Genomic DNA, 43,883 nt, shown 5'->3' on the forward strand with positions numbered 1-43,883 from the left:
CGGTACGCCGGAGGTTATCAAAAACGCCTGTGGAGAACTTGTAAGTCCTGAAGTAATTCCGGCAGAGATCGTTGAAGCAGGAATCACGCGACTTCAAGTCCTGTGAGGTTCAATTAAATCTCCAGTCCAAGACATATCAGAAGTGACATTAAGTGGTGCATAAGATTGAGCAAAATAATCGAACGAAAGTGAATAGGTGAAACCAGGTGACAAGGTTATGTCTTGGTAGAGTACAATTGATCCTTGACCATTTTGGTCGCTAACGATATATTGGTTACCTTGTGTTGCTAAATCAATTTGAAAACCACTTATTGGAGATGTTCCTCCAGTTGTGATATAGAAATTGCCATCGCTGCCACTTTCTGATATTACAGTCCATCCTGTAATCCCATTTTCAAAACTTCCATTGTTCACAAACTCTAGTGCTTGTGATGGATTTGTTCAACTCCCAAATATTGTTGCAGTTAAGGTAACGGTTAGTAATTGCTTCTTCATTGAAATTATCTCCGGTTGCATTTGTAGTTAAAGTAATTATTTCCAACAAACATTGTGAAAGTATTGCACAGCTTTAGCTATGACTACCTACTAAGACCTCAATTCTAGGAAGCACTGGCAAAAACAGATGTGGCGTTTCACTATCACCTAATTTACGGCTGAAAGCGCGAACGCCTTGATATGCTTCCGTCTTAATACACTCCATTAACTTAAGAAGTGCTATGGAAGCAGCATAAACTTTGTGAAATCACTTATCTATAATAAGTATACGTTCACTATATGCGTCAATAGACAGATAATAAAAAATTAGATATTTGCGTATGTATAAATTATAAACAATATTAGATTTTTAATGTATGAGACTTTAAATATAGTTATCACAATATTTATACGGTAAATACTAGCCTAAATTAGAATTTACTTAATAAAGTTACCTTCAAAGTTAAGCATTTGCACTTAATTGAGTGATAACCCTCTTGAGGGTTTAGATTAAAACCTATTTTGTCAACTACGTAAAATACTCAAAGTACTTAAAATAAAAATAATTTTGTCTTATGTAAGGAGGCGAACGACACTCACCTACTTTCTCCTCTATGGAATTATTTTTAATAGGACTTACGCAAGTGTCATAATCAAACTAACTGTAGGGTGCGTCAGCCCCAAGAATTTTGTAAACATTCAAGGATTTTCCACATCTGACGCACCCTACCCCAAGTGCCAGTTGCGTAAGTCCTGTTTAATATTAAACCCCTTTTTCCTTGTCTCTACTCCCCTACTCTACCTCTACTTGTTGACTTTTCCCTTAAGTTGACATAGATGCACAGATGTGATCCCCTAGCCATATATCTGTCGGAATTTTTTCAAATTGGTATTACGGCTAATAGATAACTCAAATCGTTATCTGTTAACCATTCTTAGTTACAGCTATAGAGAGGAGTTGTAAAAATCTGTTAAATTTACCTTAAATTCTCCCTTAAGGTTATTGCCCTAAAAACCTTAAGTAAATATTAAGAAAAGAATTTTGTTACTTAATATACAGTATTTTCTTGCTTTTAAATTTTGAATACAAGGATACCTTTCAGCAAGTTTCTAATAGATGTTCCTGATCTATCTCAAAGCATTAGCCTTGGGGATCAGTAAATATCGATAAAACCTTGTCTGAATACATGGACTCAATATATCCCAAGTAAGATGGTAAATCTACCAAAATACGAGGATAATGATATAAGTGATTAAAGTTGCTCAAATGTAAAATATTACTTAAATAAACAGCCTTAGTTAAATTTGGTTGTTAATTTAGACAAACCAAAACATTTTTTGGTTCGATTTAGTAAATATTCTTCCAGTAGTTAAAACCAGGGATTTTTCAATGCAAATAACACAAAAAATTTACTGCCCTAATTGCGGTAATAATGCTGAACGTTATTATCTATCTGATAGTGAATTAACAAGGACACAATGCCGTAGTTGTGATTACTTGATGATTAGTTGCACCCGCACGGGTAGAGTCATTGAAGCTTATGCACCTGGTATTCATGCACATCGTTAAAGATTAAACATTGCTTTTTAGTCATTGCAAATTTGTTATTACATTTAGCAGTGCAGAGATTTAATAACAAAAAATCTCTTGATGTGGTTAAGTGAGTTTATTAGGTGTGAGAAGCTTAACCTCCTAATTTAACTTTTACTTCCCTCAATCAGTAACTTTATATTCTCTGTGTCTTTGTGCCTCTGTGGTTTAAGCCTATTTAAATTCACCACAGAGGCTCAATTAATTATTATTCTTTCAGACTGTAGGTATTGAAAACCCTTATGCCTCGTATCAACAGACAACCTTGGTGTGTAAGTTCTGATTAGAAAACTTTGCACAAATGATTTAATCAATATACGTAAAGAATTTCGTAGCAAAGAGGTGATACTTGCATAAATGATTTATATTATCAATAGTATTAAAAATACAGAATTGATTTGATTGTATAAGCTGATTAATTACAAAATAGCAATTGTATTGTTAATTACAAATTAATAATTGGTAGATGTTGCTATTGCACAATTAAATAATTTGTATAGTGAATATACTAAAATAGCTAGAAAAGATACATTATAAAACGCAAACTTTTGCTGTCCAAAATATTTTCATAAAATGTTGTAATTACTTTTGACAACTATTAAAAAAATCCTTAAGCTAATAGATAGGTCTCACCAAGTAGTCAACAGCCATTTTGTTAGGTAAATTAAAAATCGCTGTTGCAGCGTATCAGCATGAACAAATAAATTAAGCTCAATCATTGACTATAAATAATAGCCTCATCAAATTTGTTGAGAACAAAGCTGATACTGGCGTGACCGGACTTCGCCACGTAAATCTAATAAATAAGAGGGAAAAAATTAGGAGATAAAGGGATGAACAGACTACCAGAGTCAAAATACTTCCCCTTCTTACTTCCCCTTACTGATAAACAAATTCCGGTCATTGGTGGCTGCATATTTTTGATGTGAGTAATGCCGATCATTGAAGTTTAGCTACGGTGCAGTAGATATGTCTAGGAGAGGACAATGCTTGATTTTCTTACATCTTTGAACGACCATAATTTGCCATATCCAGATACGATACATCCCATCGTTGTTCACTTCGTGATTGCGATGGTAGTGTTTGCTTTTGCTTGTGATGTAGTTGGTTATTTCACTGGTAAAACTCGCTTATTTGAGGTGAGTTGGTGGAATATGTTCGTGGCCACGATCGCTATTTTTATTGCCATTATCTTTGGTCAATTTGAAGCAGGCTTGGCGAAACCCTACGAAGTAGCGAAATCAGTCTTAAATCTGCACACCTTACTTGGCTGGTCACTGTCGGGAATTATCGCCGTCCTCACAGCATGGCGCTATGTCATCCGTCTACGCAACCCCCAAAAAATCCCCTTTTATTATTTGGGTGCTGGGTTGCTATTAACTATGATTGTTGGTTTGCAAGTATATCTCGGTGATGAATTGGTGTGGGTATATGGACTGCACACCGTACCAGTTGTTGAAGCGGTAAAAGAAGGAATCTTGCCATGAACCCAGAACTAATTGATCAATTAAACGTCCAACTCGGCCCCAACGGTCTACCCTACACCATTCCCATTCACCCAAACCTAGTTCACTTAACCTTGGGCTTATTCATCATTGGCATTACCTTTGATATCGTCGGCGTACTCTTCCCTTGGCAAAAATGGGTATTCAAATTTTTGGCAATTACTGTAGAACGGGATAACTTCTTTGACGTTGGCTGGTACAACATGGTAGGTTCCACCATCGTCACATTTTTCACAGTAGCCGCCGGCTTTTATGAAATGTTCCTAGCCGCGCCAGCACCAGATATCAAAAGTGACTGGGGATTACAAGCCATGCAAACCATGATGTGGCATGGCGTAGGTGGAGTATTTCTTTTAGGTTTAATTGCTGTCATGACCTTATGGCGGGCATGGCAACGCTACGTCTGGTCGGAAGGCGAAGACAGACAAGTGCAATTGCCCTATTTAGTAGCCGGCATAGCCATCATGTTTATCATGTACCTCCACGGCACATTAGGAGCGCAATTAGCAGCCGAATTTGGCGTACACAACACAGCAGATAGCTTGTTGCGCTTGGGTGAAGACCTCAACACCATGCTGAAGTAGTCTTCAAAAGACTGAGGTTAGAGAAAAGCATAGTCAGGTATACCCAATCCAGAACTAATTACCAATTACCAATTACCAATTACCAATGACCCACAACTATGATGATCCGTAAGCTATACAACATATTTACATTGATAATAGGCGCGATCGCCGTGACCTATACCAGTTTTTGGCTAGGCGAACAGTCCTATTCCTGGCTACCTCCACAAGCGGCTGCCGAATCTCGCTTAATTGACGATTTGTTCAGCTTCTTGGTAACTGTGGGTGCGTTCATCTTCCTTGGTGTTACTGCCACTCTCTTCTATTCCCTACTCTTCCATCGGGCGGCGCAATATGACTACAGCGACGGCCCTCACATTGAGGGTAATATCGCCTTAGAAGTAGTTTGGACAGCTATCCCCATTTTTTTGGTATTTTGGATTGCTAACTATAGCTACCAAGTTTACGAGCAAATGGGCATTCAAGGCCCTACAGCCTTGGTACACCTGCATAACCCGATGGGAATGGAATCAGCTTACGCAGCCACCGAAGAGGCTATAGCTGAACCCGAAGAACAGATTGATGTAATTGCGAAACAATGGGCTTGGGTATTCCACTATCCTGACAAGAACGTTACCAGTACCGAACTGCATTTACCAAGCGATCGCCGTGTCAAATTAGCGCTACATTCCGAAGATGTCCTCCACGGCTTCTACATCCCCGCTTTCCGCCTCAAGCAAGACATCATCCCCAACCACAAAATTGATTTTGAATTTACCCCCATCCGCGAAGGTAAATATAGCCTCACCGACTCCCAATATAGCGGTACATACTTCGCCACCATGCAGGCCAATGTGGTGGTGGAATCCCCCGAAGAATATCACAAATGGCTAACCAAAGTAGCCGCCCACAGACCAGGTACAGCCTACAACCAAGCTGCTGCTGAATATGCCCAAAGCATCACTCAGCCAGTCAAAACCGGCTGGCCCACAGTTGCACCCGCCCCCGCACCTTTGGTTAATTACCCAGGCTAAAGCAATTCGCAATTACCACAAGATGAATCAAACAAACACTTCTTCCCCCACACCCCTACACCCTTACACCCCTACACCCCTATATCTATGACAAACATCCCCATAGATAGGCTGAATCTCCCTGTAGAAAAGCCTCAACATGAATTTCCCGGAGGCTGGAAGCGATATTTCAGCTTTAGCACCGACCACAAAGTCATCGGTATTCAATACCTCGTCACCTCCTTTGTCTTCTTCCTCATTGGCGGTATCTTCGCCATGATACTGCGGGGAGAACTCATCACCCCCGAATCAGACCTGATTGACCGCACCGTATATAACGGAATGTTCACCATGCACGGCACAGTCATGCTGTTCTTGTGGACATTCCCCTCCCTTGTGGGACTAGCTAACTACCTAGTACCCCTAATGATTGGGGCGCGGGATATGGCTTTTCCTCGCCTCAACGCCGCCGCCTTCTGGATGGTTCCCGTAGTGGGGATTCTCTTGATGGCTAGCTTCTTTGTCCCCGGTGGCCCAGCCCAAGCTGGTTGGTGGGCTTATCCTCCAGTCAGTCTGCAAAATCCCACAGGGAACTTAATCAACGGGCAAGTAATTTGGCTATTGGCGGTAGCTATTTCCGGTGTGTCTTCAATTATGGGGGCGGTTAACTTCGTTACCACCATCGTCAAGATGCGTGCGCCGGGAATGGGCTTTTTTCGGATGCCTCTATTTGTTTGGGCAGTATTTAGCGCCCAGATTATCCAATTGTTTGGCTTACCAGCCCTAACAGCAGGCGCAGTCATGCTGTTACTCGACATTACCGTGGGGACTAGCTTTTTTGACCCCAGCAGAGGCGGAAATCCAGTGATGTTTCAACATTATTTCTGGTTCTATTCCCACCCTGCTGTTTACGTGATCATTCTCCCCGTTTTCGGTATCTTCTCGGAAATCTTCCCTGTCTACTCTCGTAAACCTCTGTTCGGTTACAAAGTAGTTGCTATTTCCTCCCTGTTAATTGCTGTAGTCAGCGCCATTGTATGGGTACACCACTTATATGTCAGTGGTACACCTGCTTGGATGCGGATGTTTTTCATGCTGACAACGATGTTAGTATCCGTCCCCACAGGTATTAAAGTATTTGCTTGGGTAGCCACCGTCTGGGGCGGAAAAATCCGACTCAACACCCCCATGCTATTCGCCTTGGGTGCGCTAATTCTATTCGTCTTCGCGGGTATTGTCGGCATTATGCTTTCTTCTGTACCCGTTGATGTTCATGTCAACAATACCTATTTTGTAGTCGGACATTTCCACTATGTCCTGTTTGGAACCGTAACAATGGGTCTGTATGCAGCCCTCTATCACTGGTTCCCCAAAATGACTGGCAGAATGTACTACGAAGGCTGGGGTAAGTTGCACTTCTGGTTGACATTCATCGGTACTAACCTCAACTTTTTCCCTATGCACCCATTAGGGTTACAAGGGATGTTGCGCCGAGTTTCTTCCTACGCCCCAGAATATGAAGGTTGGAATATTATTGCTAGTCTTGGTGCATTCTTATTAGGTATGTCCACCTTACCCTTCATCTTTAATATGGTGGTTTCTTGGATGCACGGCGAGAAAGCACCGGATAACCCTTGGCGGGCGATTGGTTTGGAATGGTTGGTATCTTCTCCCCCACCCGTAGAAAACTTTGAAGAAATCCCCACCGTTATTTCTGAACCCTACGGCTACGGCAAATCAGAACCATTGATAAAAGAGAGGGGTATAGGGGTATAGGGGTGTAGGGGTATGGAGGTATGGGTGTTTAAAACCCTCAAACCCTCAAACCCTCAAACCCTTACACCCTCAAACCCTCAAACCCTTACACCCCTATTTCTCCAATGAACGAATCAGAAATAGTAAGAGCTTACTTACTGATTCGCATTGATGGAAGACGGGAGTAATAATGTGCGATGGAGCTAGTTCAACACGAATAGACAATAATAAATGTGTTTCTAGCTCTTTTAAAGAACCCTGGGCAATATACAAAAATTGCGTATACTCACCTCTTGTTCTTCGCCCGTAGCCTTCCGCAATATTAGCTGGAATTGATGCCGCAGCTCGTCGAATTTGTGAAATCATTCCGTAAGTTTCTTCTTTGGGAAATGCTTTTGTTGCTTTGTAACAAGATTCTGCAAGATTCATTCCCTCTTGCCAAACCTTCAAATCTCGATATGACTGCATCAAAGGCTCTGTAATTCCATAAACGCTGATTTGTTATAGCTCAAGTTCAATGAAATTGCCTAGCTTTTCTCAAATCTTTATACCCTTACACCCCTACACCCCTACACCCTTATGGACAGTTCTCTTTCACACGATGAGCTTCATCACATCACTCATGAACATGGCCATGATGAAGAAGGCAATAAAATGTTCGGTTTTATTGTCTTCCTACTATCAGAAAGTGTCATTTTCTTAAGCTTTTTCGCTGGTTATATTGTCTATAAAACCACCAGTCCTAACTGGCTACCAGTTGGTGTGGAAGGCTTAGAAGTGACAGCCCCAGCAATTAATACAGTTGTGTTAGTTGCTAGTAGCTTTGTGATTTATTTCGCAGAAGTCGCCCTCAAACGCAACAATATTTGGGGCTTCCGTGGCTTCTTGTTAGCAACAATGGCTATGGGTAGCTACTTTTTGCTAGGACAAGCCATTGAATGGAAGAGTTTGGAGTTTGGCTTTACTGATGGCGTATACGGCGGAATGTTCTATCTGTTAACAGGGTTCCACGGTTTGCACGTTTTCACCGGGATTTTGTTACAGTTGATGATTTTTGTGCGATCGTTTATTCCTCATAACTACGATACAGGTCACTTTGGCGTAAATGCAACTTCTTTGTTTTGGCACTTCGTTGATGTAATCTGGATTGTGTTATTTATCCTTATTTATATTTGGCAGTAGTACCAAAATCTAATAACAAAATATCTCGCTAGTGGGAAAATTAATGTCTCGCTAGCGAGTTTTTCATTAGGCGATCGCTAGAAGATTACAATACAATTAGCATAGGTGAGTTTAGCTAAGAGATTATTTATAAAGTAAACCTTAAAATGTAGTAGCTTGTCTAATCTAAAATGTGGCAATAGGTTTCATCTCTAATACCAATTCAAAAAATATTTGCCACACATCAATGATCTGTAGGGGCGCACAGCTGTGCGCCCCTACCCTCATCTGCGTTTATCTGCGTCCATCTGCGTTCAATTTTCGCCAAACCTATTGCCACATTTTAGCCTTGCCAATCCACTACAGTTATTTAAATATGGCTTGAATATTAACTATTGTAAGGACAAGGCGATGCCTGCGTCCTTACTCTTAGTAGTTCGACTGATGAAACTAACTATGTCGCTTAATTGTATAGCAGTCGTCAGATAGATTAGGAAATCGATAAATCACAACCCATAGAGCAACTAGCTTTTGAGTTTGTTTCCCGTCGCCTATCCCCTGCTATATTTGCCTAAATATTTCAGGCTTATCTGAAGCGGGTATGGTTTCGCCGATTTTGTTTATGTCTAGCCACTGCTTTACGCTTTTCTTTTTCCAATGGCGTTTCAAAGTGGCGTTTTTTTCTCATGTCTTGGAAAATTCCTGCTTTGGAAACTTCCCGTTTGAATCTCCGTAATGCTGACTCAATCCCTTCATTCTCTCCTAAAACTACTTGTGTCATTCTCATTCCTCCTCTTGATGGATGAATAGTTCAGAACCTACGCAAGGAAACCTTGCACTTTGAAAGGGTGTCAAGGCGTAGGGGTGTATAAACACTTATACCCTTACACCCTTATACCCCTGCACCCTTGAGCAAATTTTTTATTTTTCTTTTTTATGCGTAAGTCTTCTAGCTAAAGACCGGAGACAAAGCAAAAAACAATCCAGCAGATTCGAGCCTTGGCTATATCTGCTGGAGACTCTAAAGGTTATGTTTCAGCAAAAGGCTTTAGTAACTGCGGCGGTTTCCACCACCACCACGGTTATTATTGCCCCAACCGCCACCGCCACCGCCACGGGAAGAACTTCTTTCTTCACGGGGTTTAGCCTTATTAACTTTTAAATCGCGTCCCATCCATTCAGCACCATCAAGTGCCTCAATGGCAGCAGTTTCTTGCGCTTCTGTTTCCATTTCCACAAAAGCAAAACCACGAGGACGGCCTGTTTCACGGTCGGTTGGTAACTGAACGCGGCTAACTTTTCCGTACTCTGCGAAGGCCAGCTTTAGGTCTTCTTCTGTAACTTGGTAGGATAAGTTACCGATGTAAATTGACATACAATGTCTCCGAATTCAGAAAATGTAGAGAGTTAAATTCGGAGAGATACTTTTTATAAATCAAAATGAGTCACTCAGCCGAAGATAATTCTTATAGACTCAACTATAGCACAGCTAGTAAATGTTGGCAGGACTTAACATAGCTTTGTAATTCGTAATTGTTGAGTAGGGGCAGGGGGCAGGGGGCAGGGGGCAGCTGACAGGGGGCAGGAGGCAGGTAGGAGGTTTTTATGATTTTTGACGTGACTTATAGAGTCAAGCTGATGGTGTCTCGAACTGGGCTAAGATTTTTTCTGCTTCTTGGCAAAGTTTTTGGTGATACTGACCGTTACTAGCTAATAAGCCACCCCATTGATTGATGTCGCCTGTGTTATATCGTAATTCCGTGCCGTCAAAATGGGTGAATTTACCTCCGGCTTCGGTTAAAATTAATTCTGGTGCAGCAATGTCCCAATCTTTAGGGGCAGACTTACCAGAAAGGGAAATGTAAACCTCAGCTTGTTGTTCTAGAATGGTGGCGATTTTGCAACCTACGCTACCCACAGATTTCTGGTTGTGAAAGGGCAGATGTGCTAATAAATACTCTAACCTTTGATTGCGGTGGGAACGACTGACAACTATGGTTAAATCCTCTAGCCGCTTGCTGGCATCTTTGAGTGATAGTTCTAATGGATGCGCGTCTGTACGAGTTTCGACAAATGTACCACCATCTTTGGTAGCGTAATATAATTTTCCTGCTTCTGGGATGGCTACTACTGCTAGGACTGGTCTATGTTCTTTAACTAAAGCGATGTGAACTGCATAGTCCCCAGTTTTTTCGATAAAGTCGCTTGTCCCATCTAACGGGTCGATGATCCAAACCCAATTTTTGTTGTGATTTAATTCTGATTGATAGGTTTCTTCGCTGATGTAAGCAAAATCTTCTTGCCCTAATGCTGCTTGTAAATTTTGTAAGATGTATTGACTGACAGTAACATCAGCAACGGTGACTGGCTCATTCTGCTTATACTGTACATTAAGATTTGTGTCTTTTGCTGTGCCGTGATAGTAGGATTGTAATATTTCGGCTGCACCCCAGCCAACAGTACGAGCGATCGCTAGTATTTCTGGTAAGTCTTTCATTCTACATCCATCCAACGGCGCGTACCAAAATGTTTACAAGCATTAGCTGCGATTTGACTCGCTTTTTCTAGGGCTGTGGGGAAGGGACTGGGGACTGGGGGAGATTGTAAGATGTAATGGCAAAAAGCACCGTGAAAGATATCTCCAGCGCCTAATGTGTCTACTGGTGTAATAGTGGGTACAACTACAGTACCACGTTGACCGCAATTTAGATATTCTATTGGCTTTTCTCCGTGGGTGATGGCGATGTGAGGTATTCCCAAGTTGTGGAGGTAGGTAAAAACTTCTTCGCCAGAACTACAGTTAGGGGGATAAAAGTTGGCTGAACAAACGGCGTAATCTACTAATGGTAAGATTTGCTCAAACCCAGGTTTCCAGCTACCGCCATCAATGACTATAGGTATATTCTTGGCTTTAGCCATTTGCGCTATGACAGAACTGACCGTCATCTGATGCCCATCAATCAGTACGATATCGATATTATGTAAGATATCTGCTGGGATAGAGTTACTATCGGCTTGAGTTTTGACAGCATTGATAGAAATAACAGCCCTTTCTCCAGTGGATTGGGTGACAATAATTGAGGATACAGGCGGTGGTGTATTCATAGTAGAATTAAGGTCGGCGATCGCAATTTGATATTGGGTCAAATCACTCCGAATTAGTTGTGTCATCGGATGGGAACCAACCACACTCAACAATTTGGCTTGATTACCTAAATAACTAAAAGTTACAGCCGCGTTGGTAGCCGGGCCGCCTGCTGCTACAGTGTAGTCAGTGGCTACCAGTTTTTGATTATTTTGAGGTGCAGATTCAGCTAAATAGATAAAATCTAATGTCACCAAACCCACAAATAAACCATGATTTGTCATTAGTCATTAGTCCATAGTCAACAGTCCATAGTCCATAGTCCAAGGTAAAGTTTACAGGCTTTTCCCTTTCCCCTTTCCCCTTTCACCTTTCCCCTTTTCTTCTCCTCATCAATGCAAACTGACCCTAAACCCAGCACATTATATATAGTCGGTACACCGATTGGTAATTTGGAGGATATCACCTTTCGGGCGGTGCGGATTTTGCAAAATGTAGATTTGATTGCGGCGGAAGATACGCGCCACACTGGGAAGTTACTGCAACATTTGCAGGTGAAAACGCCACAAATCAGTTACCATGAGCATAATCGTAGCAGTCGTATTCCAGAGCTATTAGAGCATTTGCATGGTGGTAAAGCGATCGCTGTTGTGAGTGATGCCGGTATGCCGGGAATTTCTGATCCTGGTTATGAATTGGTGAAGGCTTGTGTGGAGGCGGGAATATCGGTAGTGCCTATTCCAGGTGCAAGTGCGGCAATTACGGCGTTGAGTGCGGCGGGACTCCCAACGGATAAGTTTGTGTTTGAGGGTTTTCTCCCCGCGAAAGGTCAACAAAGACGAGAATATTTAGAGGTTTTGGAGACAGAAACCCGTACTTTAATTTTCTATGAATCGCCGCATCGTTTGCGAGAAACTTTACAAGATTTAGCACAAGTTTGGGGAAGCGATCGCCAAATTGTTCTAGCTAGGGAGTTAACTAAATTATATGAGGAATTTTGGCGGGGAAGTATTGGGGATGCGATCGCCCATTACCAACAACGAGAACCCCAAGGTGAATATACAGTTTTAGTAGCCGGAAAACCACCCAGTCAACCCTTACTAACCGAAGAACAATTAAAAGCGGAATTGCAACAATTAATTAGTCAAGGAATATCGCGATCGCAAGCTAGTCGTCAACTGACAAAATACACTTCTCTCAATCGTCGTCAAGTTTATCAAATAGCTCTGTCTATAGTTATAAATCGTGAAGAATAATAAAAGGGAAGAGGTTACAGGGGACAGGTTATAGGATTGGAAGTTTTTTGCTATCAATATTTGATGTTGATATCAATTAAAAAAATCCGACCCATACACAATATACTATAGCCCGAATCAACGTAAGTCGGAAGGTTTTCGCGGCCCGGATTTTTTTGTAGTTCTGGGAACCCAACGCCGTCCGCGTAAAAGTTGGGTTGTTTGGCAAGAAGGTGGAAATTATCCCAATGTCATTATAGAAGTATTATCAGATTCTACCGCCACCACTGACAGGGGTTTAAAAAAGCAAATCTATCAAGACACATTCCGCACACCAGAGTATTTCTGGTTTGACCCTGATACTTTGGAATTTGCTGGCTTTGTGTTGATGGCTGGTAAGTATCAACCAATGGAAGCAAATTCCCAAGGTTGGTTATGGAGTCAGCAACTAGAGTTATATTTGGGTGTCGTAAAGATTTATTAAAAATATATTCATATATACCCATATATACCCAATTAATATAATATGGTTGTATGAAATTATCAGAATATGCAAAAAAAGCAGGAGTAAGTTATAAGACAGCACATCGTTGGTGGAAAGCAGGTCAGTTAAGGGGTTATCAAATCCCAGCAACTGGCACAATTATTGTGGAAACCGACGAACCAGTGGAGGTGGAACCAGTAGCATTAATCTATGCGAGAGTTTCGTCTGCTGAGGCAAAACCAAACCTAGAAAGGCAAGCCACAAGATTGTCTGATTATGCAACAGCTAGGGGATATCGAATCTACAAAGTTGTCAAAGAAGTTGGTAGTGGTCTTAATGATAATAGAAAGTTACTAACCAATGCTTTGCAAGATAAAAATTACAATATTTTAGTTGCAGAGCATCGAGATAGGGTAACAAGGTTTGGACTAAATTACATCAACCTTCTGTTATCGGCAACAGGTAAAAGATTGGAAATTGTAAACGAAGCTGACAACGGAAAAGATGAGTTGATGCAAGACCTAGTATCTGTAATTACTTCATTCGTGCAGCGAATCTATGGATTAAGGAGAGCAAAAAGAAAGACAGAGAAAATTATTGCAGAACTACACAATAATGGGGGAGAAGAATGAGATTGGTAGAGCGTCATGTTATAAAAATAGGTCATCAATTCTATAAAGAAATACATGATTTAGCATGGCGTTCTAAAAACCTCTATAACTACGCCAATTATTTAGTAAGACAGTCATTAATTTTTGAAGGCAAATACCTGAATAATGCTGCTGTTTTTCATTTGGTAAAACATCATGAATCATACATTGCTTTGCCGAGAAAAGTCAGTAATCAGGTACTGATGGTTTTACACAGAAACTGGAAGTCGTTCTTTGAAGCACAAAAATCTTACAAACAAAATTATTCAAAGTTCAAAGGTCGTCCAAAATTACCTAAATACAAGGATAAAGATAAAGGTCGGAACATTGTAATTTATGAACTGGGAGCAATTTCTAAAACGAATTAAAAGAGCTTGGTATAAATCGAAGGGTGGAAAACTCATCCATGCAGATATTAACGCCAGCCTTAACATCATAAGAAAGGTAGTCCCTGCGGCTTTTAGCTTAGGGATAACGGGTATCGCAGTTTACCCTTCTCGGATTACTTCGGGTAAAGTAGCGATAGATATTTGTCCATAAATCTACTAACTGTTCATCAGCGAACTTTACGGTTCTATACTCCTGAAGGGGAGTTAGTTCCCACACCAGAAGAAACTGCACAACAGGAAAAAGAACGTGCTGACCAAGAAAGGGAACGCGCTGACCGAGAAAAAGAACGCAGCGATCGCGCTTATGCAAAGCTGCGAGAATTAAATATAGATCCAGATACAATTTAACAGTTATCAGTTATCAGTTATCAGTGAACATAACCTGATAACTGGTAACTGGTAACTGATATTATTCTTCAGGAAGAACCCATTTTGGCGGTTCCATCATTTTTTTGCGTAGGCGTTCTTCCGCCATTTGCAACATTTGGTCTAATGATGTCTCGGCAATGAATTGAGATGTAGCCTCTCTAAACTCAATGTTCGGACACTTATCCCCAAGAACACAACCGTTGACGCAAGCTTGAGCGCAGTTAATTTTCTGCTCCACAGTCCATTCCTCTCTACTAAGGGTCTTTTTCTCTACCCTCCAGGTAAATTTTAACTTGTCAGTTAGGATGAAATAAGTCTAAATATCTACCATTTTACAATGATTGGGGATTGGGGAAGTCAGTTATCAGTGAACAGTGAACAGTGAACATAACCTGATAACTGATAACTGATAACTGATAACTGATAACTGATAACTGACCAATGACTGAACTCTTAGCTATTACTGGAACTATTGCGGCGATCGCAACTGCCATTGTCCCCCAACAAGGTAGTGTGGGTATTGTGCGGGTGTCTGGTTCCGAGGCAATAGCGATCGCACAAACTTTGTTTTCTGCTCCTGGTAAGCAAGTTTGGGAAAGCCACCGCATTCTCTACGGTAACATTCGCCATCCCCAAACCCGCGAACTTGTCGATGAGGCGTTGTTGCTGATCATGAAAGCACCTCGTTCTTATACCCGCGAAAATGTGGTAGAGTTCCACTGTCACGGCGGGATTATGGCGGTGCAGCAGGTGTTGCAACTATGTCTGGAAAATGGCGCTAGATTAGCTCAACCGGGGGAATTTACCCTCCGAGCCTTTTTGAATGGCAGACTAGATTTAACCCAAGCCGAGAGTATCGCTGATTTGGTGGGAGCGCGATCGCCCCAAGCAGCCCAAACGGCTTTAGCTGGTTTACAAGGTAAATTAGCTCATCCCATCCGCCAGTTACGCGCTAACTGTTTGGATATTCTTGCGGAAATTGAAGCGAGAATCGATTTTGAGGAAGATTTACCCCCGTTGGATGATAAAGCTATCATATCAGATATTGAGAACATTGCCGCAGAAATTTCTCGATTATTGGCAACTAAAGATAAAGGTGAATTGTTGCGGACTGGGTTGAAAGTGGCGATTGTCGGTCGTCCGAATGTGGGGAAATCCAGCTTGTTGAATGCTTGGAGCCAGAGCGATCGCGCCATTGTTACCGACTTACCCGGCACTACCCGCGATGTTGTGGAATCGCAGTTAGTTGTCGGCGGTATTCCGGTACAGGTGCTAGATACAGCAGGGATTAGGGAAACCAGCGACCAAGTAGAAAAGATAGGCGTAGAGCGATCGCGCCAAGCCGCCAACACCGCCGATTTAGTCTTGTTAACCATCGATGCAGCCACAGGTTGGACGACTGGCGACCAAGAAATTTATGAACAAGTGAAACATCGTCCGTTAATTCTCGTGATGAATAAGATTGATTTAGTTGACAAACAATTAATTTCATCCTTAGAATATCCGCCAGATATTAATCAAATTGTTCACACAGCCGCCGCCCAAAAACAAGGCATTGATGCGCTAGAAACAGCAATTTTAGAGATAGTTCAAGCCGGAAAAGTCCAAGCTGCTGATATGGACTTAGCCATTAATCAAAGACAAGCCGCAGCCTTGACTCAAGCGAAAATTTCCCTAGAACAAGTACAAGCCACAATTACCCAGCAGCTACCCCTTGATTTTTGGACAATTGATTTGCGGGGTGCAATTCATGCGCTGGGAGAAATTACTGGGGAAGAGGTAACTGAGTCAGTGCTTGATAGGATTTTTAGTAGGTTCTGTATAGGAAAGTAAATACTGTAATACCAAGTTAATATGAAGCTGCATAGAATAATATGTTGAAAATAATTGAACGCAGATGCACGCAGATAAACGCGGATAAATTAATGGATTTTATATTATGTGCAACCTCATATAAAATTGGTATAAATAGTTATCTGTCGCGGTCTTCTCGGATTAATGCGGTACTATCAGGCCATTCCACATCACTCCGCCGACTCTCACGACGCAGACGACTTTCCTCTAAGATTTTGAGTACATTTTTTCGCTGTTCCTGTTCCTCTGCTATCTTCTGCAAGGCTTGGCGCAATATTTTTATGACTTGAGCTTCAATTGAGCTATTTTCCGCTTTCGCTAACTCTTGTAGTTGTGCGTATAACTCATCAGGTATATCCAGCGCGTGAAGGGTAGCCATTGCTTAACCTCCCAAAAGAATTTATTGCTAATAGTAGCACGATAGGGGTTTGGGGACGTGAGGGGGCGATCGCTCCTAAATTTTTCAATAAAATGCTACAATAATTATTTAATGTAATCTTTATTGATTAAATATGGGCAACAAAATTAAACAAGCCCTCTCTTTGACTGATAATGTCCGGTTAGGAACAACATCTTCCTCTCCATTTTTAGGTTCGCCAACCTTTGACGAAGTGCCTTTTCATGTGCGTGAAGGGCGGATGCCAGCTTTGGGAACTTACGTAGTTATCGAAAGAGATAAAGATGACATAGTTCATTATGGACGTATTATCGAGGGTACAGAGGATAACCCTCGTGCTAACCCATCGACATTACAACAAAATCAGGCATATCAGGTAGGATCAGACAAAACAAGACCAGGCGATCGCTCTCCTCATGTTACCCGTGTAATGACTGTTGAAGTCTTAGGAGAAATACATCTTGATATTAATGATCAAATAATTATTAAAGAACCGAGCCTATTAGCACAAACAGGGCAGGGAGTTTATGAAATACCTGCTGACAAAATACCGCAACTATTGAATACTCCTGACTCAGATGAAGAAGGTTTTTACGTAGGTAAGGTAGAATCAGGTGGTAAAAGTGTAGATTTTATACTACCAATGGAAGCCATAGCCCGACATTTGGCAGTTGTAGGAAAAACGGGTGTGGGTAAAAGTTATGCTACAGGTGTTTTGATAGAAGAATTAGTTAGACATGGCATACCTGTGATTGCTTTCGATGTTTTAGGAGATGTAATTCATGCTGCCGAAGATTTGGGAGGTTTAAATTTTCGAGCAGGGGAAAATTTTCGTGTTCCTTACTCAGTCATCGGCATGAGTGAGTTTCTGGGATTTGTGCCGAATCTGACATCAGACCAATCAGAATTAGTATCTATGGCTTATGATGCCGTATTTACTGACGCACTGCAAAGTCTAGAAAAGAGTGGCAAAGTAAATATTCAAATTGAAGAATTATTAGAGCAAATTCAATGTGCTGGGACTGAATTTGGACAAGCCGCAGTGGGAGGAAGAGCCGCACGTAAAGTATCAAGCGTATTCAAGCGTAATCCACTTTTGACAGCCAAAACAGAGTCTTGGTTAGAGGAATTTGCTAAACAACCAATTACGAATGTTTTTGTTGGGCATTTGAGCCAACAGCAGAGAAATTTAATAGTTGGGGCATCAGTTAGATTATTGCAAGCATTGCGTAAGCGCGATCGCATTCCACCTTTTGTCTTTGTACTCGATGAGGCGCACTTTTTCTTACCCGCAGGAGGGCAGACAACGCCATCAACTCAAGTTATTCGGGAGATGATTCGCACAGCTCGACATGATGCGATCGGAGTTACACTAATCACTCAAAGTCCTGCATCTATGGACAAGCAAGTTTTGTTAACTTGCAATACACGCTTAGTATTTGCTCTAGACCCAGATGATATGAAGCTAGTATCTGGTACTTTGGGAGGTATTTCCGATGAAATGATTTCTCGGATACCTAAACTACCAAAAGGTACAGCAATCATGTCATCAAGTATGGATATCCTACGCCACCCAGCACAAATACGTATTCGTAAACGCGAAACCCGTGAAGGTGCGCCCACACCCAACATTGCAGAGGAAGTCAAAAAATGGCGGCAGAAGATAATTTAACCCAGCAAATTTTAGATTTATTGCTCAAACAACCAGACGGTTTAGAAGTTGATGAAATTATTAACCATTTGCAAGCAGAAGATAGTGATATTTCTCCTAGAGGTATACGCAATCTTTTAAACCAACTGGTGAAGGATGAAAAACTAATCAAACGTAAACGTCAAGGTAAAGGACGAGGCAAGCCACCCTACGCATACTTCAACCTTAAAACTGTTTCTCAGTATGTCAATCCTTTTGAGGATATACCAGGAGTAGATAGCACAAAATCTCACTTTGTAGCAAAAACGGAAATTGAAAAAGAGCAGATAGATCCACAAGAACGGGAACGCCAAAAGCAATGGCTGACAGTTTTAGAAAGAATTGCTACTCATAACCTACTAGCTGATACTTATGCAAAGGTAATTATTGAAAACGCATCAGAATTAGCTTTACAAAACCCTGTAGAGCTTGTTGTCAACATGGCAACTTGGGTAGTTAATGACCTTAACCAGTTAGGAGAAGAAATTGAATGTAAATTGCAGAAAGGAGAAACAGTAGAAGCTCAAAAATTAGTTAGAAGATTGGACGAGAGATTAACATGGGCAAGGCAAAATTTACAAAAATTTTGGCGACTTGATCGCCCACGAGATGAAATAGAAGGTATTTTAGATTTACCTTTACAATCCAAACATTTTTTTCGTGATGGAAGACGCGCTCAAATTAATGAAAAAGCAGCGCGAGAGCGAATAAAAAGCCGAATTATAGGTGATAGATTAATTGAAGAAATCACTCCCCCTGCCAACAGACATAAAGCAGCAGTTGGAACTGATGCCTCCATAGCAAAAATTTTTCTACATCACACTTCAGGTAGCTTTATTCCTCCTGATCCGGTCATAGTGACTACTTCTGCTGCCGCAATGATAGTGGATGAAAATAATCCTACACAACAGGAATATTTAGATTTTGATATTTCTCCTGATGACCTACAGGAATATGAAGAATATAATGCTGCTGCTAAAGGTTTAGTTCTATCTCCAAATCTAATGAGAACAATCGGTACTGATGCCTTTAAAAGAGCGCAAACAGCAGCGTTGGAACTGCGTCAATATCATCAAGACTATCGTGTTGCAACCAGAACTAATGAATGGCGGCCTATGGGAAATTTACCTGATTTAGAAATTAATCCCAAAGTAACTCTAATTTTTCGTGATGGTCGTGTATTTCCTATTGTACATCGAATTAACTTCTATGAATCCGATGGGTTATATGGTGATATTGTACGCAATCAAATTGCAGAATTTGCTGGAGTTATTCATAATACATTGTTAAATCCTCTTGGTGAAATTGTTTATGCTTCAGCAGTAAAAAATCCTGAGCTTTCGTGGTTATCACCTTTAGTATTTTGGTATCTCCATAACAAAAAAAATCAGGATCATAGTAAACCTATCGTTACAGCAGATGATATTTATAAAGCACCTTTTTCAGATACATCAGTATCTCATCTTTTATTTTTAGGTTTAGCAAAGCAGTGTAGTAATTTTAATAAACAAAAACACTTTATAAGCTGTCGCGTTGTCCGGCGTTTTTCAGATATTGCTTTTGTAGATGATGTCTTACCGATAGTTATTTCCAAAGATGAGCAAACTTATCAATTAGATGAAAATGAGATAGAGGATTGGCAAATTTTTATAGCTCAACGTCTTGCTAGGAAAAAAGCTAATGGTGAAGAGCATATACTAGAGGATGATGACTACAGAGCATTTATTTATATATGTCAGAAAGTAGGTGTACTTATGTGTTATGCTGCGCCTACTTCTGCGTATGAAATAATAGTCAATAGTGATTCCGATGGCAGTGGACACTTTTTAATTCCTCGTCTCGAAGTTGCTATTAATCTAGAAAAGCAAAACTTACAAACTTATCAAAAAACCCTAGATAAGATGTTGTCATGGTTAGCAGCAGGACGCTGGGAACGTGATCATGGACATACACAAACAGGTTTTGATGAAGGAGAACTAGAAAGTCGTTATCCTGTTCTTGTACCCGATGTTACACTGTATGCTGATGAAGCGGCGAAATTTGCCCGTGATAAACTGAGTGACGAGGTAGAGGAGAAAGTCAGAAACCTAATTGCTGACTTGAAAAAGCATTGGACTGGTGGACGCTTATAAGGATGTCAGATACTTGAAATTTTCAAAAAATTACACAAATTATTTATTGTAGTAATATCTGAATGCTTTATTTTCAGCAATTTGCAGGCAGTAGAGTAATTTATTGACAAAACAAGTGCGTTCGGTTAGTATGAAAATTGTGAAAAAGCATCTATTTAAATGGATGCACTTAGACAACGAAAAAGCCAGTCCCATTAATTGCGTTTTGGGTATCTGGCTCTAAATCAATTTGTTTTTCTACAAAAATTATGGCACAAAATATTCCAAATGTCGACCTCACACCGACAGAAATTGCGCTGCGGTTGAGTGAGTCGTTCAACAGTAAAGTTTCCAACCGACAAGTAAACCAATTATTAGAACAGTTGGGTTTGCAAAAGAAGCTGAAGACCAGAAAGGGTAAGTCAAAGTGGCAACTTACACAAAAAGGTCAAAAATACGGTCGAGTGTATTTAGTAACCAATACTAATGGTAATTGGACTGGCAATCAAATTAAGTGGACTGAAGAAGTTATTGACCTCCTGCAAAAAGAACCACCTTGGTTGACTGCTTAAAGCAATTATCTTGATGTTGGTGCTTTACTGAACTTCCTGCTTGCTTTTATGCTTCTTTCCTACGTATACAAACTGAATCCCTCATTGCAACAAGCTGAAAAAATGGAGCGTTGGCTGCATCTGCTGCGCCTCCAATACAACTTTCGCGTCAGGGAAAGAACGGAAGCATACGAGCAAGCAAAAGCGCCTGTAATGGGTAACTACTGCATTCTTCAAACTCAAGCCGAATGTTGTCCATTAACTTGTTCCGTTAGCAAGGGTGCTTTGTACGGAAATCCCTGGAGTACAAAAGGGAAAAAACGTAGTCCCCTTGCTCAACAGGATGCTAATTTAGTAGACCTGAAAAAAGAGCGACCTTGGTACGCCGAGATTTGTTATCATGTCCTGCAACAAATGCTTAAGCAAGTTGACGCTGCGTTTGTGAGGTTTTTTAAAGGCTTGGGTAAATATCCCAAAACAAAACGAAGGGGAAAATTTCGCTCATTTACATACCCAGCAGGGGATGTTGGCTTTAAAGGAAACAAAGTCAGACTACCCGCTATTGGCTGGATGCGATTTTTTCAATCTCGACCGTTTCCGCTTGGCTTTAAAATTCGTTCTACCACTGTGCGGAAAAAAGCAGATGGTTTTTATATCTCCGTTCTGTTGCAAGATGACACAGTTCCGCAGGCTTCAGCATCCCAGCAAATACAAACCGCGTTGGGAGTGGATTTAGGAATTAAAAAGCTAATATCTCTAAGCACTGGTGAAACTATCGTCAATCCTCGATTTTACAAGCAGATGGAACGCAAGCGATCGCGTCTTAACCGGGCGGCGAGTCGTAAAGTTTTAGGTTCCCGTCGTCGCCAAAAAGCATACCAGCAAATAGCGAAGCTAGAACAGAAAGTTACCAATCAAAGAGAGGATTATCAATGGAAGATAGCTCATAATTTAGTTAAGCGATTCGACCTGATTGTCTTTGAAAATCTCAACGTTCAGGGTATGATGGCACGTTGTAAGCCTAAACAAGATGAAAGTGGTAAATACTTACGCAATGGTCAATCTGCTAAATCTGGACTAAATAAAGCGATCGCTGATGCTGCTTGGGGTTCCCTCAAACTGAAAGTTAAAATTTTGTCCGCAAGGGCTGGCGTTCTAGTACATGAGGTGAAGCCAAACTTTAGCTCCCAAGAATGCAGCGAATGTGGTTATATCAGTCCTACAAACCGAGATAAAGAAAAGTTCCTTTGCGAACAATGTGGTCATCACGCAGATGCAGACGTTGATGCAGCAAAAGTCATCTTAAAGCGCGGTTTGAATGAACTGGGAATTAATTTAGATGCTGTATCGGGAGTCCCTCGAAAACAGGATAAAAGTACACCCAAGGAGCCTGTTGCAAGACAGGGGATATCAACTGCGTTGGCGGTTGAGCCTGGGAACCCTCATCAAGTGGAGGAGAAGCTAAGTAATTAGCTCTCGGTGTCTCTTAGCATGAGCTATGTAAACACTGTCGATTGAAATCGAGCGGGGTAAGCAATATCAATAATAAAATCAACGGAGAGGGTGGGATTTGAACCCACGTTCCCTTGTGAGGAAATCCGATTTCAAGTCGGACGCAATCGACCACTCTGCCACCTCTCCAAATAACTGTCTAGCTCGGCTGACCTTGATTTGTCGGTTCGCACTAAGGCTGACAGATAATACTATAGCTTATCATCTACGCAGATGGTACATCTGAGGGCGAATATTTACGATACATTAGCCGATCGCTCAAAAAACACCTCCTCTTTCACCACCTGAAAATCTTCGCCCACCCAAACTAAGGCAGCTTGTGTCACCTCACCCGCCTCTAGGGAAACTAGCGAAAAATTCCGCAGCTTGCCGTTTTCACCTTCGACAATCCTTGGCACACTGGCGGCGTTGAGGTAAACTATACCCTCTGGGCTTGTGAAGATGGGTTTTCTCAATTCTGTTTTGGTGTACCGTAAACTATGGTGCATATGCCCAAACGTCACCAAGGCTATCTGTTTACCAGCCGTGATTGTTAAAGAAATCGCCTCGGCTAAATCTGGGTCGCCAAAGTCGCCGCCGATGGGATGCCAATCTTTACCGCAGGGGTCTTCTGGGCGATCGCCTAATCCACTCGGCCCGTTATGACCCAAAAAAATAATCGTATCACAGGCGGCACTTTTCACCGATGCAAAGATTCTCTGTGCTGACTCTGCCAAGTCTGTCACACCGTAACGCTCTTTACAGATGTTAGCAAATCGCCATTCATGACCACCCCAGGTAAAAGGACGACCACCGACTACAGTGATATTCCATTGGGGAAAATCTAGCTTACTGTAACCTACATGGGCTGACCCCAGTAAATCTAATTGTTCCTGTACCCAGTCTTCCTTGGTGCGATCGTAAGGACATTTCTTGCGTCCCCATTCTGTCGCCGAGTACCAAGCATCATGATTACCCATGACTGCGGCTTTGGGAATATTTACTGAAGCGATCGCTCTTACCACTTCCACCGACTCATTCCCAAAATCCCCCACAAACAGCACTAAGTCAACACCCAAATGCTTGAGTGCAATACCATCTTCTATTTCCCACTGATCATGGATATCTCCAACTACAGCAATTTTCACTATATTTGATTGAGATTCTTGACTGGTCATGCCGCTTTCCTTGCCCTATATATCCAGCATAGGAAACTCAGCCGAATTTTGACACTGTTTTCAGAGGATGTTTTCAAAGTAAGGAAATGTTGTAAAAAAACTCACAAGGCTTAAGCTCAAATTAGTAAAATAATCAACACCTCGTGGGTTTTACCATATTACCAAAGCGCTGGGTTGTAGAACGTACTTTTGGTTGGCTCACCAATTGAGCCAGCGCGTTGCGGAGATTCCCCCCATTGTAGCGACTGGCGAACCCGAAGGGTGTCGGCGTTTGAGTCAAGATTATGAACGTTTTCCTGAAACCTCACAAACAGCCTCTTCCCTGTGTCCTATTCTTTATCTATAACAAATATTGTTTAAGCTGCTCACAAGCTTTCTTGATAGCATCTATACTACCCGGATTTACCAATCCATAATAATCAAAAACGTATACTCGATTATTTGTAGATGCTTGCAGTTTTTGCCAAAAACCATCCTTTTTAAAATCATCCAGCACTGCTGTTTTTGAACCACCTTGAGGAGGAGTAATCAGAATAATTACTTCTGGATTCGCTGCTAAAACTTTCTCAGGTGAAAGAGTTACATAACCTGCAATTGGGCTTTTCCCTTGTAATTCTGCTGCTAAGTTTTTGACTGGGAATTTTTCTAATAAATCTCCAGCCCAACTATTCTTATTTGGAGTTAAAATTGGTTGAGTACTGACCAAAACTAAAGTAGAAGTAGTTGCCTTTGTTTCCTCTGGTATAAAACTTTTGTATTTTTCTAATAAAGGTTGGGGATTAGCATCAATTAACTGAGCAATTTTTTTAGTAGTATCTTCTAAAGATGACCATGTATTAACTTGAGTGAGCAAAGTAGCAATACCTAATTGCTGCAATCTTTGAATTGGTTGATTAGAAAAACCTTCTGCACCAATTACTAAATCAGGCTTGAGGGAAACAATCTTTTCTAAATTGGGAGGACTTTGACCTTCACTAACGCGGGTAATATCTTGAAAACGCGGGTCATTTTTGAATAAGGTGCTACCAGAAATACCAACAAGCTTAGTTTTATCAAGTTGAGAGATGATATCAGTAGTTAAAGAAGAGAGTGTGACAACTCTTTTAGCAGATATTTTTGATAGTTCTTGAAAATTAGTATTAGATGTAGCTTCCGCTTGTGGCTGCTGAGTATTTGTATTATTACAGGCCACTAAAATAATACATAAGAAAATTACCAAAGTGGATAATATCCAACGACGAAGCATTTCCAGATACCTTCTTGACTACAAATATATAGTATCCGTAGGGCGAGCAAAAACAATAATATAGGATTCCTACTTGATTTTTGAACAGATACGTAAATGTGTAGTGGCGTGGCAAGGCTAAAATGTTGCAAAAAATTTTCTTGTGGTGTAGGCATCTTGCCTGCACTGGACGGGCAAGATGCCCATCCCACAAGAGTTTGCTAATGCACAAATTTAGTCTAGACAGTCTAGTGGCGTGACCAAACTAAAATAGTGCATTATTTAAAAATCTCTCATCTTGTTCATCTGCGTTCATCTGCGTTCATTTGCGTTCATCTGCGTTCAATTTTCCCCAAACCTATTGCCACATTTTAGTCCAGTCGCGCTACTAGTGGCGTGGCAAGCTTAAAATGTTGCATTAATTAACCACAGAGGCACAGAGACACAGAGGTTAGAGAGGAAACTTATTGCACTATTTTAGCCTTGCCAGTCCACTAGTGGCGTGGCAAGCCTAAACTTGTGCATTAGCGAAAAATCTATCATCTTGTTCATCTGCGTTCATCTGCGTTCAAATTTATCCAAACCTATTGCCACATTTTAGCCTTGCCAGTCCAGTAGCGTGTCTAGACTAAAATAGTGCAATAGGAAATGGGGAAAAAGGGGATAAACAGATGGGGAGAGGACGTAGCGACAAAGTATTATTGAATACAGAGCAAAGGCAAAGATTAGAAGCGATTAGCCGTAATGGTTATGCAAGAGCCAAAAAAATAATGAAAGTGGGGTTTTCCAGATCCCGTGAAAAGTCAGACCCCAAGTGCCAGTTGCGTAAGTCCCATAAATGAGAACATCCACAAATCAAATTCATAGCCCGTAGCTTATTTTCTATCCCCTGTCCCCTATCCCCTGTCCCCTGTCCCCTTTTCCCTGGTAATTTGACTACGACAAAATAAATCGTTAAGATAATATACAAATTCGTAATGACTTCGTATTTTAGAAAATCTTAATGATTGGGTGAGTTATGGTAAAAATTGTAGGTATTGCTGGGAGTTTAAGACCAAACTCTTACACTTACTTAGCTTTGCAGGCAGCCGCACAACGCTTAGAGGCTTTGGGTGCAGAAATAGAAATTATTGATTTACGCGAGTGGCAGTTACCATTTTGCAATGGTGGCAAAGAATATTCACAATACCCTGATGTTCAGCGTTTACGTGATACCGTTAGTAACACTGATGGATTAATTTTAGCGACACCTGAATATCATGGCGGCGTTAGCGGTGTCTTAAAAAATGCCCTAGATTTGCTGAGTTTTGACGAATTGTCTGGGAAAGTTACCGGACTGATTAGCGTTTTAGGTGGTCAATCTAACAGTAACGCCTTAAATGACCTGAGATTGATTGTGCGTTGGGTACATGGTTGGGTAATTCCAGAGCAAATTGCTGTAGGACAAGCCTATAGTGCTTTTAGTCCAGAAGGCAAGTTGCTTGATGAAAAACTCTCTCAGAGATTTGATCAATTTGCTCAAAGTTTAATAGAAAATACTCGCAAGCTGCGCGGAGTAAATTAGGATTGACACTCTCACCGCTAATTGCAAACAATGTAGCGGGAGATTCTTGTTTCATCTATTAAATCATCAATTAGGCGATCGCTCTTCTTTTCGCATCAAATACAGACCCGGAGAAATTCTTTTGATGGCTCCGTTATCAACTATTGACTAGAAAGAAATTTTCGAGATACCCAACTGATTAAACCACTGAGAATTGCTCCTCCCATGAGGATACCAATAGCTGGGTTGAATACAGGTTGCCAGAGTTTATGCCACAAATCTAGCCCTAGATTAATTCCTGCGGCTTCACCCATGACAGCGATCGCAAACCAACCAAAGCCTAAGAATACCAAAAATACATCCGCTACTAAAATTAAGTTGAGCCAGTTTAGTAATTTATCTTTCATAAGGGGATTGGGGATTGGGGACTGGGGATTGGGGATTGGGTATTTCAGTTATCAGTTATCAGTTATCAGTTAAAACCCTGGGAGAAACATCACGCCAATAATTTGCGGTAGGTTGAGTAGCAGTTCTAAATCCTCCACCATACCCTTGATAACTGTTCACTGTTCACTGTTCACTGATTGAGTCCCCAGTCCCTAATCCCTATTCATTAAACAACCAGTTTTTGACTTTCGCCAAGCTTTGCCAATCGGGTTTGCGGCTGAATCCGTCTGCAATACTATTTTCCAGCTCTTGTTGCCATTCAGGATTAACAAGAATTAACTGTTTGGCAATGTCAATATGTTGGCGTAAACCTTTTTGACCAGTTTCCAACATAGCCACAGCCAGATTCACCCTACCTTGTGGGTCTTGGGGATTGATTTTTACCGCCTTTTGTGATGCCTTGAGAGCTAAGTTTGGCTTATCTTCTAGGAGATACAACCAAGCTAGGCAAATCCAAGCTGCGCTGGCTTTAGGAGCGCGATCGCACACTTCCTTAAACACAGGAATCAAGTCAGCAGCAGGCTCTCCCGCCTTATAGCGTTCTAAACCTTTATCAAATAGAGAATCAACGTTATCAGTCATTAGTCCTTAGTCATTAGTCCTCAGTCATTAGTCAATAGCTAATAGTGGTAATTAGTCAATAGCCTACAGTCGAAATTCATGACTGTGGACTATGGACTACTGACTATTGACTAAACCCCAAATGACTTACCGCAACCGCAGGTCTGAGAAGCATTTGGATTGGTGAATTGGAAACCACCACCGATCATGGCATCGCTATAATCAAGCATTAAGCCGTAAAGATATAAAAGACTTTTGCGATCGCAGACAATTTTGAAGCCATCGTAATCAAAAACTTCATCCTGGGGAGTGATCTTACTTTCTTGCTCAAAGTCCATCATGTAAGACATCCCAGAGCAGCCACCTTGGCGCACTCCTACCCGCAAACATAAATCTTGACCTTGTTTTTCTTGGAGGGCTTTTACTTGTCGCAAAGCCGTTTCGCTCAACAGTATGCCGCGTTGCGCTGGCTGAGTTGCTTGTGTCATGGGATTTTCAACTCCTTAGATGATTTAAAATATCCGCTTGAGGCTGGGGAAAGCCCTTAGTTAAGTTTTTCAATTTTTTTATCCATTCTAGCGACATTAATGACGCTAATTGCCAAATTGTAAACACTCTGTCAAAAGCAGGCAAAGATTTTTATTCTAGAATTGAGAGACTCAGTATGTTTAAATCAATGAACAATCAAAAGTAAACAGTTATCAGGTATGGGTTGTGGTGTGACGGCGCACCAAGGGTTTCCACGCTTATAGTCGGGAAACCGTTACCTATTTATTTATGAAAATGATAACTGATGACCCATAACTGTTAAAGATTTGGTATTTTGAGAGTTCCAGCTACCTGACAGCCTGAGCCACAATCAAGCCAAGAAAAATTCTTTCCTGGCCAGCCATCCCCAAAATGTTCTGTTCCGCTTGTTTCTGACTAACCCATCTCTATGACAAGTTTTAATCGCTCTACCAGTCGTCGGTTGAAGAAATTAACCCAAATTCCTTCTGTATGGGAGGGCGATCGCCGTCCGTTATCATCACCGCATACGCCAATCCCATCAGAATCCAAGGGTGATTGTATTTTGTGGGTAGACGGCTCACAAGGCATTGTGCGCGGGATGGATGTTATATCAGAAGAAACTGGCCCAGAAGCAATTGTTCGCACCTTAATGCGAGCGATGGAACATCCCCAGAGTCCCGCCAAACCCGCGCGACCTCAAAGAATTGTGGTACGCGATCGCGAAATCCAGTTTTATCTGCGTGGCGTACTCCAAGATTTGGATATCGCCATAGATTATGCACCAGAGTTGCCCCTAATTGATGAACTGTTTCGCGGATTTGCCGAAATCATTGATAGTCAAGTTCCTGATATCCCTCCCCAGTATGTTAAAGCTTTACACGAAAAAGCGTATGCTATTTGGCAAGCAGCACCTTGGGAATTTCTCGAAGAACAGCAAATTATATCTATAGAAATTAATAAATGGGATGTAGGCACAATCTACGCCTCAGTTATGGGAATGCTGGGGATGGAGTATGGAATTTTGTTTTATCGTTCGGAAGATTCTCTCAAGCGATTTCGTGCAGCAGTTTTAAATAATGAAGAATCCCCTGGACATTTAGAAGAGGCTTTTCTCAAACAAGATTGCTTGTTTCTCACTTTTGATCATGAGGATGACATTGATGATGAAGATGGATTTGATGATTTAGGTGATTTGGCATTATCAGACCTGACTCCTACCTTTGGCAACATTCATCCTTTAGAAGGCTTACGCTCTGTTTTGTACGATGAAGAGGCGGCTGTCGTCTTCTTGGCGTTAGAAAGCCTTTCTCGCTTCATTCGTGACCATCGCCGCCAATTGTCGAGCCAGGAGTTTCCCAGCCTAAGTCGTCGCTATCGCATTTCTTTACCTGCATCCGATGAAGCAACTAAGGCAGTGCCTATAACTGTTTCTACTATGCCACAACTCGCCGCAGAGTTAGAAGAAATGGCAGATGTAGTTATGGATGAGGAAGATTTTGAGGAATTAGCTTCCCTAGAGTCTCGTTCCTTGCGTGATGATTTAATCCCAGAAGACTCTTTTCTCAGTTTGGGTGTAGTTTCTTGGGAAATGTTAGATTATCTGCGCCAAGGGGTGAAATATCATCAAGTGGGTGAATTTAAACAGGTGGGTGATGGTCTACCTGTAATTTTAATTCAAACCTCTCGCCCCAAGGCCAAGACTGTGATTGAAAATATTGAAGCCGCCGGGGGATTGAAAGCTATCTGCTTTAATCCTGGTGCTGACCCCTTTGATGGCGATCGCTACGACTTAGGTTTATTGCAAACTGAAAATGGGGAACTATTCCTATTTGGGGAATTTTTGGATGATGATCCCGTCCACGTAGAAGCTAGACGTAAGTGGAACCAACGCTGTAAAAATACTAAAGGCTTCTGTGGATTAATTATCGCTAAAGGCTTGACAGGCGCTTCCCGTGGTAATCCCCAACTGCGAGATATGATGGCTTTATTTGAAGCGCGATCGCTCTCCCCCAAGGATTTAGGTCTGGGAACTCTCCAACTTATGCCCCAGTTTCAACTGGAATAAATGCAAATAGGGAACAGGTGACAGGTGATACCGTTTCACTTTAAGGTTGATACATTTAGGCAGGCAGAGGAGCAGAGGAGCAGAGGAGCAGAGGGGAAAGAATTTGTATCACGATTTTAGTGAAATGGTATAACAGGTGACAGGGGAGAAAAACTAAAATTTTACGCCTGATGTGAATTAGAAAAACCTTTATTATCCAAACAATAGCCTATGCCGGGAGCTAATGAGACTCGGTAGGGACGGGTTCACCGGGATCATCGTTAATTGTTGAAGATATTTGATTAACCTGTCCCCTGCTATATATTTCAGAAATCAAGTATGAGTCCTATAGTATAGCTAACTATCAACCACTAAACAAAAATCTTCTATAAGTCATTTATGTAATTAATGACTTATTTTTTTCAGCTTCATTCATAGTAGTTCGGTTTATGTAGATTTACTATCAAACTTAGAAAAGCTTCTACAAATTTTTAGCCTGTGGTGTTTAAATCAATTCTTCAAACTGATTTAAAACAGTTATCTGCTGTAAGTATATGATGTCTTAGCTATTACTGCCGAAATTAAACTTTAAAGCTGAGTAGTTGGGTATGAATGCAGATGTGTAAAAACTGACAAATCATCCAAGGTATAACTTGGTGGAGTTGACGGACTCAATCAGATCAAGCATAAGCGCGATCGCTCAATGATATCTATAGGAATCCAACTTTATTCCTGAAAAAATGTCAAATTTTGTAGTATTTGTAAGACGCTCACTGCCCTGGATATCATGGTTTTATAGGCATTCTCTAACCTAAGTGTATTTCAAAAATCCAATAACAAACCTATGGTTAAAGGAGATTACTTATGGAAGATGAGCTATCCAACTAGTAGGTGACACTGGACGGACTAGTTACCTATTTTTAATAATTTAAATTTGGTAAAATCTTACTGAGTGAACATTAAATAAGTTAGACTCATCTATACAATTTAGTTGCCAAACTTCAGGTTCCTATTGTTAAGGTTCTTCTTTAGAAGAGGGACCTTACAGTATTATTCTTCCTGCAATAGTAATTAATTCATTATGTTTTTTGGAAAAAGGATGAATTATTTGACAAACAAAGCATTTTTCTTATTAAAGGGATCGCTTGTTTCGTGCCACAAATTCTGATAATCTGATCATCCTCATCTTTGATTGAGTCGTTTTTGATGATGTCAATATATAGCAAAAAGCGTGATAATGACTAATAAAAAATGGGCGGTTAAACGCATAACAGTTAACTTAGCAGCGCAAGAATCAGAAAAACTGGAAAAATATTGTCAGCAGACAGGTAGACCAGCAACTGATGTAATTCGGGAACTCATTAGAAGTTTACCCACAACAGATGACAACAAAGAAAAAAGTCATTAGAAGGTGATTTAATTTTTGTTGCGATTTACATGAATGCTTTTTTAATCTGTTGTGACTAACGAAAGTTAGCTGGCTGGAATACACAGGCGTGGAGTCCAGTGTATCCGGTTACATAAATTCAAAGGATTAATAAAAGCATATTGATCATCAGGGGCATAATCTTGTTGTTCGACAACATACTGCTGGAATTTATATAAATAGCCAATTCCGACACCAACCCAGTTACAATTTGTAAAGAAGGTGAATAAGGAAGGACGGAATGCGCGTTGCAATCGTAGGTGCGGGATTGGCTGGGCTAGCAACCGCTATAGATTTAGCTGATGCTGGCTGTGAAGTCCAAATTTTTGAGTCCCGTCCGTTTGTTGGTGGTAAAGTTGGCAGTTGGATTGATGGCGATGGAAACCATGTTGAGATGGGTTTGCACGTCTTTTTTGGGTGCTACTACCAACTGTTTGAACTGATGAATAAGGTGGGGGCATTTTCTCATTTACGTCTGAAAGAACATACCCACACCTTTGTTAATAAAGGCGGAAAGCTTGGTGCTTTAGATTTTCGCTTCTTCACAGGTGCGCCCTTCAATGGATTGAAGGCGTTTTTTACTACCTCTCAACTGTCATTACAGGATAAACTGCAAAATGCGATCGCCTTGGGTACAAGCCCCATAGTCCGGGGGTTAGTAGACTTTGACGGCGCAATGAGAACCATTCGCAACCTAGATAAAGTTAGCTTTGCTGATTGGTTTCGCAGTCATGGTGGTAGTAACGGTAGTATCAAACGGATGTGGAATCCCATAGCATACGCTTTGGGCTTTATTGATTGTGAAAACATTTCCGCCCGTTGTATGCTGACAATCTTCCAATTCTTCGCAGTCAAAAGCGAAGCTTCCGTATTGCGGATGTTGGCAGGATCGCCGGATGAATATCTACACAAACCCATCCTGAAATACTTGGAAGCCAGAGGGACAAAAGTATATACTCGTCGGCAAGTGCGGGAAATTAAGTATGCCCAATTCGAAGGACAAACTCGCGTCACTAGCATAGTAGTTGCCCAAGGCGATGAGCTAGAAGAGATTACCGCCGATGCTTATGTCTGTGCTTGCGATATTCCCGGAATCCAGCGAGTTCTGCCCCAAGAATGGCGCAAATGGTCAGAATTTGATAATATCTATAAACTAGATGCAGTACCAGTCGCAACTGTGCAGATGAGGTTTGACGGCTGGGTGACAGAACTGCAAGACCAAGAGAAACGCAAACAGCTAAAACAAGCAGCCGGGCTAGATAACTTGTTGTATACCGCCGATGCTGATTTTTCCTGTTTTGCCGACTTGGCTTTGACTAGCCCCAGTGATTATTATCGCCCTGGACAAGGCTCGTTATTGCAACTAGTGCTGACACCGGGAGATCCATTTATTAAGCAAAGTAACGATGCGATCGCCCAACAAGTCCTCAAACAAGTGCATGAACTGTTCCCCTCATCAAGGGAACTAAATATGACTTGGTACAACGTAGTCAAACTAGCGCAATCTCTCTACAGAGAAGCCCCAGGTATGGATGTTTACCGTCCCAACCAGAAAACGCCCATAGCAAATTTCTTCCTAGCAGGTAGTTATACGCAGCAAGACTACATCGACAGTATGGAAGGCGCAACACTTTCTGGACGGCAAGCAGCAAAAGCCATCCTAGAGGATATTAAAAAATAGAGTTATAGCTGCTAATCTAATCAAATCTCAAATCCGAAATAGAATGTCTAACTGGCTAGAACATAGCGTACAGGTAGAAGTAGCAGCCCCCATAGAATTAGTATGGGGGTTGTGGGCTGACTTGGAACAAATGCCCAAATGGATGAAGTGGATTGATTCTGTGAAAGTACCACCAGAAAATCCCGATATATCACTTTGGAAATTAAATACTGGTGGGCTAGAATTTACTTGGAAATCCCGCATTATCAAAGTGATACCCCATCAAATCATTCAATGGGAATCAATTGACGGTTTACCCAATCAAGGTGCTATCCGCTTTTACGATCGCCACGGTCATAGTATCGTCAAGATGACAGTTTCCTATGCTATCCCTGGCTTCTTGGGCAAAATCATGGATAACCTGTTTTTGGGACGGGCGGTGGAATCAACAATTCAAGCTGATTTAGAAAGATTTAGGGAATATGCGCTAAATCTCCATCACTCATCAGTTAACACCTAAGCGTAGGGTGGGCAATGCCCACCGTATTACTATAAATTGTGTTTTGAAAACCCGATTAAACTCACAAAAAATTTGTCCTTATTCTTGATACTATTTCAGCCCCTTGGTTAAGGAATAATTGTTTAAAATGTCCAATTATCAAAACTTGCAGCAAGCTCAAGAGCTATTGACTGCGGTAACTTAGGACATACTGCTAAAAGTTGACTAGCGGTAATTTCTGCAATTTTAATTCCTCTTGAGCGAAGCTGCTTAATGCTCATCGGATTGAGATTGAGCAAATGTGCTGTTAATTCCGCAGCAGCAGCATACTTGGGATCAGAAATAGTGTAATTGGAATTAAATTGCTTGATGTACTGAAGCGAAAAATGTGTTGCTAGACCTATTTCTAAAACATTTGCATAACCCAAAACAACAGGATCAAGAAGGTAAACAGATTCTTGGGCTAGCTGAAATAAGGCTTGAACTAAATCTTCTTTTGCCGAAAAGCCAAGCTGAATTATAATATGCCCACAATTGCCGGGAAACCATATTCGCGGGCCACTATCACAAAACTCAATTCCTAGAATCGTCAAAGAGCGATCGCGCTTACCAAACTGTGCCTCAACCTCTAATATCATCTCACCTAACCGAGAGGCAAGAGTCCATGTATATCCAGTGCCATCGGGCAATCGATTAGCTATTACCAATGAATCTTTAATAGTTGCCAAAAGATAAACCTCTTGCTGTTTAACTATTGACTATGTTGCCCTCAGCATTTAACTATCTAACAGCTACAATTAGGTTTTACTTGGCTGGTCGTAATCACTAGACTTCTTTAGGACTTACGCAACTGGCATATTTTTTCTGTAGTAGCGTGACCGGACTAAAATAGTGCAATAGATTTGAGAAAAATCGAACGCAGATGAACGCAGATGAACGCAGATGATAGATTGGTATTGCACTATTTTAGGTTAGACACGCTAGTAGTGGCGTGGCAAGGCTAAAATAGTGCAATAAGTTTCCTCTCTAACCTCTGTGTCTCTGTGCCTCTGTGGTTAATTAATGCAACATTTTAGTCGTGTCAGTCCAGTAGTAGCGTGGCAAGGCTAAAATAGTGCATTAGAATCGTCAGTTTCTTGGGGTTCAAAAATAGGATAAAGATGTTTAAGTTTGACACGAGCATCATCAGTAGTAAAATGCCAAGTGACTTTACTGGCGTTAGAGTTGCGATCGCCCTGCCAAGCAGCCAACTCACTCTTAAGTTCCTGGGCTGAAGAAATACGTCGATCTAAACATTGTTGACTTAAGACACTTAATTCAATCTCGGCAACATTGAGCCAACTGCCATGACGAGGGGTGTAGTAAATCTCCAGTTTTCGAGCTAAACGATGGGCAACAGGTGCGCTCAAAGCTTCATATAAAGAAGCAATGTTATGAGTGTTGAGATTGTCACAAAGTAATTTCACTTTCTCGGCTTGGGGATAGTCTTCATCTAATAACTGACGTACTTCTTCAGCCCAATCAACACGAGTCCGATGGTCACGATTGCTAACTCTTCGCCAGCCTCTATGGGGGTCAAGGAACATAAATAAAGCTTGGACTCCTGGACGAGTATAGTGATAATCTTGTTTTGCATCTTGACCTGGAGCTAAAGGAATTGGCTCGAAGACCTGTCCTGTTAGCTGCATTGCTGCTTCATCCATACAGATGAGCGGTGCGGATTCACTATGTGGTTGACTGTAAAGATCCAAAACTACTTCCATTTGGGCGACAAAACGGGCTAAATCCCGCTCTGGAATACAAAATCTTTGTGTTTTCCACGGTCGTAATTCGTTTTTTTTAAGACTTTTCTCACTGTTTCTCTAGAAATTTCTGTAATGATATTTCTTTTGTAAATTTCTTTAGTTAACAGTCTTAAACTCCAATGTGCTTGTCCTGCTGGCGGTTGTGAACAACACAACGCAATGATTTGCGCTTCAGTATGACCATCAATTTTTGCTCTTACTGGTGCGCTTTTTCGTTGACTACGATTTAGGGCTGGTTGTTCACCTTGCGCCAAAAATCTTTTCCTGATTCTTCCCACCGTATTGCGATGCAGGTTGAGGACTGAACTAATTTGTTCATCTGTCCATTTTTTCGTCGCACCCTCTCCTTCATCACACATTAACAACACTTGTGCGTGCAATATCTTTTTGGCAGGAGCATAACCATTACGGCTAATCGCTTCTAATCTTTGCCTTTGTTCTGTATTCAATAATACTTTATCACTCCGTCCTCTTCCCATCTGTTTTTCCCCTTTTCCCCATTTCCTATTGCACTATTTTAGCCTTGCCACGCCAGTAGGGTGTGTGACGCTGCGAAAATATTTGAACGTAGTAAATATTAAGTAGGGTGTGTTACGGCTATGAAAGGATTTGGGAGTTTGAGAGAGTAGGAATTAGCCGTAACGCACCAATGAATACTGTGCTGTACTCTCCGCTAAAGCACCCGACAATTTAAGATTTACTTTATAAATAATCTCTAACAGTGCCTATGTTATTTTCACTCTAAAGTATAGGACTAGGTGCTATACTTTAACCAAAGAGACTAGAAAATGAAAATTTACAAAAACCGTACTTTTGACCGTTGGGCGCGGAAGGAAGGCTTAAATAATCTTAGTCTCTGTAACGCTGTAAACGAAATGGCAGCAGGGCTTTATGATGCTGACTTGGGAGGTGGACTGTTTAAAAAACGCATAGCAAAACCAGGGAAAGGTAAGAGTGGTGGATTTCGGACAATAGTAGCTACTAATAATGAAGATCGTTGGTTTTTTATTTTTGGCTTTTCAAAAAACGAACGCAGCAACATTGACAAAGATGAAGAAGAAGCTCTGAAAATGTTATCCAAGCAATTACTTGCTTATACACCAGATGAGCTTGAGCAGGCAAAAAATAGTAATGCGTTAATAGAGGTGATTTGTAATGCGGAAGAAAAAATCAGCAATTCTGGAAGCAGTTCATGAGACAGCAGAAGACCTACACAAAGCTGGGCTAATGAATCAAACTACATTGCGCGAATTTGAACATCTATGTCTACCTCCTATTGAGCCTCTAGAACCGTTACAAATTAAAGAAATACGGGAATCATCTCAAGTCAGTCAAGCTGTTTTTGCACGTATTTTGAATATAAGTCCTTCAACAGTTCAAAAATGGGAAATAGGACAAAAGCGGCCTAGTGGAGCATCTCTTAAGCTACTGCACTTGGTAAAAAATCGTGGGTTAAGCAGTGTGCTGCATTAAAATTTCTGGCTCGTAAAACTTACTTACGGATTATTCGTCTAATTTAACTTCTCAAAAACCCCTTGTGAGAAATTAAAAACTGAATTTGCTTACTTTTGCGCTTTTGAAAGTTCTCTCTGTTTTATGCTATACCTCAGCGTTGAGCAACACGCATTAATAATAATATTCCCGTCCCTAGCCCAATAAAGTTTGGTAGCCATGCACCGATAAAGGGCGAGAAAACCCCAGCTTGTCCTAAAGCGCCAGTAATAAAGCTGAATAAATAATAAGCGAAAATAACTATCACACTAATACCAAAACTAGTGCCTCTGCCGGTGCGTTGGGGTATGGTTCCCATCGCTGCGCCGACTAAACCAAAGACTACACAGACAAAGGGTAAGGCAAATTTTTGTTGGATTCTCACTTCCAGTTTACGAATTTTTTGGCGATCGCCACCCAAGCGTTCAATATTCAACTGTTCCATCGCTTGGGCAATATTCATCTCCCCATAGTCGCGGCTTTGTTCTGCCAAGCTTAAGGGTGTACGCGGTAGTTGCAGTTGTTGCTGTTCAAACCGCAGAATATTCCGATAAGAGCGATCGGGCGCTACTAAATAGATTGTACCGTTATAAAAATCCCAAACGCTTTGAGCGCCATTCCACTGGGCAGATTCTGCTACCACAATTTGATTTAAACCTTCTGTAGAACGGTCTATAATAGTGAGTCCTTTCATCTGCCTCCCATCAAACTGGTCAGCATAAAACAAGCGCGTTAGTATTTTGGTTTTAGTTCCATCCTTCTCTTTCACATCCCGATATTCGGGGTAAAAAATATTCTGCTGCTTCAATGTGGGTTTATCTGATTTTAAAGCTCTGTCCAAAGTCAAAGATGCTTGATAGTTGGCGGCTGGGGCAATTTGCTCGTTAAATAAAAATGTCAGCCCTGTGACGACCAAACTCATCATCACCGCAGTCATGACCATGCGATAGACACTAACCCCACAACCACGCAAAGCAATAAGTTCACTTTCGCTAGAAAGACGGCTGTAAGTCATTAAAGTTGCTAATAGCGTAGACATGGGGAAAGCTAACACAATAAAATTAGGCAACTTTAATAAGAAAACCTGCACCGCAATACTGATAGGTAGCCCAGATTCTACTACTCTTCTAACTAGCTCAAATACAGCATCAATCGTCACACCAATTGATGCAAAAGCCCCAACACCAAATAAAAAGGTTGGTAACAATTCGCCAATCAGATAGCGATCCATAATTGTCAAAGGCAGCAGCGAATTGAAGCTATAAAAAGAAGTGAGTTTAGTCATTGGTCATTGGTCATTGGTCATTGGTCATTAGTCATTGGTCAACTGTCAACTGTCAACAGCCTCCACTAAACTTGAAAATTACTACCTAAGTAATATTGACGTACAAGGGGATTATTGTAGAGTTCGTCAGTATTGCCGTAGGCGAGAATTTGTCCTTCGCGGAGGATGTAGGCGCGGTCGGTAATGGCTAGGGTTTCGCGGACATTGTGGTCTGTAATCAAAATGCCCATACCGCGATCGCGCAGTTGTGCGACAATTTGCTGTATCTCAGAAACTGCGATCGGGTCAACACCAGCAAATGGCTCATCCAACAATAAGAATTTTGGCCCTTCTCGCCCAGCAGCTAAAGCCCTAGCTAATTCTGTCCGTCTTCTTTCACCACCAGAAAGTTGAATCCCTTTACTTCTAGCCAGCTTTTCCAAGCGGAACTCTCGCAGTAAAGTATTTAGTCGCTGTGACCACTCCCTGCGCGGTACATTAGTTTGCTCAAATACCAAAAGGATATTATCTTGAACTGAAAGTTGGCGAAAAACGCTTGCTTCCTGTGCTAAATAGCCGATACCCAATCTTGCCCTTTTGTGCATTGGCAAGCCAGTAATATCTAAGTTATCTAGCCAGACTCGCCCTTGATTCGGTTGTTCTAAACCTGTCGCAATGTAAAATGTCGTTGTTTTACCAGCGCCATTAGGGCCTAGTAAACCAACGATTTCACCCTGAGCAACAGAAAGGCTAACGCGATTAACAATTACTCGCTTACCGTAAGACTTGTGAATATTTTCTAAAACAATTTTCACTATGACTGTGGTATCTTGTTGATTGATGCTAATTAGAACGGCGTAACCCTGGTGTTCTGGGAGCAGGTGTATTAGATTGACTACCAAGCTCTGCGTCATCCACCATATAAACGGATTCTACCTGACGATTGGATTGGGGTAACGCGACAAATCGTCCTTCATCAATCAAATATGTTACCTTTTCCGCGCGGATACTGTTGCCGCCTTGCTGCAAAATATAGACATTACCACTAAAATCAATGCGACGTTCCTTGCTGAAATACTGTGCTTGAGCCGATGTTGCTTGAATTTGTCGAGCCGGATACAACATCTGCACATTACCACGAGCCGTAATCACCTGATTTTTGGCATCGTATTCTTGAATATCCGAGCGGATAGTGAGTGGGCGATTTCCGGTTGGCGTTTGTGCAGTGACGCTTGACAATTGGTGAGGTAGGGCTACAGTACCCAGGAATGCCGCAGGTAGCAGCAAAGCTAATCCCAGGCGACGCATTTTTGACAGAGGCAATTTATAGGGCATCATAGCAAGTTAATGTTTGGGAGCGGGGCTTGTATACTAATTATCTCAAGTACTTTCTCCAAAAATATAATCTCCTATTGGCAGTAACTTGAGATCATTGCTGGCTGAAATCTTGACGCTTGGCTCAAGTTTAAAGTTTCGATATTGGTCAATAGTCCATAGTCCATAGTCCATAGTCCATAGTCCATAGTCCATAGTCCGTAGTCCATAGTCAATAGTTCATAGTCAATAGTCCATAGTTATTCTCCCTGCTGCTCCTGGGAGGGGTTAGGGGCTGACAGGTGTAGGTTTTTTACTGGTGTTCCAAAAACCTTGGTTTGGGGTGTAAGGGTGTAGGGGTGTAGGGGTGTAGGGGTGGATGAAACAATGATTTTCTCGTTAGTTTTATAGTCCTTACTCACTGCTATATTAAAAACCTACACTTGTGAGGGGGTTAGGGGTGGGTAACTCCCAGCTGGTGAATCTCGACTTTGCGGTAGTTGAGCGTAGTCGAAACTCGATTACCGCGCAGTCGTACCACTCCGTGGAAGCGGTAGCTAGCGGAGCGTCTGTCTACGACACGCTATCGCGTTCGCGTAGCGTCCCGTAGGGAACGTAGAGAACCACATCTCCATACAAAAATAGGGAACAAGAGTCAGTTTCTCATTCCCCAAATATTTTTGCCTCCTGCCTCTTCGTCAATCATTTGTGACCACAATGGTTGGTATGGGTAAGGCGGGATTCTCGTTGAGGTTGTCGTAATCAATTTTGTCTGGGCCGATTTCTTGTAATGCTTTTAACAAGCCCGCGCTCTGGTTTAGTAATTCATCTACATCAATATTTCCGTAAATTGAAGGGTAACGTCGCAGACGGTTACTGCCCTCCCCTAGTAAAATTACTGCACCTCGCCAGTTACGATTACCCAAATGATAAAGACCAACGGCAATTTGTAAAATTCCTTGATAAAAGGTTTTTTCTGGTTCGCTGGCTTCAATCCATAAAGCCTCTAAGGTGTCGTGACAGGCGTAGAACTTGCCAGCGTTAAATTGTTCTACACCTTGCCAAAACTCTGCGGGCATGGTTTCACTCATCAGCAAAATAGGTTTCTTACCCCGCCGTTCTACGGCGGCTTTACATGATAAAATTGGATGAGTAATTAACTCACTCCAATGCAGACAATATCTGTTAAATGCAAGCTCCAAGTCCCTGTAGAGTTGCGGTGTGAAATTGACCGCACTTTGCGCTTGTTTGCTGACGCTTGTAACCAGATATATGAGACTGCAAAACGCGAGAATTGCTGGAATACAACCAAGCTTCACCACAAGACTTATAAAGCTGTACGTGAAGCAACAGGTCTGAAAGCAAACCATGTCTGCCAAGCAATTCGACGTGTTATTGGCAACGCTAAAGCAGTTAAACAAGTCCACGCCACTTCGCACAAGTCGGGAAACCCGCCCAAGCGAGTGGCTCATAAGTTTAAGCCGACATCTATTAGTTTGGATGTGCGGACTTTTCAATACATTGAGGAATTGCAAACTGTTGGCGTTACCTTGATGTGTGGTCGAGTTAAGTTCAAGTTGAGTATTGGTAATTACCAGTTGGCATTGCTTAAAGGGCAATCTCCAACTGCTGCTACACTCAACAAGACAAAGCGGGGTGACTACTACATCAATATTTGTGTTGACCTGCCTACCGACCCCACGGGCAAAACGCCCAAGGTAATTGGGGTTAAGGAAATTTGAAGGAAGGATATGCAAACCTGTTCTTTTTGTGGTCAACTTGGACACAACAAAAGATGGCATGATATTTCTACAGAAAAGCAATGTCGGCATTGCAATAGTGTCTTTCCGATTTCTGAATTTAGAACTAGAGTTAAGACACTCTCTGGAGGTAATCGTAGACATTACACTTCTAATATTTGTTCTAAGTGTGATGCACAAAGATGTAAAAACAGGTATCGCAGTAGCTTGAAAGAGAGATTGCGTCATGCCTTGGGATCGGCTAGACACAAGTGCAAAAAGGAAGGAATACCTTTTGACATAGACTTGAACTACCTGGAAGAATTGATTGAGGAACAAAACAAGCTTTGCTTTTACACCAAAGAGCCTTTGAGCGAAGAAGTTGGAAACAATGGGGTTAGTATCGATAGAAATGACCCATCCAAAGGTGCTGGCTTATCAACAACATGAAACGCGACCTTACCTGTGATCAGTTTATAGAACTGTGTCGTAAGATGGGCAGCAGTTAAACCTACACCTGTCAAACCTGTTCCCGATGCGGACATATTCACCCCATTAAGGGTAAATCCTATCGCAACGGTAAAGTTTTCAAGTGTGGGCATTGTGGGTTTGAACATGATGCTGATATAAATGCAGCTCTTAATATTGCTGCTTTGGGGGCTTCGTTTATAAGCAGTCCCGAAAGTCCGGGGATGAGTTGTCAATTGCAGGGGCAAATGCCTTTGTTTCCGATATCTCAAATCTGAGGCTAAAGCTCCGCACTTTTAGGGCGGAGTAAGCTTACGCCATACTGTCTCGTACTTCTTTAATCGTGTCTAGAGAGATTTCTTGGCTTTGTCCCGCAAATTCGTTCTCCGGTGTGAGGAACAGCATACAATGGCATTCTTTGCGTTCTCTCATGGGTACGCAAGGACAGTTCCAGTAAGAAGCTTTGACTTCAGCTTCTTTGTCTTCGTAGTGGCGACAAGGACACAAAGGCGCTCCTAAGTCGTCTTTATGTTTGGCTAATCCTTCAATAACAACTGCGGTAACGGATGGTTCAGAACAGAAGTAAGTACCTGTACGTTTAGCATATTGTTCTGAAAAATGGCGCATTGCCTCTAGACTTTTATCGCTGGATTTTGCGTTAGGTTCTGATGAAATCATGGGGATCGGCGGCTGAATATTCAAATATTCTTTGCATTGTACCTCAGCGTCACTAGGGTATTGCTGGGGAATTTGTCTAAGTTGGGGACTGGGGATTGGGGATTGGGTACTGGGGACTGGGTTAAAAGTCGCTTCTTATGAGCATTTTCTGATTTTTTATGGACTAATCTCTTTGGCAACAGTGTATTTTTGATTGTTCAAGGTATAGGATCAAGGAAAAACTAGATGTTAATGAGATTCGTTACACAACCAAGTGATAAAAATATCTCTTCTCTAGCCTCTACTGTCTAACCTCTACTTTGTTGTCAACGTTCATTGAAATTTTCAATAGTGAAAATACAATTTCACAATGAATGCAAGGGTTGTTGTAATTGAAGTTGCAAGGGCTTTTCTTTTTCTATGGTGATGCCTGGGTAATCTTTGTTAATCATTACTTGTTCTTTTAGAGATGATACATCCTGCCATAAGACCCAACGACTACCTTGAGGTAGACTAGAAAGGCTGTTGGTATTTTGTGTTAACCAAATCCACGGGGTGTTTTGCGGTTCTGAATTGCTGGGTTCTTCTAGAAATTTGGTGGCTGCTAGTGTTTCTAAGACGAGGCTTTCACCTTTCACCAACCCTGTTGATGCAGTCCAAATCTGCACTTGCAATTGTTGGTGCTGTGCATAAAAATACAGTGAGGCTGCGGCAATTACTGCTTGTTCAAAATTCTCTTCTTCCCAGCTACCAGCACTATCCAGGGCGATAATAATCTCCTGTCCACTTGTAACGGTTTCTAATTCTCGTACCCGTAACTCGCCATAACGGGCGCTAGTCCGCCAGTGAATTAAGCGGGTGGGGTCGCCTATACGATAGGGACGGAGCGATCGCACCAACCCAGATGTGGCTGTTTGCAAGGGTTTCCCTCGGTATTCGCTCCTTTGGCTCTCTTCTTGTCCCAGTTCATCGACTAAGGGGCAAGTTGTGAGTGGGAGTACAGTAGGATACACAATGGCTCTGGCATTACACTGGTGTTGCCGACGCGACCAAAATAATCCTAAAGGCACACCAGTTGCTAACTCTACATTGTGCCAGCGATAAATTCCCCGACGTTGGGTAGGTTGGTAATGTATCCATTTGTAGCTTTCTTGACTAGGAATTGTGTCAATTGCCTGTTTGATGGGTTTACTTAAGACGAAAGGTAATATATCCTCAACTTGCAGTAAACTGACAGCTTGCTTGGTGGGGTTGTGAATTTCTAATTCTAAAACCAAGTCATCTCCGGCGGAGACGGGTGGGATGGGGCGACGAGTTACAGATAAACCTGTGAGCGATCGCGGTGGTAAAATTGCGGCAATACCCAATAAAGCGAAACTTACGCCGCTAATTGCATATAGCCAACCAGCCATTGTATTAATCGCTGCACCAAAAAAACAAACAGCAACTCCCGCTAGTACCCAGCCGGTATATGCAGGGGCGCTAGCATGGGTTTCTAACCAGTTAGTGAGGGGTTTAATGATTTTCATGTTTCTTTTTTAACCCAACACTGTTATAAAGTCACAGGGGGAATCAGTTATCAGTTATCAGTTATCAGTTATCAGTTATCAGTTATCAGTTATCAGTTATCAGTTATCAGTTATCAGTTATCAGTTATCAGTTATCAGTTATCAGTTATCAGTTA

At 41.6% G+C, this 43,883-nt stretch carries 45 protein-coding genes, 1 tRNA gene and 3 pseudogenes; 27 read left to right on the forward strand and 22 right to left on the reverse strand.

The window, feature by feature from the left end; genetic code table 11:
* Window positions 1-93: 93 nt before the first annotated feature.
* Window positions 94-414 (reverse strand): hypothetical protein, encoded by a 321-nt coding sequence (locus H6G83_RS29935; RefSeq protein ID WP_190478902.1) that lies wholly within the window; start codon window positions 412-414, stop codon window positions 94-96.
* 1,450 nt (window positions 415-1,864) lie between these two features.
* Between H6G83_RS29935 and H6G83_RS29940 the strand changes: the two genes are divergently transcribed.
* The 5 genes from H6G83_RS29940 to ctaD all read left to right on the forward strand — a co-directional run bounded on the left by H6G83_RS29940 (window position 1,865) and on the right by ctaD (window position 6,922).
* Entirely contained in the window at window positions 1,865-2,044 is a 180-nt protein-coding gene (locus H6G83_RS29940) for a replication restart DNA helicase PriA (RefSeq protein WP_190478904.1), read from the forward strand.
* Between the two features lie 1,007 nt (window positions 2,045-3,051).
* Window positions 3,052-3,552 (forward strand): DUF2231 domain-containing protein, encoded by a 501-nt coding sequence (locus H6G83_RS29945; protein ID WP_190478906.1) that lies wholly within the window; start codon window positions 3,052-3,054, stop codon window positions 3,550-3,552.
* On the forward strand, window positions 3,549-4,154 hold the full coding sequence (locus tag H6G83_RS29950) for a DUF2231 domain-containing protein (protein ID WP_190478909.1): 606 nt from the start codon (window positions 3,549-3,551) through the stop codon (window positions 4,152-4,154). The genes H6G83_RS29945 and H6G83_RS29950 overlap by 4 nt, the downstream gene beginning before the upstream one ends.
* A 98-nt stretch (window positions 4,155-4,252) precedes the next feature.
* The gene (locus H6G83_RS29955; protein WP_190478911.1) at window positions 4,253-5,167 is read left to right on the forward strand and encodes a cytochrome c oxidase subunit II; all 915 of its coding nucleotides are present in this window, start codon (window positions 4,253-4,255) and stop codon (window positions 5,165-5,167) included.
* Window positions 5,168-5,254: 87 nt separating this feature from the next.
* Entirely contained in the window at window positions 5,255-6,922 is a 1,668-nt protein-coding gene (gene ctaD, locus H6G83_RS29960) for a cytochrome c oxidase subunit I (protein ID WP_190478913.1), read from the forward strand.
* A gap of 93 nt (window positions 6,923-7,015) precedes the next feature.
* On the opposite strand, the gene H6G83_RS29965 is transcribed toward ctaD, so the two are convergent.
* A complete protein-coding gene (locus tag H6G83_RS29965; RefSeq protein ID WP_190478916.1) occupies window positions 7,016-7,369 on the reverse strand; it encodes a four helix bundle protein in 354 nt (117 codons plus the stop codon).
* 111 nt (window positions 7,370-7,480) lie between these two features.
* Between H6G83_RS29965 and H6G83_RS29970 the strand changes: the two genes are divergently transcribed.
* Complete coding sequence (locus H6G83_RS29970; RefSeq protein ID WP_190478918.1) at window positions 7,481-8,083, forward strand: cytochrome c oxidase subunit 3; 603 nt, start codon at window positions 7,481-7,483, stop codon at window positions 8,081-8,083.
* A 565-nt stretch (window positions 8,084-8,648) separates the two neighbouring features.
* Here the strand turns inward: H6G83_RS29970 and rpsU are convergent.
* From rpsU to H6G83_RS29990, 4 genes are all read right to left on the reverse strand, one after another.
* A complete protein-coding gene (gene rpsU / locus H6G83_RS29975; protein ID WP_067764598.1) occupies window positions 8,649-8,843 on the reverse strand; it encodes a 30S ribosomal protein S21 in 195 nt (64 codons plus the stop codon).
* A gap of 267 nt (window positions 8,844-9,110) precedes the next feature.
* Complete coding sequence (locus H6G83_RS29980) at window positions 9,111-9,437, reverse strand: RNA recognition motif domain-containing protein (protein WP_190478920.1); 327 nt, start codon at window positions 9,435-9,437, stop codon at window positions 9,111-9,113.
* A 255-nt stretch (window positions 9,438-9,692) separates the two neighbouring features.
* Complete coding sequence (locus tag H6G83_RS29985) at window positions 9,693-10,559, reverse strand: 3'(2'),5'-bisphosphate nucleotidase CysQ family protein (protein ID WP_190478922.1); 867 nt, start codon at window positions 10,557-10,559, stop codon at window positions 9,693-9,695.
* Entirely contained in the window at window positions 10,556-11,431 is an 876-nt protein-coding gene (locus H6G83_RS29990) for a sugar kinase (RefSeq protein ID WP_190478924.1), read from the reverse strand. Before H6G83_RS29990 ends, H6G83_RS29985 begins: the two co-directional genes overlap by 4 nt.
* A gap of 111 nt (window positions 11,432-11,542) precedes the next feature.
* Here H6G83_RS29990 and rsmI point away from each other — a divergent pair, with 111 nt between their 5' ends.
* From rsmI to H6G83_RS30015, 5 genes and pseudogenes are all read left to right on the forward strand, one after another.
* On the forward strand, window positions 11,543-12,403 hold the full coding sequence (rsmI, locus tag H6G83_RS29995; protein ID WP_190478927.1) for a 16S rRNA (cytidine(1402)-2'-O)-methyltransferase: 861 nt from the start codon (window positions 11,543-11,545) through the stop codon (window positions 12,401-12,403).
* A 97-nt stretch (window positions 12,404-12,500) separates the two neighbouring features.
* Window positions 12,501-12,851 (forward strand): annotated as a pseudogene (locus tag H6G83_RS30000) (Uma2 family endonuclease); the annotation flags it as partial.
* 65 nt (window positions 12,852-12,916) lie between these two features.
* A complete protein-coding gene (locus H6G83_RS30005; protein WP_190478929.1) occupies window positions 12,917-13,498 on the forward strand; it encodes an IS607 family transposase in 582 nt (193 codons plus the stop codon).
* Window positions 13,495-13,884: a hypothetical protein gene (locus H6G83_RS30010; protein WP_242044939.1), complete on the forward strand. Its 390-nt coding sequence runs from the start codon at window positions 13,495-13,497 to the stop codon at window positions 13,882-13,884. Before H6G83_RS30005 ends, H6G83_RS30010 begins: the two co-directional genes overlap by 4 nt.
* A 177-nt stretch (window positions 13,885-14,061) precedes the next feature.
* Window positions 14,062-14,253 (forward strand): annotated as a pseudogene (locus H6G83_RS30015) (Uma2 family endonuclease); the annotation flags it as partial.
* Window positions 14,254-14,314: 61 nt separating this feature from the next.
* Here the strand turns inward: H6G83_RS30015 and H6G83_RS30020 are convergent.
* Window positions 14,315-14,512, reverse strand: coding sequence for a hypothetical protein (locus tag H6G83_RS30020; protein WP_190478932.1), 198 nt, complete (start codon window positions 14,510-14,512; stop codon window positions 14,315-14,317).
* Between the two features lie 203 nt (window positions 14,513-14,715).
* Between H6G83_RS30020 and mnmE the strand changes: the two genes are divergently transcribed.
* Complete coding sequence (gene mnmE / locus H6G83_RS30025; RefSeq protein ID WP_190478933.1) at window positions 14,716-16,107, forward strand: tRNA uridine-5-carboxymethylaminomethyl(34) synthesis GTPase MnmE; 1,392 nt, start codon at window positions 14,716-14,718, stop codon at window positions 16,105-16,107.
* Between the two features lie 139 nt (window positions 16,108-16,246).
* Here mnmE and H6G83_RS30030 read toward each other — a convergent pair whose 3' ends face one another.
* The gene (locus H6G83_RS30030; RefSeq protein WP_190478936.1) at window positions 16,247-16,507 is read right to left on the reverse strand and encodes a FitA-like ribbon-helix-helix domain-containing protein; all 261 of its coding nucleotides are present in this window, start codon (window positions 16,505-16,507) and stop codon (window positions 16,247-16,249) included.
* Window positions 16,508-16,640: 133 nt separating this feature from the next.
* Here H6G83_RS30030 and H6G83_RS30035 point away from each other — a divergent pair, with 133 nt between their 5' ends.
* The 4 genes from H6G83_RS30035 (at window position 16,641) to H6G83_RS30050 (ending at window position 22,350) form a co-directional block, all read left to right on the forward strand.
* On the forward strand, window positions 16,641-18,197 hold the full coding sequence (locus H6G83_RS30035) for an ATP-binding protein (protein ID WP_190478938.1): 1,557 nt from the start codon (window positions 16,641-16,643) through the stop codon (window positions 18,195-18,197).
* Complete coding sequence (locus tag H6G83_RS30040; RefSeq protein ID WP_190478940.1) at window positions 18,176-20,347, forward strand: helix-turn-helix domain-containing protein; 2,172 nt, start codon at window positions 18,176-18,178, stop codon at window positions 20,345-20,347. The genes H6G83_RS30035 and H6G83_RS30040 overlap by 22 nt, the downstream gene beginning before the upstream one ends.
* A gap of 248 nt (window positions 20,348-20,595) precedes the next feature.
* A complete protein-coding gene (locus H6G83_RS30045; RefSeq protein WP_190478942.1) occupies window positions 20,596-20,898 on the forward strand; it encodes a hypothetical protein in 303 nt (100 codons plus the stop codon).
* 48 nt (window positions 20,899-20,946) lie between these two features.
* Window positions 20,947-22,350 carry an RNA-guided endonuclease InsQ/TnpB family protein gene (locus H6G83_RS30050; protein ID WP_190478944.1) on the forward strand — a complete coding sequence of 468 codons (1,404 nt, stop codon included), beginning with the start codon at window positions 20,947-20,949 and terminating at the stop codon, window positions 22,348-22,350.
* Between the two features lie 82 nt (window positions 22,351-22,432).
* Here the strand turns inward: H6G83_RS30050 and H6G83_RS30055 are convergent.
* Both H6G83_RS30055 and H6G83_RS30060 read right to left on the reverse strand, forming a co-directional pair.
* Window positions 22,433-22,518 (reverse strand) — tRNA-Ser (locus H6G83_RS30055).
* Window positions 22,519-22,625: 107 nt separating this feature from the next.
* Entirely contained in the window at window positions 22,626-23,546 is a 921-nt protein-coding gene (locus tag H6G83_RS30060; RefSeq protein ID WP_190478946.1) for a TIGR04168 family protein, read from the reverse strand.
* A gap of 205 nt (window positions 23,547-23,751) precedes the next feature.
* On the opposite strand from H6G83_RS30060, the gene H6G83_RS30070 reads away from it, so the two are divergent.
* A complete protein-coding gene (locus H6G83_RS30070; RefSeq protein WP_190478989.1) occupies window positions 23,752-23,892 on the forward strand; it encodes a hypothetical protein in 141 nt (46 codons plus the stop codon).
* Here the strand turns inward: H6G83_RS30070 and H6G83_RS30075 are convergent.
* On the reverse strand, window positions 23,887-24,792 hold the full coding sequence (locus tag H6G83_RS30075; RefSeq protein ID WP_190478948.1) for an ABC transporter substrate-binding protein: 906 nt from the start codon (window positions 24,790-24,792) through the stop codon (window positions 23,887-23,889). The genes H6G83_RS30070 and H6G83_RS30075 overlap by 6 nt on opposite strands.
* Before the next feature lie 997 nt (window positions 24,793-25,789).
* On the opposite strand from H6G83_RS30075, the gene H6G83_RS30080 reads away from it, so the two are divergent.
* Window positions 25,790-26,335: an NADPH-dependent FMN reductase gene (locus tag H6G83_RS30080; protein ID WP_190478950.1), complete on the forward strand. Its 546-nt coding sequence runs from the start codon at window positions 25,790-25,792 to the stop codon at window positions 26,333-26,335.
* A gap of 140 nt (window positions 26,336-26,475) precedes the next feature.
* On the opposite strand, the gene H6G83_RS30085 is transcribed toward H6G83_RS30080, so the two are convergent.
* The 3 genes from H6G83_RS30085 to H6G83_RS30095 form a co-directional block, all read right to left on the reverse strand.
* The gene (locus H6G83_RS30085) at window positions 26,476-26,721 is read right to left on the reverse strand and encodes a hypothetical protein (protein WP_190478952.1); all 246 of its coding nucleotides are present in this window, start codon (window positions 26,719-26,721) and stop codon (window positions 26,476-26,478) included.
* Between the two features lie 199 nt (window positions 26,722-26,920).
* Window positions 26,921-27,343, reverse strand: a complete 423-nt coding sequence (locus H6G83_RS30090) for a tetratricopeptide repeat protein (protein ID WP_190478954.1) — start codon at window positions 27,341-27,343, stop codon at window positions 26,921-26,923.
* A 110-nt stretch (window positions 27,344-27,453) separates the two neighbouring features.
* Complete coding sequence (locus H6G83_RS30095; protein ID WP_190478956.1) at window positions 27,454-27,810, reverse strand: iron-sulfur cluster assembly accessory protein; 357 nt, start codon at window positions 27,808-27,810, stop codon at window positions 27,454-27,456.
* Window positions 27,811-28,259: 449 nt separating this feature from the next.
* Between H6G83_RS30095 and H6G83_RS30100 the strand changes: the two genes are divergently transcribed.
* From H6G83_RS30100 to H6G83_RS30115, 4 genes are all read left to right on the forward strand, one after another.
* Window positions 28,260-29,897: a DUF6930 domain-containing protein gene (locus H6G83_RS30100; RefSeq protein ID WP_190478958.1), complete on the forward strand. Its 1,638-nt coding sequence runs from the start codon at window positions 28,260-28,262 to the stop codon at window positions 29,895-29,897.
* A gap of 1,216 nt (window positions 29,898-31,113) precedes the next feature.
* Complete coding sequence (locus H6G83_RS30105) at window positions 31,114-31,284, forward strand: ribbon-helix-helix domain-containing protein (RefSeq protein WP_190478960.1); 171 nt, start codon at window positions 31,114-31,116, stop codon at window positions 31,282-31,284.
* Between the two features lie 259 nt (window positions 31,285-31,543).
* Window positions 31,544-32,983 carry a 9,9'-di-cis-zeta-carotene desaturase gene (zds, locus tag H6G83_RS30110; RefSeq protein ID WP_190478962.1) on the forward strand — a complete coding sequence of 480 codons (1,440 nt, stop codon included), beginning with the start codon at window positions 31,544-31,546 and terminating at the stop codon, window positions 32,981-32,983.
* Between the two features lie 43 nt (window positions 32,984-33,026).
* Complete coding sequence (locus H6G83_RS30115; RefSeq protein WP_190478964.1) at window positions 33,027-33,482, forward strand: SRPBCC family protein; 456 nt, start codon at window positions 33,027-33,029, stop codon at window positions 33,480-33,482.
* A 122-nt stretch (window positions 33,483-33,604) separates the two neighbouring features.
* Here H6G83_RS30115 and H6G83_RS30120 read toward each other — a convergent pair whose 3' ends face one another.
* Together H6G83_RS30120 and H6G83_RS30125 are read right to left on the reverse strand one after the other, a co-directional pair.
* Window positions 33,605-34,189: a hypothetical protein gene (locus H6G83_RS30120; protein WP_190478967.1), complete on the reverse strand. Its 585-nt coding sequence runs from the start codon at window positions 34,187-34,189 to the stop codon at window positions 33,605-33,607.
* A 378-nt stretch (window positions 34,190-34,567) separates the two neighbouring features.
* Window positions 34,568-35,745 (reverse strand): IS630 family transposase gene (locus H6G83_RS30125; protein ID WP_190478968.1). Its coding sequence is split into 2 segments (ribosomal slippage): window positions 34,568-35,313 and window positions 35,313-35,745, totalling 1,179 coding nucleotides; the frame shifts between segments, so codons are not numbered across the junction.
* A 309-nt stretch (window positions 35,746-36,054) separates the two neighbouring features.
* Here H6G83_RS30125 and H6G83_RS30130 point away from each other — a divergent pair.
* A complete protein-coding gene (locus tag H6G83_RS30130) occupies window positions 36,055-36,462 on the forward strand; it encodes a type II toxin-antitoxin system RelE/ParE family toxin (RefSeq protein WP_190478970.1) in 408 nt (135 codons plus the stop codon).
* Window positions 36,422-36,739 carry a helix-turn-helix domain-containing protein gene (locus H6G83_RS30135; protein WP_190478972.1) on the forward strand — a complete coding sequence of 106 codons (318 nt, stop codon included), beginning with the start codon at window positions 36,422-36,424 and terminating at the stop codon, window positions 36,737-36,739. Before H6G83_RS30130 ends, H6G83_RS30135 begins: the two co-directional genes overlap by 41 nt.
* 133 nt (window positions 36,740-36,872) lie before the next feature.
* Here H6G83_RS30135 and H6G83_RS30140 read toward each other — a convergent pair whose 3' ends face one another.
* The 4 genes from H6G83_RS30140 to H6G83_RS30155 form a co-directional block, all read right to left on the reverse strand.
* Complete coding sequence (locus H6G83_RS30140) at window positions 36,873-37,988, reverse strand: LptF/LptG family permease (protein ID WP_190478985.1); 1,116 nt, start codon at window positions 37,986-37,988, stop codon at window positions 36,873-36,875.
* A gap of 119 nt (window positions 37,989-38,107) precedes the next feature.
* Window positions 38,108-38,836 carry an LPS export ABC transporter ATP-binding protein gene (gene lptB / locus H6G83_RS30145; RefSeq protein WP_190478988.1) on the reverse strand — a complete coding sequence of 243 codons (729 nt, stop codon included), beginning with the start codon at window positions 38,834-38,836 and terminating at the stop codon, window positions 38,108-38,110.
* A 28-nt stretch (window positions 38,837-38,864) separates the two neighbouring features.
* Window positions 38,865-39,359, reverse strand: coding sequence for an LptA/OstA family protein (locus H6G83_RS30150; RefSeq protein WP_190478974.1), 495 nt, complete (start codon window positions 39,357-39,359; stop codon window positions 38,865-38,867).
* 674 nt (window positions 39,360-40,033) lie between these two features.
* Entirely contained in the window at window positions 40,034-40,426 is a 393-nt protein-coding gene (locus tag H6G83_RS30155) for a DUF309 domain-containing protein (protein ID WP_190478977.1), read from the reverse strand.
* A gap of 78 nt (window positions 40,427-40,504) precedes the next feature.
* Between H6G83_RS30155 and H6G83_RS30160 the strand changes: the two genes are divergently transcribed.
* The 3 genes and pseudogenes from H6G83_RS30160 to H6G83_RS30170 all read left to right on the forward strand — a co-directional run.
* On the forward strand, window positions 40,505-41,077 hold the full coding sequence (locus H6G83_RS30160; protein ID WP_242044947.1) for a hypothetical protein: 573 nt from the start codon (window positions 40,505-40,507) through the stop codon (window positions 41,075-41,077).
* Window positions 41,078-41,086: 9 nt separating this feature from the next.
* Entirely contained in the window at window positions 41,087-41,524 is a 438-nt protein-coding gene (locus H6G83_RS30165) for a hypothetical protein (RefSeq protein WP_190478979.1), read from the forward strand.
* A gap of 74 nt (window positions 41,525-41,598) precedes the next feature.
* Window positions 41,599-41,820, forward strand: a pseudogene (locus tag H6G83_RS30170) (zinc ribbon domain-containing protein); the annotation flags it as partial.
* Window positions 41,821-41,854: 34 nt separating this feature from the next.
* On the opposite strand, the gene H6G83_RS30175 reads toward H6G83_RS30170, so the two are convergent.
* Together H6G83_RS30175 and H6G83_RS30180 are read right to left on the reverse strand one after the other, a co-directional pair.
* Window positions 41,855-42,220, reverse strand: coding sequence for a ferredoxin thioredoxin reductase catalytic beta subunit (locus H6G83_RS30175; protein ID WP_190478981.1), 366 nt, complete (start codon window positions 42,218-42,220; stop codon window positions 41,855-41,857).
* 344 nt (window positions 42,221-42,564) lie between these two features.
* On the reverse strand, window positions 42,565-43,728 hold the full coding sequence (locus H6G83_RS30180) for a DUF58 domain-containing protein (protein ID WP_190478983.1): 1,164 nt from the start codon (window positions 43,726-43,728) through the stop codon (window positions 42,565-42,567).
* Window positions 43,729-43,883: the final 155 nt, after the last annotated feature.

The organism is Anabaena azotica FACHB-119 (assembly GCF_014697625.1).
Lineage (GTDB): Bacteria > Cyanobacteriota > Cyanobacteriia > Cyanobacteriales > Nostocaceae > Trichormus > Trichormus azoticus_A.

What these genes read in the sequence shown, in the direction of transcription:
- H6G83_RS29940 (WP_190478904.1), top strand. Translation starts at nt 1,865, where the DNA reads ATGCAAATAACACAAAAAATTTACTGCCCTAATTGCGGTAATAATGCT.
- H6G83_RS29945 (WP_190478906.1), top strand. Translation starts at nt 3,052, where the DNA reads ATGCTTGATTTTCTTACATCTTTGAACGACCATAATTTGCCATATCCA.
- H6G83_RS29950 (WP_190478909.1), top strand. Translation starts at nt 3,549, where the DNA reads ATGAACCCAGAACTAATTGATCAATTAAACGTCCAACTCGGCCCCAAC.
- H6G83_RS29955 (WP_190478911.1), top strand. Translation starts at nt 4,253, where the DNA reads ATGATGATCCGTAAGCTATACAACATATTTACATTGATAATAGGCGCG.
- ctaD (WP_190478913.1), top strand. Translation starts at nt 5,255, where the DNA reads ATGACAAACATCCCCATAGATAGGCTGAATCTCCCTGTAGAAAAGCCT.
- H6G83_RS29965 (WP_190478916.1), bottom strand. Translation starts at nt 7,369, where the DNA reads ATGCAGTCATATCGAGATTTGAAGGTTTGGCAAGAGGGAATGAATCTT.
- H6G83_RS29970 (WP_190478918.1), top strand. Translation starts at nt 7,481, where the DNA reads ATGGACAGTTCTCTTTCACACGATGAGCTTCATCACATCACTCATGAA.
- rpsU (WP_067764598.1), bottom strand. Translation starts at nt 8,843, where the DNA reads ATGACACAAGTAGTTTTAGGAGAGAATGAAGGGATTGAGTCAGCATTA.
- H6G83_RS29980 (WP_190478920.1), bottom strand. Translation starts at nt 9,437, where the DNA reads ATGTCAATTTACATCGGTAACTTATCCTACCAAGTTACAGAAGAAGAC.
- H6G83_RS29985 (WP_190478922.1), bottom strand. Translation starts at nt 10,559, where the DNA reads ATGAAAGACTTACCAGAAATACTAGCGATCGCTCGTACTGTTGGCTGG.
- H6G83_RS29990 (WP_190478924.1), bottom strand. Translation starts at nt 11,431, where the DNA reads ATGACAAATCATGGTTTATTTGTGGGTTTGGTGACATTAGATTTTATC.
- rsmI (WP_190478927.1), top strand. Translation starts at nt 11,543, where the DNA reads ATGCAAACTGACCCTAAACCCAGCACATTATATATAGTCGGTACACCG.
- H6G83_RS30005 (WP_190478929.1), top strand. Translation starts at nt 12,917, where the DNA reads ATGAAATTATCAGAATATGCAAAAAAAGCAGGAGTAAGTTATAAGACA.
- H6G83_RS30010 (WP_242044939.1), top strand. Translation starts at nt 13,495, where the DNA reads ATGAGATTGGTAGAGCGTCATGTTATAAAAATAGGTCATCAATTCTAT.
- mnmE (WP_190478933.1), top strand. Translation starts at nt 14,716, where the DNA reads ATGACTGAACTCTTAGCTATTACTGGAACTATTGCGGCGATCGCAACT.
- H6G83_RS30030 (WP_190478936.1), bottom strand. Translation starts at nt 16,507, where the DNA reads ATGGCTACCCTTCACGCGCTGGATATACCTGATGAGTTATACGCACAA.
- H6G83_RS30035 (WP_190478938.1), top strand. Translation starts at nt 16,641, where the DNA reads ATGGGCAACAAAATTAAACAAGCCCTCTCTTTGACTGATAATGTCCGG.
- H6G83_RS30040 (WP_190478940.1), top strand. Translation starts at nt 18,176, where the DNA reads ATGGCGGCAGAAGATAATTTAACCCAGCAAATTTTAGATTTATTGCTC.
- H6G83_RS30045 (WP_190478942.1), top strand. Translation starts at nt 20,596, where the DNA reads ATGGCACAAAATATTCCAAATGTCGACCTCACACCGACAGAAATTGCG.
- H6G83_RS30050 (WP_190478944.1), top strand. Translation starts at nt 20,947, where the DNA reads ATGCTTCTTTCCTACGTATACAAACTGAATCCCTCATTGCAACAAGCT.
- H6G83_RS30060 (WP_190478946.1), bottom strand. Translation starts at nt 23,546, where the DNA reads ATGACCAGTCAAGAATCTCAATCAAATATAGTGAAAATTGCTGTAGTT.
- H6G83_RS30075 (WP_190478948.1), bottom strand. Translation starts at nt 24,792, where the DNA reads ATGCTTCGTCGTTGGATATTATCCACTTTGGTAATTTTCTTATGTATT.
- H6G83_RS30080 (WP_190478950.1), top strand. Translation starts at nt 25,790, where the DNA reads ATGGTAAAAATTGTAGGTATTGCTGGGAGTTTAAGACCAAACTCTTAC.
- H6G83_RS30085 (WP_190478952.1), bottom strand. Translation starts at nt 26,721, where the DNA reads ATGAAAGATAAATTACTAAACTGGCTCAACTTAATTTTAGTAGCGGAT.
- H6G83_RS30090 (WP_190478954.1), bottom strand. Translation starts at nt 27,343, where the DNA reads ATGACTGATAACGTTGATTCTCTATTTGATAAAGGTTTAGAACGCTAT.
- H6G83_RS30095 (WP_190478956.1), bottom strand. Translation starts at nt 27,810, where the DNA reads ATGACACAAGCAACTCAGCCAGCGCAACGCGGCATACTGTTGAGCGAA.
- H6G83_RS30100 (WP_190478958.1), top strand. Translation starts at nt 28,260, where the DNA reads ATGACAAGTTTTAATCGCTCTACCAGTCGTCGGTTGAAGAAATTAACC.
- H6G83_RS30105 (WP_190478960.1), top strand. Translation starts at nt 31,114, where the DNA reads ATGACTAATAAAAAATGGGCGGTTAAACGCATAACAGTTAACTTAGCA.
- zds (WP_190478962.1), top strand. Translation starts at nt 31,544, where the DNA reads ATGCGCGTTGCAATCGTAGGTGCGGGATTGGCTGGGCTAGCAACCGCT.
- H6G83_RS30115 (WP_190478964.1), top strand. Translation starts at nt 33,027, where the DNA reads ATGTCTAACTGGCTAGAACATAGCGTACAGGTAGAAGTAGCAGCCCCC.
- H6G83_RS30130 (WP_190478970.1), top strand. Translation starts at nt 36,055, where the DNA reads ATGAAAATTTACAAAAACCGTACTTTTGACCGTTGGGCGCGGAAGGAA.
- H6G83_RS30135 (WP_190478972.1), top strand. Translation starts at nt 36,422, where the DNA reads ATGCGGAAGAAAAAATCAGCAATTCTGGAAGCAGTTCATGAGACAGCA.
- H6G83_RS30140 (WP_190478985.1), bottom strand. Translation starts at nt 37,988, where the DNA reads ATGGATCGCTATCTGATTGGCGAATTGTTACCAACCTTTTTATTTGGT.
- H6G83_RS30150 (WP_190478974.1), bottom strand. Translation starts at nt 39,359, where the DNA reads ATGATGCCCTATAAATTGCCTCTGTCAAAAATGCGTCGCCTGGGATTA.
- H6G83_RS30155 (WP_190478977.1), bottom strand. Translation starts at nt 40,426, where the DNA reads ATGAGTGAAACCATGCCCGCAGAGTTTTGGCAAGGTGTAGAACAATTT.
- H6G83_RS30160 (WP_242044947.1), top strand. Translation starts at nt 40,505, where the DNA reads ATGCAGACAATATCTGTTAAATGCAAGCTCCAAGTCCCTGTAGAGTTG.
- H6G83_RS30165 (WP_190478979.1), top strand. Translation starts at nt 41,087, where the DNA reads ATGCAAACCTGTTCTTTTTGTGGTCAACTTGGACACAACAAAAGATGG.
- H6G83_RS30175 (WP_190478981.1), bottom strand. Translation starts at nt 42,220, where the DNA reads ATGATTTCATCAGAACCTAACGCAAAATCCAGCGATAAAAGTCTAGAG.
- H6G83_RS30180 (WP_190478983.1), bottom strand. Translation starts at nt 43,728, where the DNA reads ATGAAAATCATTAAACCCCTCACTAACTGGTTAGAAACCCATGCTAGC.